This is a genomic window from Aurantimonas aggregata, assembly GCF_010500835.1.
Classification (GTDB): Bacteria; Pseudomonadota; Alphaproteobacteria; order Rhizobiales; family Rhizobiaceae; genus Aurantimonas; species Aurantimonas aggregata.
The window spans coordinates 53,846-109,060 of the sequence record NZ_JAAAMJ010000003.1; the positions used below are offsets into that span (position 1 = coordinate 53,846).

Sequence of the window (55,215 nt, forward strand, 5' to 3'; positions counted from 1 at the left end):
GCGCCAAGGTAGCCCAGCAGCACGACCGGAACCACGGCCACCATGACGAGCACGGTGAGCATCAGTGGCAGTAGCCAGGCAATCGGCATCCCCCGCTCGGCGGGTGGCGCCTCATTTCCGTTCACGCTCAGCGGTACAGCGGTCATGTTCCGGTCGTCTGGGGTTAATGGGATGGACGAGGCACGTGACCATCCCCGGCCGAAGGAAACTGGGAGGGGATCGATCCAGGGGTACTTGCTCCAGCCTCGCCTAGCGTTCATTGGAACATCGACATCCATGATAAAAAGTCGGGCTCATGACGTTTGATAGTCGCCTGCTGAATGGGATCGGAGTTCTCTCGGCCGTGGTCGAGGCCGGAAGTTTCGTGCGCGCGGGAGAAGCGCTTGGGCTCACCCAGTCTGCGGTCAGTCGCGCCGTCGCACGCTTGGAAGAGCGGGTCGGCCTGCGCATCTTCAACCGGAACGCCCGCTCGATTACCCTTACGGATGAGGGCCGCCTCTTCTACGAGCGCGTAGCGCCACACCTGTCCAGCATCGAGGAAGCCGCTACCGACGCCGCCGGATCCGTCGGTCAGGTGCGGGGTCGTCTGCGGCTGAACGTCGATGGCTGCTTCGGCCACTATGTCCTGTTACCCACCATCCAGACCTTTCTGTCACGGCACCCCGATCTGGCGGCCGAAATCCATGTCCGCGACCGCATGGGTGACCTCGTTGCCGAAAACTTCGACGTCGGAATCCATTTCGGCGAACCGCAGATGTCGTCGCTGACCTGCCGGCTGCTGTTGCGGACGCGGGTCCTGACCTGCGCCTCGCCTGCCTACCTCGAACGGAACGGAGCGCCTGACGGCCCCTCCGATCTCAGCGGACGCGAATGCATTCTGATGCGCGATCCAGCGACCGGGAAACACTACGACTGGGATTTCATCCGGGGCGGGGAGCGCGTCTGGGTCAAGGTATCCGGACGACTGACAGTGACGGATACGGGTGGCCTTTTGGCGGCCTGCCTCTCCGGTCATGGGATTGGCCAGCCGTTGGAAATCTACACGCGCCCTTTCCTTGCCGACGGTCGACTGGTTCAGCTTTTGCCAGACTGGGCAGAAGAGGTGTTCCCCCTCTACGTCTATCATCACTCGCCAAAGTCGATGTCCGCCAAAGTTCGAGCTCTCTTGGATTTTGTCACGGAAATCACTTCTTAAGGTCAGTATCAAGGGTGCGGGCCCGGTTTCGCACTATCTCCAAGCCATGTTGTAACCAATCCCGGCACCGGAGACGAATGAATAGAAATCATCCTTCGGATGAGCCGAAGGATCACATACACATGGCGGTGCTCCGCCGATTATGGCTGGCGGAGACATACTCTGAATCATCGTTGACTTGATCATTACGCATTCGAAGGAGGGCGGTCGCTCCGGTTAACCTTTGCGCCATCGGACCCAGCCAGGGTCCGCAACGAAAGGAAGTCTACCGTGACCTGCGATAGCAACCCCACTCAGTTTAACGATAAGATCAACAGACGAACACTGATTGCCGCCGCGGCGATCGCTCCAGCCCTGATCGCCACCGGCGTCTCAGGGGCGAATGCTCAGGCCGCGACCGGCACCGCGAAGGTGGCACTGGTTACCGGCTCATCGCGCGGCATCGGCGCGGCCGTGGCGAAGCGTCTTGCCCGCGACGGCTTCAGCGTCACCGTCAACTGCGTCGTGAACCGGGACCTCGCCGCAGCGGTCGTCGCCGAGATCGAGACCGCCGGCGGCAAGGCCGTCTGGGAGCAGGCCGATGTCAGCGACCCCGCGGCCGTACGGCGGCTGTTCGATGTCACTGATCGCGCCTTCGGCGGCGTCGATGTAGTCGTCAGCAATGCCGGCATCATGCGCCTTGCGCCCTTTGCAACCATGTCTGACGAGGACTTTGACCGGATGATCGCGGTCAACGTGAAGGGCTCGTTCAACGTTCTTCGCGAGGCGGCCCGGCATGTGCGCGATGGTGGGCGGATCATCGCCCTGTCCTCCAGCATCACTCAGCTCAGGTCGCCGACCTATGGGCCTTATGCGGCCTCGAAGGCCGCACAGGAAATGTATGCGAACGTCATGGCCAAAGAGCTTCAGGGCCGGATGATATCGGTCAACGCGATGGCGCCGGGCCTCGTCAATACGACGCTCTTCACAGATGGAAAGACGACAGAGCAGATCGAGGGGTTTGCACAGAGGACGCCACACAAGCGGCTCGCCGAACCCTCCGACATCGCCGACGTGATCTCGACACTTTGCAGTAGCGACGGCGGATGGGTCAACGGACAGACCATCTTCGCCAATGGCGGCATCGTCTGACCGATTTTTGAGGCCGAGACCAATCGCATCGCCGAGATATGCTTGCGGTATCGACGTCGACGCGGTCACGCTCATCATGAAGCTACACCTTGAGCTTAAGCACCGTATCGGAACGTCTGCTTCCGGGATCATTACGAAGGATGCTAAAGGTCGTAGAATGGTCGAAACCTGTCAGACAGCTTCTAGGCGTCTGCTTCCGCGGCCTCGATTGACTTGACAGGGTAGAAAAGAGAAAGGCGGCGTTCCGGAACGCAGACGCCAATACCTGCCATCCAAGTCAGTCGAGGATTCTCGGTGCAGGCATGCTTATCTGCGCGCCCACCGTTTGATGCCTGATGTCGACGCGCGTACGCCGGAAAATGTGGTGGCGTTTGATGACCATTCACAACCTGAGCAGCAAGGATTGCCGCAGCGATTACGATGCAAGCGGAGCTAGTCGCGAGCGCGGTACGCCGCGGGGATGACATACACCTCGTCAGCTCGGCCGTAGCCGCCGTCCGGAACCTCCTCGATGAGGACCATCGTGTGGGGGCGCACCGCTTCGCTGAAGTAGTCAACGAAGAGTTCGGTCACTCGGTGCACGATCTCCTCCTTCTGGGCAGAGGACAAAGCGGCCTGGGGAACCTTGATGTTGGCGAAGGGCATAGGAGCTTCCTTTTCCGTTAGGTTCTGGATGAAGGGCGCGGGTGGAGGGTCTTGCTTGGGTATGGACCGTCCGCCTCTTCCCTTGCGGAAGCGCCGATGTGGCCCAGTCGGACGAGTGCGACGGTCAGACGATGCCGCCGTTGGCGCGGATGACCTGGCCGCTGATCCAGCGGCCTTCCGGGCTGGCAAGGTAGGCAACAACCTCGGCGATGTCCTCCGGCTGGCCGAGGCGCCGAAAAGGATTGGCCTCCGCGATGGCCCGGACCTGCTCCTCGCTCTTGCCTGCGAGAAAGAACTCCGTCTCGACGGGCCCGGGTGCCACGGCGTTGACGGTGATGCCGCGCCCGCCGAGTTCCTTGGCGAGGACATGGGTCATCGCCTCGACCGCGGCCTTCGTCGCGGCGTAGACGCCGTAACCGGGCTGGTAGAGGCCGACGACGCTTGAGGAGAAGCTGACGATGCGTCCGCCCTCCTGAAGACGGCAGGCACCCACGCGCATGCCCCTGAAGACGCCGCCGAGGTTCAATGCCACCTGGACCTCGAAGTCGGCGTCGTCAACCTCAGCTAGCCGCCCTAGCCTCATCATGCCGGCATTGTTGATAAGGATGTTGACGTTACCGAACGTTTGTTCGGCCGCGTCGAAGAGCGTGCGCACCCCGCTCGGCTCGCCGATGTCCGCTTGCACGGCGAGAGCGCGGCCGCCTGCTGCCTCGATTTGGCCGACCACGGTCTCAGCATCGTCGCGACCGCGACCATAGTTGACGACGACAGCGATGCCGTCCTTTGCCAGTCGCTTTGCGACGGCTGCACCGATGCCCCGGGATGCTCCGGTGACAATGGCCACGCGCTGATCATGTTCGCTCATCGCTTTGTTCTCCTGACTTCAACCCGATATCTAGCGGGTCGAAGCTCGGCGATCATGAGCTGCAACTTGCCTAGTGCATTCGGATGGAGCGAACAATCCGGCATGGATCATCTCGACCGTATCCGCCTCTTTGTCCGTGTCGTCGAGCGTCGCAGCTTCACGTCAGCAGCCAGCGATCTTGGCCTGCCGCGGTCTACGGCGACGGAAGCAATGAAGGGCCTGGAGACGCATCTCGGCACGCGGCTTCTCGACAGGACGACGCGCCACGTTGCGCCGACGCTTGACGGGGAGAGCTACTATCGTCGCTGCATCACCATCCTCGCCGATCTCGACGAAGCGGAGGGCGCCCTTCGCGGGGCCGAGCCGCGGGGAACTTTGCGGCATTAGGTAGCAAAAGCCACCAGCCAGATGGGCCGTCTTCCGTTTCATCTATTCCCGGTTGAAACACGCGATCCAGGGGAGCCTCATTTGCCGCTCCGCCCATAGACCGATACCGCGACGACCATAAAAGTCGATCATAATGAGGGGATACGAGCCTCATGCGAGACGCGTCGCGTGAGAGATGATCATTCGCGCAGCCGTTGCTGGCGGTAGATGAGTGGTGTCGAGGTCGAGACGGTTCGGATGGATAACCCGCAGCAGTTCGGTTGTCCTACGCTTGTGTATTGCCCCGCCAGCGTCGCCATTCAACAGCCTCCACCACTTCGACAAATGCTTTGCCCGATAAGGGATGGGCGCCTGTACGCCTAGGAAGACATTAAGCTACCGCTGAACCTCCTGAATCATCCCTCCAATCTGACTATTCAGGGTGGGTCGCCCCAAAACTTATCTTGCAGATAGGCTGCATGGATGGCTTAGAAGGGTCGGAAGCGGACTTTCGGCTTTGGTACCATGCGTCAGGTTTGCCCCTAGGCGGCGATTCCCAGAGGTTCTTGGTACCGTCGGCGGACAGCACCTGGCGCACGCGCTTGCAATGGGTTTCGCGGACGATCTGAAGGCTTGCAGAGCGAGTGTGGCGGTAGAGATTGCCGAGCTGCGAGAGAGGATCTCGCGAACTCCCGCGAAACTTGCGGATTCGTACCCGCGAACGAGCCGCCAATCTTGTGGCTTTTGCTACCTAATGCCGCGATGACAAGCGGCCGGTCGGCAACGCCGCCTCATAATACCCATTCGGCTAGGCACGGAGACAGGCGGAGCGCCGACCGTCGCATGAGGTGACATGAGGCCAGGTGGCGCTATGATATGCGGATGGCGGATAACTCATCCATAGACGGTTTGCTTCAACAAACTGACCAAGCCGAGCTGTTTGCTGCTGGTGGTAGACATCGTGCCCGACCGTCGATGCCGATGATCGGCCTTATCGGCGGCATGAGCTGGGAAAGCTCGGCGGAATATTATCGTATGATCAACGAAGGCGTGCGCGATCAGCGTGGTCCAACGGTCTCGGCCCGCTGCATGCTCTGGTCGTTCGATTTCTCTGAGATTGAAGCTCTCCAGCACGAAGGAGACTGGGACGGGTTGACCGAAAAGATGGTCGATGCCGCCCGTCGCTTGGAAGCCGGCGGGGCCGACGTGCTCCTGATCTGCACCAACACCATGCACCGCATGGCAGCCGCGGTGCAGGCGGCCGTCGGCATCCCCCTGCTGCACATTGCCGACCCCACGGCCGAGCGCATCAAAGCGGCGGGCTTCACGAAAGTGGGGCTGCTCGGCACCGCGTTCACTATGGAGCATTCTTTCTATAAGGGACGATTGACCGAGGAACATGGCCTCGACGTAATCGTGCCGAGCGATGAAGACCGCGGCACGGTTCACCGTATAATCTACGAGGAACTGGTAGCGGGGACGATCGACGAGGCCTCGCGCACGGCCTACCGTGACATCATCGCTCGCTTGGTTGAGGCTGGCGCGGAGGCGATCATACTCGGATGCACCGAGATCATGCTGCTGGTTCGCCCCGAGGACAGCAGTGTGCCGATCTTCGACACCACCGCGCTCCACGCCGAAGCCGCAGTCTTATACGCGCTGTCAGCCTAGCGACGACGCAGACCCTCTATGACGAGCATCATCACGCCGTCCGCCCACACGTCCGAACCTGCGGCCGCTTCCGTCTTTCCATCCACGACAAGCATAGAGAGGCCGTGAACGGCCGACCAAGCGGCCAGGACGGCCATAGCTATCGACTGCTCGTCGTCGATGGAAGCCGCGAACAACCCGTCGTTCGCACCCCGAACCACGACGTCGCGAAGCACCGCTTTCGCGCCGGCCCCCGCAGTCTCCGCGAGTTCGGGTCGCACGCCGTCCGGACCGGCAAGTTCCGGCCCGAACATCAATCTATAGAGCGCCGGGTTGTCAGCAGCGACCGCCACATAGGCGCGCGCGATGGCGAGCATTGCTTCGCTTGTGTCGGCGGAGGCCGCCAATGCTGAGGCCATTGCGCCCCGGAGTGTGTCGAAACCTACCGCCGCGACAGCATCGAGCAAGTCCCGCTTCTCGGCGAAGTGATTGTAGGGCGCGTTGTGTGACACGCCCGCGCGGCGTGCCACCTCACGCAGCGAGAAATTCCAGTTCTGCTCCTCGGCGACGATGGCGACGGCAGCGTCGATCAGTGCCTGCCGGAGGTCACCGTGATGATATTTCCGGTCAACGGCCGGCTTAGCGGATTTGCTCATCATTCCTCCTAACAGACTCCCTCATATTGACAATGGCCACATTGAGCGACGCGATCGATCAACGCGATCATATTTTAATGTTGACGCTGCCCACATATGCCTTCATATAGACAGCGTCAACATCGCTCGGCGTCATCAGGCCACTGGGCGACGGGACTAACACACGAACCGTTGGAGGCTACCCATGATGACCCAAGCAAACATTCCATCCGATGGCACACTCGCCGACTTACTGGCTCACCAGCGCGCAGCCTTTGTTGCTGCGGGTGCGCCGCCGATTGAGCAGCGGCTCGCCAACCTGAACACTCTAAGAAAGGCCATTCTGGCGCTCCGTTCGCAGTTTGAAGAGACGATCAACGCCGACTTCGGCAACCGATCGCGCTTCGAGACTGCGATCATGGAGATCATGCCCGTCACCCAAGGCATCGATTATCTGCGCAAGCATCTGCGCCGCTGGATGCGCCCGCAATCGCGTCACGTCGCCATGCAGTTCCGCCCGGCACGCGCCAAGGTCTTGATGCAGCCGCTGGGCGTCGTCGGGATCGTGTCGCCGTGGAACTATCCGCTCGCGCTGTGCCTGATGCCGCTCGCCACCGCGCTCGCCGCCGGTAATCGCGTCATGATCAAGCCATCAGAATATACGCCTCGCACGTCCGCTTTGATGTCGCGGATGCTGGCCGGCATCTTTCCAGAGGACGAGGTGGCTATCGTCACCGGCGGTCCGGACGTGGGTGCCGCCTTCTCGGCACTGCCGTTCGACCACCTGTTCTTCACCGGCAGCACCGGCGTGGGCAAGGCGATCATGCGGGCGGCGAGCGAGAACCTCGTTCCCGTCACCCTCGAACTCGGCGGCAAGTCGCCGGTGATCGTCGCCGACGACTATTCGATCCCGCGTGTCGCCAAGGCGCTTGTCTACGGCAAGCTCAGCAATGCGGGCCAGACCTGCGTCGCGCCCGACTACGTCTTCGTGCCTGAGGACAAGGTCGAGGCGTTCGCCACCGCCTATGAGGCCGAGGCGCGCAAGGCCTATCCACAGGGCCCGGCCGACAAGGGTTATGCATCGCTGATCAGCCAGCGTCACCATGACCGATTGGTGGGATTGATCGAGGATGCTCGTGCGAAGGGCGCGCGGATCGTCCAGATCGGCTCTAAGCCCTACGAAGGACTATCGACCACGCTCGCGCCAACCATCGTTGTGGGCGCCACGCCCGACATGAAGATCATGCAGGAGGAGATCTTCGGACCGGTCCTGCCCATCGTCGCCTGTCGCAGCGTCGACGACGCAATTACGCGCATCAACGCGGGTGAGCGCCCCCTGGCCCTCTACGTGTTCAGCGATCGGCAGGATGTGGTGGACAAAGTCTTGTCGAGCACCACGAGCGGCAGCGCGGTGGTCAACGACACCGTCATCCAGTTCGCCCAGGACGACATGCCGTTCGGCGGCGTCGGTGCGAGCGGCATGGGCGCTTATCACGGCGAAGAAGGCTTCAAGACCTTCAGCCATGCGAAAGGCGTGCTCTTCCAATCGCGCCTTAGCATGGTGGGAATGATGCGCGCACCGTTCGGCTCGCTTGCCGACCGCGTGCTGGGATTCATGCTCTGAGGGGTCGGCGCTCGGACGTCTGTTCGAGCGCCCGCCTGCCATCAACCAACCTTCAGTCAAATCTCCGCGCCGTTGGCGACCGCGCCTGCCGGACGCGATCCCGCTTCGCCAGGCCGTTGGGGGGGGGCGAGACGTGGCTAGAGAAGCGGGGCGGCGCCGGATGAACCCCAGGAACGCCGAGGCCGTCAGTCGATAGAGCTCTGCACACAATGCGGTCTGGGCCAGACCACCCCCCTGGCGCTCGAAGAGCGTCACCTTCGCCGCTTCCTCTATGTCTCGAACGGCTTGCGTGATCGCGGGTTGAGATCTGACTCGGTTCGCGCAGAAGTCCGACTTCTTTGGGATCTGGCCCATAAGGTGGACATTTCAGTTCAAAAGACGACCGTGCGTCGTTCGATGGTCAGAGTCGTTGCCTTCGACGCCAGCGTCCATGTCATGATCGGGCCCGGTCTTCCTTGAGGTATGCCCGGAAGGTGGCTCGGATTTGCATCTTCCAGTTCCGCAACTGGCGCGGGATCGGCCACGCGTCGCTCGACCGCGGCCGTCTGCTTTCGACGCAAGCCAAACCGTTGGGAACACCTCCTGCGACCCCGTTGGAGAGTTCGATCGCCGAGAGGATCAGCCTTGGAAAGCTGTCCGCTTCGCCTCTTGCCGGCTTAGGCTGGACGCTCATCCAGACTGCCCCTGATCAACGCCGCGAAGACCCCGGCGGCTTCGGTCCTGTCGAGTTTGCCGCGCACCATGGCCGCCGACAGCGCCTCGCCCGCGCCAACGAGGCCAACGCAACGCCGCTCCAACTCCTCAGATGATAGAGCGCCGAACGGCGTCAGGACGGACACGAACATCTGGACGGAGTAGTCCAGCAATTCCTGGAACACCGCCGCCTTTTCCTCGCTCCCGGCGAGGGCAGCGCCGACGGCATGGAACTCGTCGGTCATATCGGCTGCACAGTCGATATAGGCGGAGGCGAGCATGCCAGCGGTTTCTTCGAAACTCCGCTCGCCCGAGGCCATGGCGTCGCGGAACGCATTCACCCGTTCCGTGTCGATCCACCGGTAAAGCTCGATGAGCAGGCCCGATCGGGTCCCGAAATGATCGTAGGCCACAGGCTTGGAGACGCCCGCTGACGCGGCGAGATGTCCGAGCGTCAGTCGATCCGCTCCCTCGGTCCGAACAATGCGCAGCGCTGTATCGAGCAACTGGCGCTGGCGCTTCGCCTTCGACAGCCTGCGAGGCGCCTTCTCTCCCGCTGCCTTTTCGATCTTGATCGCCATCCGGTCGTCACCTGTTGCGTAAACTACCAAAAGTAGGTTATTAGTCCCGAACCTACTTTCCGTAGGTTATATGACGGAAAAGGAAAGATTGCCATGTCATTGAATCCAATCCTCCTGATGGGAGGCTACGGCGCGATCGGTCGCTTGGCCGCACGAGAGTTGCGGTCCCGCTACCCCGATCTCCCGCTGCTGATCGGCGGGCGCGATCTCGCCAAGGGCCGGGAAGCGGCTGCCGAACTGGGCAAGGCGGAGGGCGTGGTTCTCGACCCGTCCGCCGACGATCTCGGCCTCGGCGAGCGCCCGGTTGGCGCCGTCGCGGTCTTCTATTCGGACGATCGCCTCGCCGGACTACAGTTCGCATTGGCGCGGGGCGTGCCGCATCTCGGCATTTCCTCGGGCATCTACGAGATCGCCCCCGAAATCGGGAACTTCATGCTCAAGCCGACGGCGGCACCCGTCGTGCTCGGCTACGAGTGGCTGGTCGGCGCGACAACGGTTGCGACCCTCGATGCGGCCAAGGCTTACAGTCGGATCGACGATATCGTCATCGGCGCGCTTGTCGACGAAGAGGATGGCGGCGGTCCCGCCGTGGCCGAGGATTTCGAGCGCCTGCACAGGATGATGCCGGCCGCGCTCACGCGGCAGGGCGGCGCCTATATCTGGCGCAGCGAAGACGATGCCGTGACCGCGTTCCACGCCATCGACGGCACACGGATGGAAGCGTCAGGGTTCTCGTCCATCGACGTCGTCGGCCTGGCGACCGCGACCGGCGCCCCCAACGTCCAGTTCAACATCGCGACCGGCGTCAGTTCCAGCCGCCGCCGCGGCGAACCGAAGTCGACGGAGATCGTCATCGAGCTCAACGGACGGGATCATTCGGGCCAGGCGCTCCGCACCCGCCATGCGGTTTTCCATCCGCAGGGAGCGGCACCGCTGACGGCGCTGGGCGTGTCGATGCTGCTCGAGCGACTGACGGGGCTGGACGGAAATCCGGCGACACCGGCCGGGCTGTACTTTCCGTTCCAGGTGCTCGACCCGGCCGCCTACCTGACGCGGCTGAAGGCGGCGGGCGGCGGTCTTCTGACGTTGGAGGTGCGCTGATGGTCACACGTATCGTTTCGGTGGCTTCGATGTTTTCTCGCAGAGCCCTTCTCGTCGGCGCAGGCGCTGCCGCAGCGGCCTCCATCATGCCGGCGTTCGGGCAGGCGGCTGTCATGCCGCCCGTCCGCTTCATCGAGACCAATGGGATCCGAATGGCCGTCCACGAGGCAGGCTCCGGTCCGGCCGTCGTCCTGCTGCACGGCTTCCCCGGACTGGCCTTCACTTGGCGCCACCAGGTCCCCGCTCTGGTTGCAGCCGGCTACCGCGTCATCGTTCCCGACCTGCGCGGCTACGGTCTCACCGACGCGCCACCCCGCGTGGAGGACTACGACATCGCCCATCTGACCGGCGACCTCGTCGGGCTCCTGGACGCACTCGGGATCGAGAGGGCCGTGTTCATGGGGCACGACTGGGGCGGACTGCTGGCGTGGCAGATGCCTCTGCTCCACGAGGAGCGCGTGATGGGCGTCATCGGGGTCAACACCCCGTTCATCCCCCACTGGATGCTCTGGCTCCATCCGGATCTCGTCGATGCCGCCAGGCCCGCAGGCCCGACCTTCGTCGCCAACCCGCGGGTGGATCCGATCACGCAGATGCGGAACGTCTACAGCCCGGACATGTACGTCCTCCTTTTCCAGGACGGGAAGGTGGCCGACAGGGCGATGGACCGCGATCCCCGCGGGACCATCCGGAACGCATACCGGAAGGACCACATGCCATCCGCAGAGTGGGGCTCCATGCCGGCGGAAGTCGCCAACATGGCGTACTATGGAAAGCCGTTCCCGACTCCGCTTCCCGGCAGGGACGTGCTGAATGCCGACGAACTGGACTTCTACGCGCAGCGCTTCGAGCGTACCGGCTTTACGCCCGCCATCAACTGGTATCGCAACCTGTCGCGCAACTGGAAGGCCGGGCTCGACTTGGACCAGACCATCCGCGTCCCGTCGATGATGGTCTCGGGCGAGCACGACGTCGTCCTGCGGCCGAGCATGGCGGAGGGCATGGGTGCCTATGTGAAAGATCTCGAGCGACATGTCGTGCCGGATTGTTGGCACTGGACGCCCGAGGAGCGCCCGGAGCAATTGAACCGGTTGGCCATTTCCTGGCTGCGCCGACGCTTCTCCCCCGGCTAATCGTACCTGTGCCCGGCATCGGCTGCATTCGGATACCCAAGCGGACGCTCGGTTCGTCTTGAATCGGGCCGAAGCCCTCCGTCCGCTTTTTTAACGTCGGCTCCCATCGGCCCGGGACGGATGAGGTGGACAGCGGTCGGTGAGTTCTCAGGATAACGGCGTGAGAAGCAGCCACTGACTTCGCCCTGTCGAAGTCTCCAGAACGAGGCGGTGCGATCGCCTCAGTCCGAGCAGTGCTGCGCGGTATCCGGGAGGACGCCAGGTTGCCGGATCAAAGTTGCGCGCCTCGCGCGGCCCATGCCGCCATTTCGCCGTCCGCGATCGTCAAGGAAATCCGCCAGCGATCGCTTCGACGGAGGATGTAGACGTGCTCCCACGCCGCGATGAGTTCGTCGCCTTCTCCCTGCATCCGATAGGCCATGCGCGCTTGAGCGACGTCCGGGAAGAGCTCGCTCGCGGATAGAAGGTCGCCCAGGGGGTGAACGACACCTTGCTGACGATAGAACTCCATCAGCGTCACGCAGTGGTCGCGAAACGCGTCCCTCGGCATGGCGAAGTTGCCGGTGGGCGACGGGAAGAGCCCCACCGGCTCCCATAGCTCGCTCAACGCACTCGCGTCGCGGCGGGCGAAGGCATCGACATAGCCGGCGAAAAACGCCGTGATCTCGTCGTGGAAAGTCATCACTATTCTGCTCGATTTTCTGGTGTGCACGCCCGTCAAGCTGCCGCGGCTGATGCCAGGCGGACATCCGCTGCATCAAGCTGCGCCCTGACGATGTCGTTGAAGGCCAGAGTGGGGTTGGACTCGGCGAGCATCCCGATCTTCATCCAGAACTCGGCCTGCGCGTTGATGGATCGGCACATCACCGTGCTCGCCCGCCGAACCTGTTCGTGCAGGTCGTCGTCGATTTTTACCAGACCCATGTTTGCCTCCATCGCTGGCTATACGAAACGTTTATAGATCGTTTATGCGCATGGCAAGCGCGGGACAGGATATGGACGACCGCTATCGGCTGGTTCGGAATGGCCTCTCGAACGACCGGAAGGGTCGGAAGCCGAAGGGCAGGTTTCCGCGAATGCTGTGGGAACCCTGCCCGTCCGTTTCCCAAGTGACCACCGAGGAAGGAAAGCGGACACGATCGCCGAGCGTTCAGGAATGCTTCCGGCTCTCCGGCGAGGACCGGGCCCCTTGGATACGCGTTGCCGCAGGGCACAAGGCCGCGATGGTTGAAGGCCGGATGCTGCCCTTCGAGCGACTGTGGCATGGCAGATCCGCCCTCCTCGGGGACATCCAAACCCCGGACATCAGGATTGAGGGTAGACTTCCGATCGGCCTCTGCCCGCGGCTTTTGCCGCGTACAGTGCGGTGTCGGCTTGATGCATGATCTCATCGATGGTGCCGGCGCTGTGATTACAGATGGTCACCCCGACGCTGGCGCCGACAAGAACGCGCTGTCCTTTGTCCAGAAGAGGTTGCGACACCGCAGCCGCGACGCGCCTCCCCAGGATCTCGGCCTCCTGACACTCGCCGATCGGAAACTGGAGAATCGCGAACTCATCGCCCCCAAGTCGAGCGACGACATCCGTCGAACGCACAGTTGCCAACACGCGCTCTGCGACCTGCTGGAGCACGCGATCACCGGCGGCGTGGCCGTGAGTGTCATTTACGGTCTTGAAGTGGTCGAGATCGAAGGCATGCACGGCGAATCGTGTGCCGTAGCGTTCGAGACGTCGGTGAGCCTCAGCCAGGCGAGCTCGGAAGTGCGCACGGTTCGGAAGGCCCGTGAGATCATCGTGGGTCGCTCGGCGCGTGACCTCCTGATGCAAATGCACTCGATCGGCGATCGTGCTTGCGAGGTGACGGATGATCTCCACGCCTGCCAAAAGGTAGGTCGTGAAAAGCAAGGCGAGCATCCAGTGCTCGGGCGTACCGAGGCTCAGGGCAGCGACGATCGGCGGCGATAGAGCCAACGCCAGGTGCAATCGCGCGATAGCAGGACGGACGGCGACGCGAGCGATCATGCCGGTTGGGTAGGCAAGCATGACAGTCGCGGCCAAGAGCTGAGATGTTGGCGTTCCGCTCCAGATTACATAAGCGGCAAACAGCCCAACGACCGCCGCGAATGCGGCTCCCCCGATCGCATAGCGTATCTCCCAGATCCGCGCGATCCGGGCAGTCGTGACCTCGGCGGCAGCGCGATGGTATGCTGCCGAGTTGAGGACCCTGCCCGCAACGATGATGATTGAAAGAGCGGCGGTGACCGCGACAACTGGATCGCCGTCTTTGATGTAGATGGCTAGGCAAGTCGCAACGAGTGCTGCACCGACCAATGCTACCGATTTCTGGGACGTGTACATGATGCCGATGAGCTCTGGCATAACATCGTCCGAGCCATGCCCTGTCGTCATTGCGAGCTCCCTGAATGCAGGAGGAAGATCGCGCGAGACCGTTAATTTACGTTTGTCGGCCCTTGCTCTCTTGGATCCGAGACGCCTGCAGCGAATAACTGCCTAGCGTGACCTGAAGTCGGCCAATTAGTGTCGTGCCTACGGACTTGTTGGATTGACGCAGTAGTTAGCTTTACAGCGCATCCGACCGACACAGCGGCGAAATCCTAGCCGCTATTCACTATCGGCCGGGCTAAGTCAGCCGTTACCTGGAACGGAGCCCGTCTTCGAGGGCAAGGTGCTCCTTGATCGGGTTCTGGACCTCGATGACGTCGTGAGGGGGAAGTCGGGGCCTCGCGATGTCGACGAGGGATGAGGGATGCTCCGCGGCGTCCCTCTCGCCCTGACCGGTCAGGTCGAATCTGCGGGGCATGGTCGCTCGACGGCCGCCGGACTGATCCGCCCCCACTGACGGGTCCAGTTTGAATGTTAGTGGATCGTCGGCCGTTGGGCCAGCGAGCGGGGGTGTGGGCATGGGGCGAATGCCGGCAGGAAGACTTCCGGCGCCGTTGGCCTGTATCCGAGCGAGGAGTGCGGGCGCACGGTGTTGTAGTGGCGCCGCCAGCTCTCGACGATGATCTTGGCCTCGGCGAGGGTGTAAAATGCCTCCGACGAACTACCCGACCACACCCGACGGCCGTTACTTCGTCGTTCGCGGCCGCCTCTGGCGAACGAGTGACCCGTCGCTCGATCCGGCGCGGCGTCAGGCGCTTGTCGACGAATTGATGGCTGCGCGGCGCGCGGTCCGCGACGCGAAGGACGACGCCGCCGGGAAGGCCGAGGCGCGGGCGCGGGTCGATGCCGCCAAGCGGCATCTCGGCGAACGGGGCCCGGTCTGGTGGGACGACGGCGCGCCCGATCTCAATCGGCGGATGGTGGAAAAGACCGCCTACGCCGACTGGTACGAAAGCCTGTCGACGGCCCCGAGCGACGACGGCCAGTAGGAAGGGGCGAGGGCGCGCCCATGCCCTGCGGCAGTGTGCCATGTTAAGCCGCTTCGACAACACGCTGTCCGCGATGGACCCGTCGGCGGGCGAGCGCGTTAGGCTCCGACAACAACGGAGCCTTCCATGAGCGACATGACCCTTTCCGACCTCGCCGAGGCGATGCGCGACATCGACTTCGCCATGCTGTCCACGAAAACCGGTGCCGGCGACATCGCCGCGCGCCCGATGAGCAACAACCGCGACGTCGACTATGACGGCGATTCGTTCTTCTTCACCTATGAGGAGGCGCGGACGGTCTCCGACATCGAGCGCGACCCGAAGGTGGGCCTCTCCTTCCAGGGCAAGGCAGGCCTGCTCGGCAAGCCGCCGCTGTTCATCTCGGTGGAGGGTACGGCAGAGCTGATCCGCGACAAGGCACAGTTCGAGGCGCACTGGAATTCCGACCTCGACTACTGGTTCGAGGACGGCATCGATACGCCCGGCGTGGTGCTGATCCGGGTCCATGCCGACCGTATCCACTACTGGAACGGCAAGGACGAGGGCGACGTAACGCCTTGACGTCTTGAACGATGACAGGGAGCCGGCGCTGCTGGAGACAGCGGCGCCGGCTCCCTTCAGAGCTGACTGACCCGGGCCGTCAGCCGAAGACCAGCGACCCCGCGATGGTGAGCAGCGACAGGGCGATGACCCACTGGGCGATGCGGCCGGACATGATGCTGGCGCGCTTTTCGGAGGCGAGGTCCTTCAGCGTGTCGTCGTTGAGCCTTATGCCGTTCTCGATGAGGTCGGGCATCTGCTTGGCGAGGATCTCGAGCCCCGTCGCCAGATCCGGCGCGCGCCGCGCCAGCCGCAGCATCGCCTCGATGCCGTCGCGGGCCTCGCGCAGCTTCGCCGCCGGGCCGAGTTCGCGCAGGATGTAGTCGGAGACGACCGGCTCGGCCGCCACCCACATGTTGAACTTGGGATCGAAGGTCCGCGCGACGCCCTCCACCACGACCATGGTCTTCTGCAGGAGCACCAGTTCGGGCCGCGCCCGCATGTCGAAGAGTTCGGTCACCTCGAACAGCAGCGACAGGAGATGGCCCATCGAGATCGTCTCGGCCGGCTGGCCGTAGATCGGCTCGCCGATCGCCCGCAGCGCCTGGGCGAAGCTCGCGACATCCTGCGTCCGGGGGACGTATCCCGCCTCGAAATGCAGCTCCGCGACGCGGCGATAGTCGCGGCGGATGAAGCCGTAGAGGATCTCGGCGAGGAAGCGCTTGGACTCGTCGCTGAGCCGCCCGACGATGCCGAGATCGACCGCCACCACCGTGCCGTCATGCGCGACGAAGAGGTTTCCCTGGTGCATGTCTGCGTGGAAGAAGCCGTCCCGCATGGCCTGGCGCAGGAACGACTGGACGACCGTCACGCCGAGCTGCTTCAAATCGTGGCCGGCCTCGGCGATCGCCGCGACATTGCTCATCTTGATGCCGTCGATCCACTCCATGGTGACGACGTCGCGGCCGGTGCGCTCCCAGTCGATCGCCGGCACCCGGAAGCCGCGGTCGTCCGCCGTGTTCTCGGCCATTTCGGAGGCCGCCGCCGCCTCCAGCCGCAGGTCCATCTCGATGCGCGTCGACTGGGCGAGCGTTTCCACCACCGCGATCGGCCGCAGCCGGCGGGCGGCCGGGATGTAGCGCTCGAGGAAGCGCGCAATGAAGGCGAAGGTGTCGAGTTCGCGCCGGAAGCGCGCCCGGATTCCCGGCCGGATGACTTTCACCGCAGCGAAGCGCTCGCTGCCGTCCTCGTTGCGGATCCGGGCCTTGTAGACCTGCGCGATCGAGGCGGCGCCGACGACCTCGCCGAGATCGATGAACAAGACGTCCAGCGGTCGGCCGAGCGTCGTCTCGATCTCCGCGACGGCCAGTTCCCGCGGGAACGGCGGCACGTTATCCTGCAGGGTGCCGAGCTCTCGGGCGGTGTCGACGCCGACGAGGTCGGGCCTCGTCGCGAGGAACTGCCCGAGCTTGACGTAGGACGGGCCCAGCCGGTGCAGTGCCCGCGACAGATTGTCCGAGCGGGCGCGCTCCTCGGTCGAGCCGCGGGCGACGAGCCGCGCCAGGCGGTGCAACATCGCCGGACCGGGCGGCAAGCCTTCGGCCGGGAACGACGCGATGACGCCCTCGCGGGCGAGCACGTACATGGCCCGGATGAGGGCGATCGTGCCGGTTACGGGATGGGCCAAGGGTTGCTAGATCCCGTCAGAGTTTCCAGCCGGAATGGATGGCAGCGATGCCTCCCGACAGGTTGCGATAGGTGACCCGCTCGAAGCCGGCGGCGCGGATCGAACTGGCGAAGTTTTCCTGGTTGGGAAAGCGGCGAATCGATTCGACGAGATACTCGTAGGACTCGCGGTCGCGGGCGACCAGCTGGCCGATCTGCGGAATCGCCTTGAACGACCAGGCCTCGTAGACCTTGTCGAGCACCGGCATGTCTACTTCGGAGAATTCCAGGCACAGGAAGCGCCCGCCCGGCTTCAGGACGCGATAGGCCTCGGCCAGGGCGAGGTCGATGCGCGGCACGTTGCGGATGCCGAAGGCGATCGTATAGGCGTCGAAGCTGGAATCCGGCAGCGCCAACTTCTCGGCATTGCCTTCGACGAAGACGAGATTGTCCTGCAGGCCGCGCTTGACCGCCCGCTCGGCGCCGACGCCCAGCATCGAGGCGTTGATGTCGAGGACGGTGCCCGACGCCTTGCGCCGCGAGGCCTCGACGATGCGGAAGGCGACGTCGCCGGTGCCGCCGGCCACGTCGATGAAGCGCCAGCCGGCGCGATGCGGCGGCGACAGCCAGGAGACCATGGCACCCTTCCAGAGCCGGTGCAGGCCGCCGGACATCAGGTCGTTCATCAGGTCGTAGCGCTCGGCGACGCGGTGGAACACCTCGTTGACGCGCGCCTGCTTTTCCTCGCGGCCCGTGACGGTGGAGAAGCCATAGGCGGTCTCCATCGCTTCGGCTCCGGTGGCACGGGTTCGCGACATGGGTGGCACCTTCGTTGCATCGCATCGACCGGATGCGGGATAATGGGCAGGCGCTGGCCTCGCTTGCCTTGCGTGACAGAGCGAGACGCCGGGCGCACCCGGCGGGCGCGTCCATGGATCAGGGACTTAATCGAAAATGCCGGAATTGCCAGAGGTCGAGACCGTCCGCCGCGGGCTCGTCGACGTCATGGAGGGCGCGCGCATCGATCATGTCGTCCTGTCGCGGCCGGATCTGCGCTTCCCGCTGCCGGAGCGCTTCGCCGAAAGGCTGGCAGGAAAACGCATCGAAGCGCTCGGCCGGCGGGCAAAATATCTCCTCGCCGACATCGAGGGCGGGCTGGTGCTGGCGATGCATCTCGGCATGTCGGGCTCGTTCCGCATCGAGAGCCCACAGGGCGCCGTCGTGCCCGGCGTCTTCGCGCATCCGCGGTCAGCCGAGCGCCTGCACGACCATGTGCGCTTCGCTCTCACGACCCGCGACGGCGCAGATGCGAGCGTCGTGTTCAACGATCCGCGCCGCTTCGGCTACATGAGCCTGATCGAGCGCGAGGGGTTCGACACGCATCCGCATTTTTCCGGGCTCGGCATCGAGCCGACGGGGAACGCGCTGTCCGGCGCGGCGCTGGCGCCGTTCTTCGCCGGCCGTACTGCGCCGCTGAAGGCGGTACTGCTCGACCAGAAGGTGATCGCCGGGCTCGGCAACATCTATGTCTGCGAGGCGCTGTGGCGAGCGCGGCTGTCCCCGCGCCGCGCCTCGGGGACGATCGTGCGCAAGGACGGCACGGCCAGTCAGCGGCTGGTGCGACTGGCCGAGGATATCCGGGCAACGATCGCCGATGCGATCGCCGCCGGCGGCTCGTCGCTGCGCGACTATCGCCAGGCCGACGGCTCGCTCGGCTATTTCCAGCACAGCTTCGCCGTCTATGGCCGCGAGGACGAGCCGTGCAAACGGGACGATTGCCGGGGCGTCGTCCGGCGTATCGTCCAGTCCGGCCGCTCGACCTTCTTCTGCCCGGTCTGCCAGCGCTGAAGCCTATCGGCGCAGCGCCACCAGGGCGAACATCGCGCCCTGCGGATCGAGGCACTGGCCGACCCAGGCGCCGCCCGGCACTTCCATCGGTTCGTTGATCAGCGTGCCGCCGCCGGCGGTGACGCGTTCGAGCGCGGCGTCGAGCGCTTCGACGTTGAAATAATACAGCCAGAAGCTGGCGGGCATCTCCGGCAGACGGGTCATCATGCCGCCGATCGCCTCCTCGCCGTCTCTTGCGGCGAAGAGCTGGTAGATGCCCATCGGCCCCATGTCGATCGCCTCGGTGCGGACCCAGCCGAACAATTCGGCATAGAAGGCGAAGGCAGATTCCAGCTCGCCGGCCATCAGCTCGTGCCAGCCGACATGGCCGGGCACCATCCGCCCTCGCGGCGGGCCGTCGCCGCCGTCGCTCGGCTTGAACAGCGCGAAGACCGCGCCGTCGGGCGCGCCGACCACGGCAAACCGGCCGATCTGCGGAATGTCCTCGGCAGCGCGGTGGATCACCCCGCCCAGTTCCGTCACGCGCCTGGCCGTCGCGTCGACGTCGCCGGCGTAGACGTAACCTAGCCAGCCGGGGCTGGCGCCGGCATCGCGCATCTCCGCCGAGAGTTCCATCAGGCCGGCGACGGGCGCGCCGGCGGCCTTGAAGGTCGTGTAGGGAATGCCCGCCACGCCGGTCTCGTCCGCCGTCCAGCCGACGACGTCGCGATAGAAGCCCTCCGCCGCCTTGGCGTCGCTGGTCATCAGTTCGCACCAGATGAAGTCACCCTGTGGCATGCGTCATCCCTCTCGATTGGCCCTTCATTGCCCGGCGAGCTCCCTCCCGGAGCCGGCTGCGGTTCATTCCGCCGCGACGCCCTGCGGCGCGCCAGTCTCATATTCGTCGTGACGGCGCACGAAATCCATCGTCTCGTCCTCGTTGCGCCCCTTAGGCGCCCGGTCGAGGATCATCAGCGTGCCGATCAGCTCCTCCGGGCCGCGCCCGTAGCTGGAATAGGTGTGGAAGACATGGCCCTGCCCGTCTTTCGTGAAGGCGCTGAGGCCGGGCAGTTCGGGTGCGGCGCGATCGGCCGGGATTTCCTCGAAATTGTAGCGGACCATGCCCGAGGCGAGCTCTGCCTCGCTGAAGGAGACGTGGAAGTCGCGGTTGAAGTCGCTGCCCAGCGAGGAGACCCAGGGAAAGCGCCAGCCCATGCGGCGCTTGTAGGACTCGAGCTTTTCGAGCGGCGCGCGAGACACCGCGACGAGCGTCACGTCGTGGTGGTTGAGATGCGCCAGTGTCCCGTCGAGATGATCGGCGAGGAACGAGCAGCCGGGGCAGCCGGCCTCCCAGTCCGGCCCGAACATGAAATGATAGACGACCAGCTGGCTGCGGCCGTCGAAGATGTCAGCGAGGCGCTTCTCGCCCTGCGGCGTCTCGAAACGGTAGTCGGCCTCGACGGCCACCCAGGGCAGTTCGAGGCGTCTTGCGCGGTTCTCGTCGCGCATCCGGGTCTCGGCCTTCTCGCTGGCGAGCAGCGCCAGCCGGGCGGCCATCCATTCGTCACGTGTCGCGATGCACTGCATGACATCCTCCTGTTCAGCGAACCGTCCTCTCCTGCCTTTTTAGTTGATATCAACCTTTCCTGTTTCTGTCAAAGCGGCCGAGCGCCTCCGCAACAGGGCGCCCGCTTGCTCAGTGCGGCTAGCCATGCCCGGATTTTTGGCCTATATGCGGCAGGCGCCGACTGACCTCGTGTCGGTCCGCGTATTCATGGCCCTCGCTGGACGACATCCCGGCCAAGGGCGACCGAACCCTCATTTTCCAAGAAAGGGATTTCGATGTCGATCACGCTTGAGCGTAAAGCAGAGCTCATGAAGGAATACGGCACCAAGGAAGGCGACACCGGTTCGCCGGAAGTCCAGGTGGCGATCCTCACCGAGCGCATCAACAATCTGACCGGTCACTTCAAGGACCACAAGAAGGACAACCACTCGCGTCGTGGCCTTCTGAAGATGGTCTCGCAGCGCCGCCGCCTCCTCGACTATCTTAAGTCGCGGGAAGAAGAGCGCTACCAGACGCTTATCGGCCGCCTCAGCCTGCGCCGCTAACCAATTTCGCTCCGGCGGGTCCTGGATGAAAACCAGGGCCCGCCGGTCGCATTTCGGCGCACCTGTGGTGCGCCACAGCCCCGGATCCCGCGAACCAGTCGCGGCGTCCGACCACCGAACGGTCATGGGGCAGGATTGCCGGATGCTTCCGGAAGACGTGGTGGCCAGCCACCGCGGCGGAACCGACCAGGGTTCCCGTGAAGCCTCCCGTCGTCTTGCCCGTGATGCGTTTCGACCACGAAACGCGCTCCGGCTCCGGCGCCCCAAGCGGGCACCACGGAGCGCAGGATGAAAAGGCAAGAACATGTTCAATACCCACAAGGTGGAAATCGACTGGGCGGGCCGTCCGCTCACCCTCGAGACCGGCAAGATCGCCCGGCAGGCCGACGGCGCCGTGCTCGCGACCTACGGCGAGACCGTCGTGCTCGCGACCGTGGTGTCCGAGAAGCAGCCGAAGCAGGGCTTCGACTTCTTCCCGCTGACCGTCAACTACCAGGAGAAGACCTTCGCCGCGGGCAAAATCCCGGGCGGCTTCTTCAAGCGCGAGGGCCGTCCTTCGGAGAAGGAGACGCTGACCTCGCGCCTCATCGACCGTCCGATCCGCCCGCTCTTCGCCGAAGGCTACAAGAACGACACGCAGGTCGTCCTCACCGTCCTGCAGCATGATCTCGAGAACGACCCGGACGTCGTCGCGATGATCGCCGCCTCCGCCGCCCTGACGCTGTCGGGCATTCCGTTCATGGGCCCGATCGGCGGCGCCCGCGTCGGCTACATCAACGGCGAGTACAAGCTGAACCCGCATGTCGACGAGATGGGCGAGTCGAAGCTCGACCTGATCGTCGCCGGCACCGAGGACGCCGTGCTGATGGTGGAATCGGAAGCCCACGAGCTGGCCGAGGACGTCATGCTCGGCGCCGTCATGTTCGGCCACCGCGGCTTCCAGCCGGTGATCGACGCGATCATCAAGCTCGCCGAGCACGCCGCCAAGGAGCCCCGCGATCACCAGGTTCCCGACCGTTCGGCGCTCGAGCAGGAAATGCTCTCGATGGTCGAAGGCGAGCTGCGCGACGCCTACAAGAACACCGACAAGATGGCCCGCTATGCCGCCGTCGACGCCGTCAAGGCGAAGGTCATGGCGCATTTCCTGCCCGAGGGCGAAGAGCCGAAGGCTCCCAAGGAAGTCGTCGGCGCCGTGTTCAAGTCGCTGCAGGCGAAGATCGTTCGCTGGAACATCCTCGACACCGGCAACCGCATCGACGGCCGTGACCTGAAGACGGTCCGCGCCATCGTGTCGGAAGCCGGCGTCCTGCCGCGCACCCATGGCTCGGCGCTGTTCACCCGCGGCGAGACCCAGGCACTGGTCGTGGCGACGCTCGGCACCGGCGACGACGAGCAGTTCGTCGACGCGCTGACCGGGACGTACAAGGAGCGCTTCCTGCTCCATTACAACTTCCCTCCCTACTCGGTCGGCGAGACCGGCCGCATGGGTTCGCCCGGCCGTCGCGAAATCGGCCACGGCAAGCTCGCCTGGCGCGCCCTGCGTCCGATCCTGCCGGCACCGGAGCAGTTCCCCTACACGATCCGCGCCGTATCCGAGATCACCGAGTCGAACGGCTCGTCCTCGATGGCGACGGTCTGCGGCACGTCGCTGGCACTGATGGACGCGGGCGTCCCGCTGACCCGTTCGGTCGCCGGCATCGCCATGGGCCTGATCAAGGAAGACGAGCGCTTCGCGGTGCTGTCGGACATTCTCGGTGACGAGGATCATCTCGGCGACATGGACTTCAAGGTCGCCGGCACGTCGGAAGGCATCACCGCCCTCCAGATGGACATCAAGATCCAGGGCATCACCGAGGAGATCATGCAGATCGCCCTCGACCAGGCCAAGGGCGGCCGGCTGCACATCCTCGACGAGATGGCCAAGGCGCTGTCGACCAACCGCGCCGAGCTCGGCGAGTTTGCGCCGCGCATCGAGGTCATGCAGATCCCGACCGACAAGATCCGCGACGTCATCGGCGCGGGCGGCAAGATCATCCGCGAGATCGTCGAGAAGACCGGTGCCAAGATCAACATCGAGGACGACGGCACGGTGAAGATCGCCTCCTCGTCCGGCAAGGAGATCGAGGCGGCCCGCAAGTGGATCCACTCGATCGTCGCCGAGCCGGAAGTCGGCGAGGTCTACGAAGGCACGGTGGTCAAGACCGTCGAATTCGGCGCCTTCGTCAACTTCTTCGGTGCCCGCGACGGCCTCGTGCACATCAGCCAGCTCGGCGCCGAGCGCGTCGCCAAGACGACCGACGTCGTCAAGGAAGGCCAGAAGGTCTGGGTCAAGCTGATGGGCTTCGACGAGCGCGGCAAGGTCCGCCTCTCGATGAAGGTCGTCGACCAGGCAACCGGCCAGGAAATCGCCGGCGACAAGGCCGAAGACGCCGCCTGATCGGCTCCCTCTCTTCGCATCGGATTTTAAAGGCGCGTCCCTCGGGGCGCGCCTTTATTCATTGGTTGGTGGCCATTTCGGCGTAACAGGCGCGCCTGCCTACCGGCGCTGCCCGTCTGCCTGCTTCAAGCGGACGCTTTCGACGGCGTCGACGCTGAGCGGCAGCCTGGCCGCGTGCTCGACCTGGGCGCGGGTCAGTCCGGTGACGTCGACGAGGATATGGTCGTCGACCCGCAGCAGCGTGTTGAACGCGTCCCGCTGCAGTCGCTGCCGGCGCCGCTCGACGGTCCAAGACTTGAGCCGCGTGACGAGACCGGAAGCCGGCAGATCGGCGTCTTCGTCGCCGAGGCGGGGGTCGTACAGGGATTTAAACATGAGAACCTCCAATTGCTGATGCCGATAATATGAGGTGTCCTCATTGATTGGAGAAACGAGAAGCTGTAACGCTGTTTTTGAGTTCTGCTAACAAAAGGCGTTCGGATGTCAGCGACCCTGCCCAATCTCGACATGGATCTCGCGCGCACCGTCGTGGCGATCGCCGACACCGGGAATTTCTCGCGCGCTGCCGAGCGGGTGCATCGCAGCCCGTCCGCGATCAGCCTGCAGGTCAAGAAGCTCGAGGACCTTGTCGGCCGCGACCTGTTCCGGCGCGACGCGCGTAGCGTGGCGCTGACGCCGGACGGCGAGATCTTCCTCGGCTATGCCCGCCGACTGCTGAAGCTCAACGACGAGGCCTTCACCCGCTTCACCGAGCCGCCCTGCTGCGAGGGCAGCGTCCGGCTCGGCGTGCCGAACGATGCCGGCATGATCGCCATCCCGGATATCCTGCGCCGTTTTGCCGAGACCCATCCGCGGGTCGAGGTGGCGGTGCTGCTGGACCGGACGGTGGAGCTGGAGCGGCTGTGCACGAACGGCGAACTCGACATCGCGATCCATGCCAGCGAGACCGCCGCAGACGGACCGAACATCATCCACACCGAGCCGCTGGTGTGGATCGGCGCGCGGGGCGGCATTGCGGCGGAGACGCGGCCCTTGCCGCTGGCGCTCGCCGATCACGGCTGTTCCTGGCGCGCCATGGCCCTGGGCGCCCTCGACGGCGCCGGCATCGACTACCGCCTCGCCTATCGCAGCGAGTTCTGCCAGGGCCAGATCGCCGCCGTCGCCGCCGACCTGGCCATCGCGCCGCTGCCGCTCAGCGTCGTCTCGGACAGCCTGGTGCGGCTCGGTCCCGAACACGGGCTGCCGCCGCTCGGCTCCTACCGGATGTCGCTCGCACGGCGCGACGGTGCCGGGGCCGTCGCCGAGGCGCTGGCCGCGCATGTCGCGGCAAGCTTCCGCTCGATCGGGGAGCGCGGCACGCGGCTGTTCGCCTGAACGACTTCCCGGCGATCAAGTGGATCGGCAAGCCCCGCGCGTCGTTGTCATGCGAGGGCGGGTGAGGCGAACGGAGAACGCATGATGTCGGCACTGCTGATACGCCTTTTTGCGGCCATCCTTCTCGGCCTGACCTTCAGCCAGTCGGTCGAGTTCACCCAGCAATATGTGCAGCGGCTGGGCGGCGCGGCGGACGAGCTCCGGCAGGTCGTCGCCCGGTTCGACGACAGCGCCCGGACCTTCTCGCTGTCGCGCCAGCAGGCGCTGGAACGCCTGCGCGCCCACGCCGACACGCTCGTCGTGCGGCAGGGCGCCGACGCCGCCACCACCATCGCCCGCTACGAGGCGGTCGAGCGGCGCTACCGCGACCTCATCGAGGCTGCCCCGCTCTCCCGGCCGTTCATCGCCGCCGGCGATCCGGACTGGGCGATCGCCGGACGGACCGGCGAGGACTACCGCCCGGCGCTGCCGGTGTCGCTGGAGGGCCTCTTGCTGACGCTGGCCGGCTTCGGGCTCGGCTGGGCCGTCGGCGCGAGTTGCCACGGCGCGGTGCGCATGCGCCGGCGGCGGCGGGCGCGGCGGATTCCGTACGGGTGAGAGTGCCCGCATCCTCACCGGCGTCATCCTCGGGCTTGACCCGAGGACCCATTCCTCCGCGCGGCAACTGCCGCTCCGATCGAGGTGGGGAGCCAAGTTCTGAACGGCGGTCGGCGGCGGCGACGGTTTGGCATGGGTCCTCGGGTCAAGCCCGAGGATGACGCCATGAGGAACGTCGGCACCCACTCGCTGAAGCTGCGGTAGCCGACGCATGGGGACCGACTGCCCGGCCGGCTTCGTCATTCCGCGAGTAATTCGTCGACACCGTTGACACGGCCGACCCGCACCCACAGATTCCGCCCATCCAAGGGGAGTTCCGGCAGGGAACTGAGAGGCCACCCCGTGTGCGTGGCGACCCTTCGAACCTGATCCAGTTTGCACTGGCGGAGGGATGGTGTCTGCGACCCCGATCAGCGGGTCATGCGCGGTATTTCCATCCCTTTCGTCAGCAAGCGACCCGACAAAGACGGAGGACGCGATGCATGGCAACCTGACGAGCACCCTCGGCACGGGACCGGCGTGACCCTGCGCATCGCCATCATCGGCGCCGGCGCCGCGGGGCTGGTCACGGCGGCGAAGCTCGCCGAGCGCGGGCAGACGGCAGACCTCTTCGAGGCGTCTGATCGGCTCGGAGCGGGGGCCGCCTCCTGGCTCGCCGGCGGCATGCTGGCGCCGTTCTGCGAGGCCGAGGATGCCGGCCCCGGCATCGTTGCGCCAGGGCATGCCGGAATCGAGTGGTGGGCCGCGACCGTTCCCGACGTCCGGCGGGGCGGCACGCTGGTGGTGGCGCCCGCGCGCGATCGCGGCGACCTCGCCCGCTTCGCCCGCCGGACAGCCGGCCACGAGCGGATCGGGGCCGAGCGGATCGCCGCGCTGGAGCCGGATCTCGCCGGCCGCTTCGGCGAGGCGCTGTTCTTCGCCGAGGAAGCCCATCTCGATCCAAGGCTGGCGCTGGAGAATCTCGCCGAGCGGGTCACCAGCGCCGGAAGCCGGATCCATTTCGGCAGCACCGTCGCCCCCCAGGCGCTCGACCACGACGTCGTGGTGGACTGCCGTGGGTCCGCGGCTGCCGGGGAGATCCCGGCGCTGCGGCCGGTGCGGGGGGAGATGCTGATCCTGAGGACCCAGGACGTTTCGCTGTCACGCCCGGTTCGGCTGCTGCATCCGCGCTGGCCGGTCTATGTCGTGCCGCGCGGCGACGGCCTCTTCATGGTCGGCGCCACCGTGGTGGAGACCGACGACCGGCGCAGCGTCACCGCGCGCGGGATGGTGGACCTTCTCAACGCCGCCTATGCGCTGCATCCGGCCTTCGCCGAGGCGGAGATCGTCGAGACCGGCAGCGGCCTCCGGCCCGCCTTCCCCGACAATCTGCCGCGGGTGTCGCGCGATGGCCGCGTCGTCAGCGTCAACGGGCTCTACCGCCACGGCTTCCTGCTGTCGCCTGCAATGGCCGACGAGGCCGTCTCCCACATCCTCGGCGAAAGACTGAAGGCTGCCTCATGAACATCTCCGTCAACGGCGAGGCCCAGCACGTCGCGGCTGCGACGCTTGAGGCCCTGCTAGCCGAGCTCGGCTACGAGGGCGCGATCGTCGCCACCGCGCTCAACCGCGACTTCGTCCCCCGCGAGGCGCGCGCCGCGACGCCGATCGCCGAGGGCGACGCGGTCGAGATCATTGCCCCGATGAAGGGAGGCTGAGCCGCATGGACGGATCCGCGACCATGCCGGACGGCATGGATATCTACGGCACGCGGCTTGGCTCGCGGCTGATGCTGGGCACCTCGCTCTATCCCTCGCCGCAGGTGCTCTCCGATGCGGTCAAGGCCGCCGGCGTCAGCGTGGTGACGGTCTCCCTGCGCCGCGAGTCCGGGGCCGCGCGGGACGGCCAGGCCTTCTGGTCGCTGATCCGCGACCTCGGCGTTCGTGTCCTGCCGAACACGGCCGGCTGCCATTCGGCGCGCGAGGCGGTGACGACGGCGCAGATGGCGCGCGAGGTCTTCGCCACCGACTGGATCAAGCTGGAAGTCGTGCGCGACGCCGAGACGCTGCAGCCGGACGTGTTCGGCCTGGTCGAGGCGGCGCGGATCCTCGTCGCGGACGGCTTCAAGGTCCTGCCCTACACGGTCGAGGATTTGTCGGTCGCCGACCGGCTGGTGGAGGCCGGTTGCCGCGTGCTGATGCCGTGGGGCGCGCCGATCGGCTCCGGGCTCGGCCTCAACAACCGCTACGGGCTGCGCCAGTTGCGTGCCTATTTCCCGGAACTGACGCTGATCGTCGATGCCGGGCTCGGCCTGCCCTCGCATGCCGCCGCCGCGATGGAGCTTGGCTATGACGGGGTGCTGCTCAACACCGCCGTCGCGCGGGCCGGCGATCCGGCCGCCATGGCGCAAGCTTTTGCCCAGGCAATCGAGGCCGGGCGCCTCGCCTACCTGGCGGACCCGATGGACCCGCGCGACATGGCAGCGCCCTCGACGCCGACCTTCGGCCAGGCGATGCTGGGTGGCGGCGAATGACCCGGCTCGACCCGTTCTACCTGATCGTCGACGATGCGGAGATGGCCGAGCTTCTGGTGCCGGTCGGCGTGAAGCTGCTGCAGCTGCGCGCCAAGGACATGGAACCAGACAGGCTGCGCGACGCGGTGCGGCGGACCAGGGCGGTCTGCGCGGCCTACGGCTGCACGCTGGTCGTCAACGATCACTGGCAACTGGCGATCGAGGAGCAATGCGACTTCGTGCATCTCGGCCAGGAAGATCTGGCGGACGCCGATCTGGCCGCCATCCGGGCGGCGGGGCTGCGGCTCGGGATCAGCACGCATGACCGGGCGGAGCTGGGCATCGCGCTCGCCGCAAAGCCGGACTATGTCGCGCTCGGTCCGATCTGGGAGACCAAGCTCAAGGCGATGAAATGGGCGCCGCAGACGCCGGCCCGGCTGACGCGGTGGCGCGAGCTTGTCGGCGACCTGCCGCTCGTGGCGATCGGCGGCATCACCGCGGAGAATTTGCCGGACATCTTCGCGGCCGGCGCCGACTGCGCCGCCGTCGTCACCGACGTGACGCGCCATGCCGATCCGGAGGCGCGGACGCGGCAGTGGCTGGATGCGACGGCGCCGTGGCGGTGAACCGGTCGCCGGAGCCGCCAGCAAGCCCGCCCAGCCCTATCGGCAGCATCCGACGTGACGGCCGCTGGCGAGCGGCTGGTCCATCGCCCGCCTAGCCGGCCTCGTCCACAATGGTTTCGAAGCCGCCGAAGATCATCCGCTGGCCGTCGAAGGGCATCTCGCCCTCCATCTTGATCTCGGGATCTTCCCTGAACGCTGCCATGCCGGCATCGCGCGTCGCCTTGTCCGGCCAGGCGATCCAGGAAAACACCACGACCTCTCCCTCCTTGGCCTTCACGGCGCCGCGGAAGTCGGTGACCTTGCCGTCCGGCACGTCGTCGCCCCAGCATTCCACCAGGCGCTTGGCGCCGTGCTTCATGAATAACGGTGCGACCTTCGCGGCCAGGGCGCGATAGGCCTCCCGGTTCTCGGCCGGGACGGGCACCACGAATCCGTCGATATAGTCCATGCTCTTCCTCCCTGATCTTTACCGGGCGCGCCTTCTCAGCGGTTCACGCCGCCTGCGTTTCCTCATTTCCCGCCACCGCGGCAGGGTCCATCCACATTGGTTCCCAGATATGGCCGTCCGGATCCTCGAAGCTGCGATTGTACATGAAGCCGTGATCCTAGGCCGGGACGGGGTCGGCCCGCCCGCCGGACCGCGCGGCGGCATCGACCATCGCGTCCACCGCCGAGCGGTCATCGGTCGACAAAGCGATCAGGACCTCGCTGGTGGCGCGGGCATCGGCGATGGCCTTCGGCGTGAAGCCCGCGAACTTCGCGTGGGTGAGGATCATCACGTAGATCGTGTCGGAAAACACCATGCATGCGGCGGTGTCGTCGGAGAATTGCGGGTTCCGCTTCGCCCCGATCGCCTCGTAGAAGGCGATGGAGCGGTCGAGGTCGGCCACCGGCAGGTTGACGAAGATCATTCTGGGCATCGGACTTCCTCCAGTTCGGCAAGCGGGAGTCAGGGGCGAAGGTCGGTGGCGGCGAGGCCGCTGCCGTCCATCTTCATCGGTACGGAATGGTGCTCGTGCAGCAGCGTCCAGCCGTCGGTGCCGCGCTTCAGGCAAAGCGTGGAGCGGTACCAGAGGTCGACCGGGCCTTCGCCGCGCTTCGTGCCGCGCATCCGGCTGAGGCCGTGGGCAAAGGCGATGTCGCCCTCGACGACCACCGTCGGCTCCGGCATCACGACGGAGACCGGGCCATCCCACGTCGCCAGCCATTCTTCCATGCCGGCGGTGTCGCGGGCCGGCGCCCCGGCCAGTTGCAGCGGCGGCGCGAGATCGAAGGTCACCACGTCCTCGGCCATCGCAGCCATGGCGCGGGCCGTGTCACCGGCGCGGACGGCGTCGTTCCGCGCGTCGATCAGGTCGCGTATGGCGCGTGCTTCCATCCCTGCCATGACCCGCACTCCTCCTCGGGTTTCGTTTGCTAGTCATGCCTCATCAAGTTATAAATGACAACCATGAAGTTAGAAAAAATAACTGAACTGCCTGACACCCGCCGACGCCGCCACTATGACGATTCCTGCGCAGCGGCCCATGCCCTCGACCTGATCGGCGAACGCTGGGCGCTGCTGGTGATGCGCGAGCTGTACTGGGGGCCGAAGCGCTTCGGCGCGATCAAGGCGAGCCTGCCCGGGATTAGCGCCAATGTGCTGACGCAACGGCTGGAGGGGCTGGAGGCGGCCGGCGTACTGATCCGGCGCAAGCTGCCGCCGCCATCGGGGGCGCAGGTCTACGAGCTGACGGAATGGGGATACGAGAGCGAGCCGATCTTCCAGGCGCTCGGCCGCTGGGCGGCGCGCTCGCCGAGCCACGATCCGACGCTGCCGTTCAGCGCCGCTTCGCTGCTGTTGTCGCTGCGCACGATGCTGAGTCCGGAGCGGGCGGCTTGTATCGACGCGCGGATCGGCTTCGCGCTGGGGGCGGAGCGCTTCGTCGCGCATCTGGCAAAAGGGCAGATCGACATCGAGCCCGGCCCGACCGAGGGCGCCGACGTCGTCTTCGCCGGACCGCCGCCGATGATCGCCGCGGCGATCTATGGCGGGCAGACGCTGGAGACGCTCGCTTCGGAGGGTGCACTGGAGATCAGCGGCGACAGGGCGCTCGCCGAGCGCTTCGTCGGCCTGTTTCCGCTGCCGCCCAAGGCCGTGCTGCCGGATTGACGGCGGTACTGGCCTTACTTGACGTCGTCGGGGAGCACGTCGCCCTCGACGATCGCCTTGCGGTGCTCCTGCGCCTTGAGCTCGTCCAGCGAGGGCATCGACATGACGTTGTAGCCGGAATCGACGTAGTGGATCTCGCCGGTGACCCCGTTGGCGAGTTCCGACATCAGGTAGAGCACGGCGCCGCCGACCTCCTCGATCGTCGTGTTGCGGCGCATCGGCGCGTTACGGCGCTGGAAGTTGAACATCAGCCGCGCGTCGGAGACGCCGGCCCCGGCCAGCGTGCGGACCGGACCAGCCGAGACGGCGTTGATGCGGATGTTGCGCGGGCCGAAATCGGCGGCGAGATAACGCACCGACGCCTCGAGCGCCGCCTTGGCGACGCCCATGACGTTGTAGTTCGGCATCACCCGCACCGCGCCGCCATAGGTCATGGTGACCATCGAGCCGCCATTGTGCATCAGCGCGGCGGCGCGCTTGGCGACCTCGGTGAAGGAAAAGCAGGAGATCAGCATGGTGCGCGAGAAGTTCTCGCGCGTCGTGTCGGCGTAGAGGCCTTTCAGCTCCGACTTGTCGGAGAAGGCGATGGCATGGAGCACGAAGTCGATCGTTCCCCATTCGGCCTTCAGCGTCTCGAAGACCTGGTCGAGGGAGGCGGTGTCCTCGACGTCGCAGGGGATCACCAGCCTGCTGCCGATCTCCTCGGCCAGCGGCCGCACGCGGCGGCCGAAGGCCTCGCCCTGATAGGTGAGCGCGATCTCCGCCCCCTGCGCCGACAGCGCCTTGGCGGCACCCCACGCAATGGAATTGTGGTTCGCGACGCCCATGATCAGGCCCCGCTTGCCGGCCATCAGATCGCCCATGGTGCTTTTTCCGCTCATCTGTCCGCCACGCGCTGGAACACGAGGCAGGCATTGGTCCCGCCGAAGCCGAACGAGTTCGACAGGATGCGATCGAGCTGCACCCCGTCGCGCCGCTCCCGAACGATCGGGATGTCGGCGAATTCCGGATCGACTTCGTCGATATGGGCGCTCCCGGCGATGAAGCCGTGCTTCATCATCAGCAGCGAATAGATGGCCTCGTGGACGCCGGTGGCGCCCTGCGAATGGCCGGTCAGCGACTTGGTGCCCGAGATCGGCGGAATGTCCGACCCGAAGACCTCGCGGATCGCCTGGACTTCCATCCGGTCGCCGACGACGGTCGAGGTGGCATGCGGGTTGATGTAGTCGATCGGCCCCTCGAGACCCGCGATCGCCTGCCGCATGCAGCGCACCGCACCTTCACCCGAGGGCGCGACCATGTCGGCGCCGTCGGACGTGGCGCCGTAGCCGACGATCTCGGCGAGGATGTTGGCGCCCCGCGCCTTGGCCCGCTCGTATTCCTCCAGCACCAGCACGCCGGCGCCGCCGGCGATGACGAAGCCGTCGCGGTCCTTGTCATAGGCCCGGCTGGCAACGTCCGGGCGGTCGTTGAAGTCCGAGGACAGGGCGCCCATCGCGTCGAACAGCACGGACAGCGTCCAGTGCAGATCCTCGCAGCCGCCCGCGAACATCACGTCCTGCTTGCCCCACTGGATCATCTCGGCGGCATTGCCGATGCAATGGCTTGAGGTCGAGCAGGCCGAGGAGATGGAGTAGTTCACGCCGCGGATCTTGAACCAGGTGGCGAGGGTCGCCGAAGCCGTTGAGGACATCGCCTTCGGCACGGCGGTCGGTCCGATGCGCTTCGGACCCTTTTCCCGGGTCGTGTCGGCGGCCTGGACGATGGTCGCCGTCGAGGCGCCGCCGGAGCCCATGATGATGCCGGTGCGCTCATTGGAGATGTCTTCCGGCGAGAGGCCCGAATCGGCAATCGCCTGGTCCATCGCGACATGGTTCCAAGCGGTACCGCCGCCATGGAAGCGCATCGCCCGCCGGTCGAGCAGCGTCGTCGGGTCGAGGCTCGGCCGACCGTGGACGTGGCTACGGAAGCCCAGTTCCTTGTATTCCGGCGCGAAGCTGATGCCCGAGCGGCCGTCTTTCAGCGATTGCGTCACCTCATCGGCATTGTTGCCGATCGAGGAGACGATACCCATGCCGGTCACGACAACGCGTCTCATTGCCCGCTCCCTTTTACCGCTGCCATCCGGCCCATCAGCCCGCCGTGCCCGCCGGGGCTTCCGCCTCGGCGTCAGCGAACAGGCCGACCCGGAGATCGCTGGCGCGGTAGATGACCTCGCCGTCGGCCTTCATCCAGCCATGGGCGATACCAAGCTTCAGCTTCGAGCGCATGACACGGCGGAACTCGACGCCGTATTCGACGAGCTTGACCTTCGGCGTCACCTGGCCGGTGAACTTCACCTCGCCGACCCCGAGGGCGCGACCGCGCCCCGGCTCGCCGAGCCAGCCGAGATAGAAGCCGGTCAACTGCCAGAGCGCATCGAGGCCGAGGCAGCCGGGCATCACCGGATCGCCTTCGAAATGGCATTTGAAGAACCACAGGTCCGGATTGACGTCGAATTCGGCGCGGATCGTTCCCTTGCCGAACTCGCCGCCAGTCTCGCTGACCTCGGTGATACGGTCGAACATCAGCATCGGTGGCAGGGGAAGCTGCGCGTTACCCGACCCGAAGAGCTGCCCGTGACCACAGGCGATGAGATCGTCGTAGTCGAATGCGGTCTTTTGCGTCGCCATGTTCCGTCGTGTCCGCCCTCGTGTGCGCGACCATCTGCGGGCCGCTGTCGGCTGGCCCCTTAGCATGGCTGTCACTGCGCTGGAAACCGTCCCCCCGATGCGATTCCGGCAATGGGGGACCTCGAACTGCCGGGCCTAGCCAGAATATGGTCGCGGCCGGGGATTTTCGATAGGCTGTCGTCCAATCGTTACAATTGCCCCGCAACCAACGTAGCCCATGAATTGCAGCCCATGACCACGCATGCCCGCCGCCGGACCGGCGCCGCCATCAGCCTCGCCGCCTTCCTCGCGGCGGCCGCGCCCGCCGGGGCGCAGAACTGGACCGTCTCGGGGCAGACGGCCGGCCTGACGGTGGGCGGCGCGTTCACCGGCCTCTCCCTGACATGCGCGACAGGCGGCCAGGCGGAGCTGACCTTCTCCGGCTTTCCTGCCCATCTGCCGGCGGGCGACACCTACACCGTGCCGGTCAGCGTCGACGGGACGGCGTTCCTCTTCGCGGCACAGGCGCGCGGCGGCGGCGATCGCGAATTCTCGCGACTCGTGCATCGGGCGCCGATTGAAGAGTTGGCGGGGCTGCTGGACGCGCTGGCGGCAGGGCGCTCGGCGGAGGTGTCGAGTCCGGCCGGCCGCTATGTCGTGCCGCTGGCGGGCTCGGGCCGGGCCGTCGAGACGTTTCGGCAGCTCTGCGGCTGAACCGGCACCAGGCAGCAGCCCGGGCGATCAATTCGGCCGCAAGGGGGCCAACCGTCAAAGCATTTGTGGCGAAAGGCGTTGTGCCTTATTATGTCTTGCGTATGCGAGGGTGCCTCCGTAAAAACCTCTTGCTTGAACCAAAACTCGAAATATCGGGCATTTGCGATGGATAACCGGCCGAGCCCCACTCGTTTCTGCGTGTTCGAGCGCCTGCGTTCGGTGGGCCTTCGCCCGACACGGCAGCGCGTGGCGCTCTGCAACCTGATGTTCGGCGCCGGTGATCGTCATCTCTCGGCCGAGGAACTCTATGCCGAGGCGCACAAGGCCGGCGAGCCCGTGTCGCTCGCCACGGTCTACAACACGCTGCACCAGTTCACCGATGCCGGCCTCGTGCGGCCGCTCTCGGCCGAGGGCCAGCGCACCTATTTCGATACCAACACCGATGACCACCACCATTTCTTCGTCGAGGACGACAACTCGATGATCGACATTCCCGATGGCAGCCTGCGGTTCGATCACCTGCCGGAGCCGCCGGAAGGCATGGAGATCGTCAATGTCGACGTCGTCGTGCGGTTGCGCCGCAAGGCGTCGGCCGGCGTCGCGGCCGAACCGGTGCAGACGGCCGTCGTCGCCGACTGACGGACACTTGCTTTCAGGCATACGAAAGGCCCGGTCGTCGAACGATCCGGGCCTTTTTCATGAGCGGGCGAAGCTGGGGGCGGGCGGCGACCCTACTGGAAGCTCTCGTCCGGATAGACGCCCCAGATCTCCTGCTGCCGCACATAACCCTGGCGATCCATCACCGCGAGCTGGCACCAGCCCGACGCACATTCCCGCACCGGGGCGACGACGCCCGGCTCCAGCCGCGCCGTCAGCGGCGCATCCGTCGCCGGATTGGCGTGGACGTCGATCATCGTCGCCTTGCCCTTCAGCCAAGGAGCGGCGATCGACGTGCGCTCGCCCGACAGCAGCGAGTGATAGACCCATCCCTCGGTGCCTTCGGAATCGCGGATCCGGCGCCAGAGCTCATATTCCTGTACGACTTCCACCGGCAGACCGGGCTTCAGATACAGCCAGCTGACCGGATAGTCGCGGCCGGGTCCGATGCGCAAATTCACCCGCCCCGACTTGAGGCTGACATAGCGCGGCAGCGGCAGCTTCGAGACCGGGCCGACCTCGACGGCGAGCACCGGGGCTGCCGGCGCGACCATGCCGGTCGCGAGCACGGCCGTGCCGACCACAGCGAGGAGCGAACGGCGGAGAAGGGCAACGAACATGGGCGATACTCCTGGCGATGGACCCGGCAGCCGTTCAGCTGCGCGGCGCTCCGCGCCACGAGCCGATCGGGGCGCGGGAAACTCTTTGTTTTCGGCGCTCCGGCTTGCTAGGAGGGGCGCTCGGCTCTCGGAGCGATAATCGGCGGTTTCGGTTAACAACGTCTTGATTGCAAAGGATCGTGGCCGATGACGATGCGCGAAAAACCGCTCGTGATCCTCACGCGCAAGCTGCCGGCGCCGATCGAGGCGCGCATGTGCGAGCTGTTCGACACAAGGTTGAACGAGACCGACCGGCCGCTGGAGCAGCCCGAACTCGTCGCCGCGGTCCGCGAAGCCGACGTGCTGGTGCCGACCGTCACCGACCGGATCGACCGGGCGGTGATCGAGCAGGCCGGCCCGCGGCTCAAGCTGATCGCCAATTACGGCAACGGCGTCGACAATATCGACGTCGAGGCAGCGCTCGGGCGCCATCTCTTCGTCACCAACACGCCGAACGTCCTCAACGAGGACACCGCGGACATGACGATGGCGCTGATCCTGGCGGTGCCGCGGCGGCTGGTCGAGGGCGGCATGCTGCTGGCCGCCGGCGAAGGCTGGCCGGGCTGGTCGCCGACCTGGATGCTCGGACGGCGGATCTGGGGCAAGAAGCTCGGCATCCTCGGCATGGGCCGGATCGGCACCGCCGTCGCGCGGCGCGCCAAGGCCTTCGGCCTCGAGATCCACTACCACAACCGCCGGCGCGTCAGTCCGAAGACCGAGGCCGAACTCGGCGCGACCTATTGGGAGAGCCTCGACCAGATGCTCGCCCGCATGGACATCGTCTCGGTGAACTGCCCCTCGACCCCGGCGACGTTCCACCTCCTATCGGCGCGGCGCCTGGCGCTGATCCAGCCGCATGCCTTCATCGTCAACACCGCCCGCGGCGAGATCATCAACGAGAAGGCGCTGGTCCGGCTTCTGGAGGAGAACCGCATTGCCGGTGCGGGGCTCGACGTGTTCGAGGAGGAGCCGGCGATCGACCGGCGCCTCCTGCGCCTTGCCGAGCAGCACAAGGTGGTGCTCCTGCCGCATCTCGGCTCGGCGACGATCGAGGCGCGGATCGACATGGGCGAGAAGGTGATCATCAACATCCGCACGCTGATGGACGGCCACCGGCCGCCCGACCGGATTCTGCCCGGCGGCTACTGACGACCCCTGGGGACGTCCTCTCCCGACGTTCCTCACCGCCATCTTGCCTGACTTCCCGGCCTGTCGCAGACTGGGCGCAGCGACAAGAAGGCGGCCGCGACAAGCGGACCGCCTCGCTTCGGGAGGAACCATGAGCGAGACACTGGAACGGCCGGCAACGGTCGAGAACGATGCGCGTGCGACCGTGACGGCGTGGCTGCAGGCCTTCGAGGCAGCCCTGTCGGCAGGCGACGCGGATGCGGCGGCCGAGATGTTCGCACCCGTCAGCTTCTGGCGGGACCTCGTCACCTTCACCTGGAACATCCGGACAATGGAGGGGCCGGACGAGGTGCGGGACATGCTGAAGGCGGTCCTCGCCGACGTGCAGCCCGGCCACTTCGCGATCGCCGGCGAGCCGAGCGAGGCGGACGGCGTCACCGAGGCGTGGATCAGCTTCGAAACGGCGGTGGCCCGCGGCAACGGCCTCCTGCGCCTCAAGGAGGGCAAGGCTTGGACGCTGCTGACGGCAATGACCGAGCTGAAGGGCTTCGAGGAGCCGCTGGCCGATCGCCGGCCGATGGGCGCGGAGCATGGCTCGGAGGCCGGCCGCAAGTCCTGGCTGGAGAAGCGCCAGCAGGAGGCGGCCGAACTCGGCTACCAGACCCAGCCTTACGTGCTGATCGTCGGCGGCGGCCAGGGGGGCATCGCGCTGGGCGCCCGGCTACGCCAGCTCGGCGTCCCGACGATCATCGTCGAACGCAACGACCGGCCGGGCGATTCCTGGCGCAAGCGCTACAAATCGCTCTGCCTGCACGATCCGGTCTGGTACGATCATCTGCCCTATCTCGAGTTCCCGAAGAACTGGCCGGTTTTCGCCCCGAAGGACAAGATCGGCGACTGGCTCGAGATGTACACGAAGATCATGGAGCTCAATTACTGGTCGCGCACGACCTGCAGGAGCGCCAGCTTCGACGAGGCATCGGGCGAATGGACCGTCGTCGTCGACCGGGACGGCGAGGAGGTAACCCTGCGGCCCAAGCAGCTGGTGCTGGCAACCGGCATGTCCGGCAAGCCCAACATGCCGACGATCAAGGGCATGGAGCGTTTCCAGGGCGAGCATCACCATTCCTCGCAGCACCCCGGTCCCGACGCCTGGAAGGGCAAGAAGGCCGTCGTCATCGGCTCGAACAATTCCGCCCACGACATCTGCGCGGCGCTCTACGAGGCCGGCGCCGACGTCACCATGGTGCAGCGCTCGACGACGCATATCGTCAAGTCGGACTCGCTGATGGAGCACGGGCTCGGCGCCCTCTATTCCGAGCGGGCCGTCGCCAGCGGCATCGACACGACCAAGGCGGACATGATCTTTGCCTCGCTGCCCTACCGGATTCTCCACGAGTTCCAGATCCCGATCTACGACAAGATCCGGGAGGTCGACGCCGAGTTCTACGCGGCGCTGGAGAAGGCCGGCTTCATGCTGGACTATGGCGCCGACGATTCCGGCCTGTTCATGAAATATCTGCGGCGCGGCTCCGGCTACTACATCGACGTGGGCGCCTCGCAGCTGATCATCGACGGCAAGATCAAGCTGAAGAGCGGCGTCGAGATCGAGGAGATCACCGAAACCGGCGTACGCTTCGTCGACGGCACGGAACTGCCCGCCGACCTCATCGTCTATGCCACCGGCTACGGCTCGATGAACGGCTGGGCGGCCGACCTGATCAGCCAAGAGGTCGCCGACAGGGTCGGCAAGGTCTGGGGTCTCGGCTCCGACACGCCCAAGGACCCCGGCCCCTGGGAGGGCGAGCAGCGCAACATGTGGAAGCCGACCCAGCAGCCGAACCTCTGGTTCCACGGCGGCAACCTGCACCAGTCGCGGCACTATTCGCTTTATCTCGCGCTGCAGCTGAAGGCGCGTGAGGCCGGGATGGCGACACCAGTCTACGGATTGCAGGACGTGCATCACTCGGGCCGATAGGCCAAGGCCGACGGGAGACGTTCGCAACGGTCCTAATCGAACCTTTTCTGCTTCTGCGCGTTTGTAAGCCAGACAAACAACATAGGAGTACCGACCATGATCGGTTGGGCCATCACATTCCTGATCATCGCTCTGATCGCCGCCGTTCTCGGGTTCGGCGGCATCGCCGGCACCGCCGTCGGCATCGCCAAGATCATCTTCTTCGTCGCGATCGTGCTGTTCGTGCTGTCGCTGATCTTCGGCCGGTCGCGTCGCCCGTCGCTCTGAGGTCGCTCCACCGCTGACGAACTTCGCCTGAAGAAGGGCGGCATCCGCAAGGGTGCCGCCCTTCCGGCGTTTCGGGGGCGATCTCGACGCTGCCGCATGGCATGGTTCCTGCTTCGAGCATGACGGGGCCCTTTCGCGCCGCGTTGCGGTGCGCCCTGAACAGCGGAGCATCGCCATGGCGCAGAATCCGGCAATTCCCACGAGCGGCCTGATCTACGGCCTCGACGACACGCCGCCGCCCGGACCCAGCACCCTCGCCGCCATCCAGCACATTCTCGCCTCCGTCGTCGGCATCGTCACGCCTGCCCTAGTGATCGACGGCGTGCTCGGCCTCGGCGAGCACATTCCCTATCTCGTCGCGCTGTCGCTCTTCGTCTCGGGAGTCGCGACCTTCATCCAGTGCCGTCGCTTCGGCCCGGTCGGCTCCGGGCTCCTCGGCGTGCAGGGCACGAGTTTTGCCTTCCTCGGCGCGATCCTGGCGGCCGGCTTTGCCGTCAAGGCGCGCGGCGGCACGCCGGAAGACGTGCTGGCGATGATCTTCGGGCTCTGCCTCGTCGGCTGCCTCGTCGAGATCGTCCTCAGCCGCTTCGTCGAGCGGCTCGGCCGGATCATCACGCCGACGGTGACCGGCATCGTCATCACCGTCATCGGGCTCAGCCTGGTCAAGGTCGGCTTCACCGACTTCGCCGGCGGGGCGAATGCCGGCGAGACGCTGGGCGACCCGATCAATTTGCTGCTCGGCCTCGTGGTCATCGCGGCGATCCTGGTGCTCAGCTTCCATAAGCGGCCGATGGTGCGGATCTCGGCGATCATGGGCGGCCTGGTCTTCGGCTGCCTCGTCGCGGCGCTGCTCGGCCGGATCGATGTCTCGGCCTTGGGCAGAGGGCCGTTCGTCACCCTGCCGATCCCGTTCCGCTACGGGATCGACTTCGATCTCGGGCTTTTCGTGCCGATCGCGTTCCTCTACCTGATCACCGCGATCGAGACGACGGGCGACCTGACGGCGAACTCGGTAATTGCCGGCGAGCCGGTGAAGGGGCCGCTCTATATCAGCCGCATCAAGGGCGGCATCCTGGCGGACGGGATCAATTCCGGCCTCGCCGCGATCTTCAACACCTTCCCGAACACGACCTTCTCGCAGAACAACGGCGTGATCCAAATGACCGGCGTCGCCAGCCGGCATGTCGGCCTGTACATCGCCGCCATCCTCACCGTGCTCGGCTTCTTTCCGGTGATCGGCAATTTGCTGCTGCTGGTGCCGAAGCCCTGCTCGGCGGCGCGACGCTGGTGCTGTTCGGCACCATCGCGGTAGCCGGCATCCGCATCCTGGCGACGCAGGAGATCGACCGGCGCCGGGCCTATATCATGGCCGTCTCGTTCGGCCTCGGGCTCGGGCTCGGCGTGACGCTGGTGCCGGAAGCGACGCAGCAGTTGCCGGATTTCGTGCGCCAGGTGTTCGCCACCCCGATCACGCTGAGCGGGCTGACCGCCATCCTCCTGTCGCTGGTCCTGCCGGAGCCGCAGCCCGAAAGTCCCCGTGCGGCGGTCGTCGCGCCGATGGACGGCGAGCCGACGATCTGACGCCGATCAGCCTTGCCGGGCGCGCCTGTAGCGGATCGTCTCGAAGCGCATGGTCAGGAGGTCGACCATCAGCAGCTTGCCGACGAGCGGCTCGCCGACGCCGCAGATCAGCTTGATCGCCTCGCTCGCCGCCAGCGTGCCGAGGACACCGGTGGTGACGCCGAGGATCCCCGCCTCGGCGCAGGACGGCACCAGCCCCGCCGGCGGCGCCTCGGGGAAGAGGTCGCGATAGCCGGGATTATGGGTGCCGTCGGCCGCCGTCTCGTAGGGTTTCAGAACGGTGAGCGAACCGGAGAAGCGGTTCACCGCCGCGGTCACCAGCGGCCGCCCGGAAGCGGCGCAGAGATCGGCCATGGCGTAGCGGGTCTCGAAATTGTCCGAGCCGTCGATGACGAGATCATAGGCACCGACGATCGCCGCGCCGTTCTGCGGGTCGATGCGCATGGCGTGGGGCACGATGGCGACATGCGGGTTGAGCGCGGCGACCGCATCGGCGGCGCTGGCGAGCTTGGAGCGCCCGACGTCCTCGGTCCGGTGCAGCACCTGGCGCTGCAGGTTGGAGAGCGAGACGGTATCGTCGTCGACGATGCCGATCGTGCCGACGCCGGCGGCAGCGAGATAGAGCACCACCGGCGAGCCGAGACCGCCGGCGCCGATGACCAGGACGCGCGCGCGCTTCAGCAGCTGCTGCCCGGGCCCGCCGATCTCCGGCAGGACGATGTGCCGGGCGTAGCGCTCGACTTCCTCGCGATCGAGAATCATGTCGCTCATCGTCATCCCTCGACGTCCGGCGACCCGGCGGACCTGATGGCGCCGGAATCGACCTCCAGCATCTGAGCGCGGTTGGCCAGCGCGTCAAACAGGCTGGCATCGGTGCCGGTCATGAAGGCCTGGACGCCGAGGTCGTCGATCAGGTCGAACAGGGCAGCGCGGCGGCCGGGATCGAGATGCGCGGCGATCTCGTCCAGGAGCAGCACCGGCGGCATGCCGGACAGGGCGGTGACGAGCTTGGCGTGCGCCAGCACCAGGCCGATCAGCAGCGCCTTCTGCTCGCCTGTCGAGGCGAGGCCCGCCGGCATCGCCTTGGCGACATGGGTGACCGACAATTCGGCCCGATGGGCGCCGAGCAGCGTCCGTCCGGCGCTGCGGTCGAGGCCCCGGCCGCCGCGCAGGCGGGCCCGCGCCTCGTCCTCCGCCTCGACCGCCGGCCGGGCGAAATCGATCTCGCCATAGCCGGAGGCAAGGTCCAGCCCGGCTTTCGGAAAGGGATTGGCCGCATCGCTCTCGCCGATCATGCCGGTCAGGAGATCAACGAGTTCGGCCCGCGCCACCGCCATGGCGACGCCAAGCTCGGCCATCTGCGCCTCGAGCCCCGAGAGCCAGGAATCGTCCAGCCGCTCCTCCGACAACAGCCGGTTGCGCGAACGCATGGCCCGTTCGTAGTCGCTCGCCCGCCGTCCATGCGTGGGGTCGACGGCCAGCACCATGCGGTCGAGAAAGCGCCGCCGGTCGCCGGCGGGACCGTTGAACAGCCCATCCATCGATGGGGTCAGCCAGACGACGCGCAGCAGCTCGAGCAGTTCCTCGGCGTTGCGGGCATTGGTCTCGTCGATGCGGATGGAGCGGTTCGCGGCGCCCGCGGCGTCGGGGGTGACCTTGGTGAGAATATCGGTCTCGCCCGATGCCGACATCACCGAGGCTGCGACGGAGAAGCCACCGCCACCGCTTTGCCGGGCGATCTCCTGGTACGTCGCGCGGCGCAGCCCGCGGCCGGGCGACAGCAGCGAGATCGCCTCGAGGAGGTTGGTCTTGCCGGCGCCGTTCGACCCGTGGAACACCACGAAGCGGCGATCGAATTCGAGGCGAAGCGCCGTGTAGTTGCGGAAATCGGCGAGCCGCAGCCGGCTCAGCCCGATCGGCGCCGCAGGCATGGCCGGCACGTCGGCCGGGATCGGCGGGGGCGTATCGTGCAGGGAGCTCGTGGCGTCAGACCCGCATCGGCATGAGGACATAGAGCGTCGCGTCGTCGCCGCCGTCGCGGATCAGCGTCGGCGAGCCGGGATCGGCCAGCATGAACACCGCGTCGTCGCCGGACAGCTGGCTGGTGATGTCGAGCAGATAGCGGGCGTTGAAGCCGATCTCGATGTCGTCGGAATCGTAGCCCACCGACAACTCTTCCGTCGCCGTGCCGGAATCCGGCGAGTTGACGGTCAGCACCAGCTGCGAGTCGGTAAGCGCGAGCTTCACCGCCCGGCCGCGCTCGGAGGAAATCGTCGAGACGCGGTCGACCGCGGCCGAGAAGGTCTGCCGGTCGAGCGTCAGCGCCTTGTCGTTGTTCTGCGGAATCACCCGCTGATAGTCCGGGAAGGTGCCGTCGATCAGCTTGGACGTCATCACCACGGCGCCGATGGTGAAGCGCATCTTGGCATCAGAAAGCTCGACGCTGACCTCGGCATCCGCATCGATGTCGCCAAGCAGCTTCTGCAGCTCGCCGACCGTCTTGCGCGGCACGATGACGCCGGGCATGCCTTCCGAGCCCGCCGGGGCCTTCATCTCGGCACGGGCGAGGCGGTGGCCGTCGGTGGCGACGGCCCGCAGCTTCAGGTCGCCTTCGGATTCGATCGTGTGGAGGAAGATGCCGTTCAGATAATAGCGCGTCTCCTCGGTGGAGATCGCGAACTGCGTACGCTCGATCAGCCGGGCGAGTTCACCCGCCTTGATGGTGAAGCCATGCGAGAGCGGCCCTGCGGTGATGTCGGGAAAATCCGATTCCGGCAGGCACTGCAGGCGGAAATTCGAGCGGCCCGAGGAGACCGTCATCTGGGTGCCCTCGGCATTGGTCGCGAGGCGGACCTCGGCGCCGTCCGACAGCTTGCGGACGATGTCGTAGAGGAGGTGCGCCGGGACGGTCGTCGCCCCCTCCTGTTCGCCGGTCGCCGTCGCCGTCTCGGTGATCTCGAGGTCGAGATCGGTCGCCTTCAGGCGCAGCCCGCCTGCCTCGGTCTTCAGAAGCACGTTCGACAGGATCGGAATCGTGTTGCGGCGCTCGACGACCCGGTGGACGTGAGCCAGCGACTTCAGGAGGTTCGACCGTTCGATGATGATACGCATGGACCGACGCCGTTTCATTCGGAAGGCCGCCGGGGTTTTCCAGCGGCCTTTCCGGGTTCGAAGTTCTTAGAGACTGGCGACGCCGAAGGGAAGTCTAAACCGCCAAAACACCCGCTGCGGCCGCACTTCGGCAGCGGTTCGCGCTCACTCCTCGATCATGCGGCGGATGAGGTCGAGCTCTTCCGACAGCTTCTCGTCCTTGGAGCGCTCGCCCTCGATCTTGCGCACGGCGTGGAGGACCGTGGTGTGGTCGCGGCCGCCGAAGCGCCGCCCGATCTCCGGAAGCGAGCGCGGGGTCATCGTCTTGGCGAGATACATGGCGATCTGCCGCGGCCGGACGATGGTGCGGGTGCGCCGCGCCGACAGGAGCTCGGTGCGCGGAACGTTGTAGTGGCGCGAGACGAATTTGAGGATGTCCTCGATGCGCACCCGGCGCTCGACATTGGCCTTGGTCAGCTGGTTGAGCAGATCGTCGAGATGCTCCGGCGACAGCGGCTGGCCGAGCGAATGGCGGAAGGCGATCTGGTTGAACGCGCCCTCGAGGTCCCGGCCCGAGCCGGCGACGCGCTGAGCGATCGTCTCGATCACCCGCTCCGGCATGTCGAAGCTCGGATCCTCGGCGCGCATCGCCTTGACGCGGCTGTCGATGATCGCCCGGCGCATCGCGTAGTCCGGCGGCGCCAGCTCCAGCGTGATGCCGTTGGACAGGCGCGAGCGGACCCGCGGATCGAGCGATTCCAGCTCCGAGGCCGGACGGTCGGCGGCGCAGATCACCTGCTTGGCCGAATCGATCAGCGCGTTCAGCAGGTGGCAGAACTCCTGCTGGATCGACTTGCCCTGAAGGAACTGCGTGTCGTCGATGATCAGGATGTCGATGCCGCGCAGCGTCTCCTTGAGGTCGAGCGCGCGGTTGTCGCGGATCGCGGTGGCGAAGCGCCACATGAAATACTCGGCGGTGAGATAGACGACGCGCGGCCCGTCGTGGCGGCGCACGGCGGCATTGGCGATCGCCTGCAACAGATGCGTCTTGCCGAGGCCGACGGCGGCATGGATGAACAGCGGATTGAAGCGCACCGACTGCGGCCCGTTCTCGGCAATCGCCTTGGCGGCGGCGAGGGCGACGCGGTTCGAGGCACCCTCGACGAAATTGTCGAAGACATAGCGGCTGTCGAGCGGCGAGCCGAAATCGGCGGCCGAGCGCGGCACTTCCACGGCCCGCTCCAGGCGGACGGGCGCCTTCTCGCCGACGGCGATCGGGCGAAGCATTTCGGTGCTCACCACTTCCTGCTGGCTGTGGCCGGCGACCCGCGGCTCGCGGATCGTCACGCCGCCGCCGCGCACGGCGCTGCGGATGGCGATCTCGACCTTCAGCGTGCCGGGCACTTCCTCGCGGAAGATCTCGGTGAGCAGCTCGTGATAATGCGACTGGATCCAGCTGCGCAGGAACGCCGTCGGCACGGAAATCCGGCAGACGCCCTTGCCGGCGGTCTCCAGCTTCATGCGCTGGAACCAGCTGGAGAAGATGTCCGGCCCGAGCTGCGCCTTGAGGCGCGCATTCACCCGCTCGATGATTTCCGCCGAACTCTTCGCGTCGCCGTCCATGCCTGCCCCGCCATTCTCGTCGTTTCTTGTTGATGCGCCGTCCGCAGGGAACGGCCGTGGCGCCGGCACGGCAGCAAACGCTGCCCGTGCCTGTCGCAGTCCTAGTTCTGCGACCACGGCAGCCCCTCCGCCTTCCAGCCGGCCTTGCGACCGCGGTGTCCCTCTTCGTCCGGTGGCCCCTCGAAGCCGTTGAGCACGTTGAAGCAGTTCTCGTAGCCGAAGGCGGTCATCGCCACCGCGCCGGCGATGGATCGGACACCCGAGCGGCAGAGGAAATAGATCGGCGCCGCCTTGCCGATCCCGGCGGCTTCGAGCCGCTCGGCGAGCTTCGGGGCGAAGGCAGGATCGACGCCCATGGACGGAAAGCTCTGCCATTCCGCCAGGACCACCGACTTGCCGATCGGCGCGAGTTGGGGAAGCCCGACATAGGTCCATTCGGCGCTGGTGCGGACATCGACCAGGACGGCGTCCTCGACTTCGGACAAGGCCGACCAGCAGGCCGGCGCGCTGACGTCGCCCCTGTAACTTTTATCCATGCAAAACAATTCCCCGCCCCTGATCCCGCTAGGGATAGAAGTTCTCAATGCTTAAAACGGCTTGATGCGCTCAGAAACTACGCGATGCGTTGGAAGACGTCAGCTCAGCTGCACTCGCGGGAGGCTTCCCATCGACGGAACCTTGGTGCGGCCCCATAAACATCTGGAAAACTCTGGTTGTCCCCGCACTTCGTCTTCTCCGCACTTGTGTGAGGCGGAAACTACGAAACGTGGCGGGATGCGGCAAGCGGAGTCTGCGCTGAATCGTAAGACGAGCGGACTGGCTGTGGCAGACTCGTCATCCGTGTGCCCGCCGAAAGCGCCGCAACGTGCTGACGCCTATCGTTTTCCGCCGACGGACGGAGCGCTGCAGCAAAGCGCAAACATAAAAATCGCCCGCGGCGGGGCCTGCCCGCTTGACTCAAGGACTCTCCGGCTTTCGCTTAGCCAGCTATTCGTAACTACTCACTGACCTCTTACAAGTCACTGATATTAAATGGGGTTTTCTGCGCGCCCCCGGAGGGGCCAGAGTCGCAGCCGATCCGCGTGACAGGTCGATGACGCAACGGGCAACCTGCCTTCGAAATGGGCCACGAATCAAAAAGCCCGGCACGGGGCCGGGCGTTTTCGATGTGGGAAGATGCAGCCCTAGGGCGGCGATCAGGCCTCGGCGAGGCCCTTCACGCGGTGCGACAGGCGCGAGATCTTCCGCGAAGCGGTGTTCTTGTGGAAGATGCCCTTGGAGGTGGCGCGCATCATTTCCGGTTCCGCAACCTTGAAGGCGGCGGTGGCTGCAGCCTTGTCGCCGGCGGCGAGCGCCTCTTCTACCTTCCGCAGGAAGGTCCGCACGCGGCTGCGGCGGGCGGTATTGACGGCGGTCCGGCGCGCGATCTTGCGTGTCGCCTTCTTGGCCGAGGGGGTATTGGCCATCGTTCGTCTCTTTCTGTCTGTCGATCAGCTTTTGGGTGGCGGCGCCGCTCGCGGCATCAGCCGCGCCGCAACGCAAAAAAACCGGCAACGTCTTCCGACGCCGCCGAATTAGGCGCCCTTATAGGTCGCTTCACCGGCTCCGTCAATCACCGAGGTGGCGGGATGGTTCCCGTGCGGCCCATCCCCGGGGAGCGAGGGCCGCTCAGCCCCGGCCGCCAAAGACCCGCCGCGGGTGAAACTGGCCCTGGTCGATCGAGCCGAGCGCGATCAGCCGCCCGTGACCGGTGGCAAAGGCCTCGTCGCAGGAGGCCGGCGCGTCGCGCCCGCGCAGCAGCACGGAATTGCCGGAAAGCACGCGTCCCGCCTGCTCCTCCGAAAGCATCACCTCGTAGAGATCGGAAAGGGCCGCTTCCGGATTGATCAGATACTCGTCGAGCGGGCCGTAATCCACGACCCGCGCCGTCGCCCCGGCTTCCACCGATTCGGCGTCGAGCGTCTCGCGGCCCTCGTCGGCGGCGGCCTCCAGATCGTCGAGCGTCACCATGTCGTCTTCGGTGAAGCCGCCGACGGAAACCCGCCGCAGATCGATGACATGGCCGTAGCAGCCGAGATCGCGGCCGAGGTCGCGGGCGATGGCCCGGACATAGGTGCCCTTGCCGCATTCGGCCTCGAAGACCGCGGTCTCGGCATCCGGCAGCGCCTTGAGCTCCAGCCGGTGCACGGAGACGGTGCGGGCAGCGATCTCGACGACCTCGCCCTCGCGGGCAAGATCATAAGCGCGCTCGCCGGCGATCTTGATGGCCGAGAAGGTCGGCGGCACCTGGCTGATCTCGCCGACATAGTCCTCCATCGCGAGACGGATATCGGCTTCGCTCGGGCGCAGTTCCGACGACTGCGCGACGGTTCCCTCGGTATCGTCGGTCGTCGTCTCGGCGCCCCAGCGCACGGTGAAGCGATAGACCTTGCGGCCGTCCATGACGAACGGGACCGTCTTGGTCGCGTCACCGAAGGCGATCGGCAGCATGCCGGAGGCGAGCGGGTCGAGCGTGCCGGCATGGCCGGTCTTCTGCGCGAAATACAGGCGCTTCAGCTTCGCCACCGCGTCCGTCGAGCCCATGCCCTTCGGCTTGTCGAGAATCACCCAGCCGTTGATCGGACGGCCTTTCGGCTTCTTGCCGCGACGCGCCATCAGTTCTTGTCCCCGTCTTCGTCCTGTTCGTCGAGATCGCGGGCGACCTCCGGCGACTTCAGGAGCGCGTCGATGCGCGCGTAATTGTCGAAGGACGTGTCGGTCCGGAACCGCACCTCCGGCATGAACTTCATCTGCCGCAAGGCCGGGGTGATCCGGCCGCGGATGAACTTCACGTGCTGGTTGAGCGCGGCGACATAGGGCTCGACGTCGGTCTGGCCGAGCACGGTCACATAGGCCGTCGCGAGCTTCAGATCCGCCGACATGTCGACCTCGGTCACCGTGACGACGGCGCCTTCGAGCAGCGGCTCGCGGATCTCGCCCCGCTGCATGACCTCGGTCAGAGCGTGGCGGACCTTCTCGCCGATGCTGAGCCGCCGCTGGGAATGTGCGGAGTGGGGCGAACGGGCCATGCCGTATCGGTATCCTTGCCTGATCGCGGCCCTGCGTCGTGCCGGGCCGCCTGTTCAAGATGACGAACGACGCGGCCGAAATCGAGACGGCCGGCGTTCGGATGCAATTTGCTGACCGGAGCCGTCACAGGCGGCCGGATGAGTCACGTCTGCCGATGCAACAGGGCTTCGGCGGCCGGGTCGCGACCACCGCTGGCCCGAACGAAAGCGGGCGGGGTCGAAGCCCCGCCCGCCCGATCGATCGTCGCGGACGCGCGCTTAGAGCGTGCGCGCCACGTGCTCGACGCGGAAGCACTCGATGACATCGCCCTGGCGCATGTCCTCGTAGTTCTGGAACGCCATGCCGCATTCCTGGCCGCTCTGGACCTTGGGCACTTCGTCCTTGAAGCGCTTGAGCGTCTTGAGCGTGCCTTCGTGGATGACGACGCCGTCGCGGATGAGGCGGACGCCGGCGCCGCGCTCGACCTCGCCCTCGGTGACGAGACAGCCCGCGACCTTGCCGACCTTGGTGATGTTGAACACCTCCCGGATCTCGGCATTGCCGATGAAGGTCTCGCGCCGCTCCGGCGACAACAGGCCCGACATCGCGTCCTTCACGTCATCCACGAGGTCGTAGATGATGTTGTAGTAGCGGATCTCGATGCCCTCGCGTTCGGCCGCCTCGCGCGCCTGCTTGTTGGCGCGGACGTTGAAGCCGATGATCGCGGCGGTCGAGGCGCCGGCAAGGGCGATGTCGGACTCGGTGATCGCGCCGGCACCCGAATGGACGATACGGGCACGCACCTCGTCGGTGCCGAGCTTGTCGAGCGCGCCGATGATCGCCTCGATCGAACCCTGGACGTCGCCCTTGATCAAGAGCGGGAACTCCTTGAGCCCCGTATCCTGCAGCTGCGACATCATCTGCTCGAGCGAACCGCGCTGGCCGGCGCTCTTGGCCACCTGCTTCTCGCGTGCCACGCGCTGACGATACTCGGCGATCTCGCGCGCCTTGGATTCGTTCTCGACCACCGCGAAGCGGTCGCCGGCCAGCGGCGTGCCCTGCATGCCGAGCACCTCGACCGGCATAGAGGGAAGGGCTTCCTTGAGCTGGACGCCCTTGTCGGTGATCAGCGCGCGGACGCGGCCCCATTCGTCGCCGGCGACGACGATGTCGCCGATCTTGAGCGTGCCGGTCTGCACCAGGACGGTCGCGACCGGGCCGCGGCCCTTGTCGAGCTGCGCTTCGATGACGGTGCCCTCGGCGGTGCGCGTCGGGTCGGCCTTCAGGTCGAGCAGTTCGGCCTGCAGCAGGATCGCCTCGAGCAGCTTGTCGAGATTGAGGCCCTTGGTGGCCGAGACCTCGACGTCGAGGACCTCACCGCCCATGGATTCCACGAAAACTTCGTGCTGCAGGAGGCCGGTGCGGACCTTCGAGGCATCGGCGCCCGGCTTGTCGATCTTGTTGATCGCCACGATGATCGGGACGCCCGCCGCCTTGGCGTGATTGATGGACTCGATCGTCTGCGGCATGACGCTGTCGTCAGCCGCCACGACCAGCACCGCGATATCGGTCGCCTGGGCGCCGCGGGCACGCATCGCCGAGAAGGCGGCGTGGCCGGGTGTGTCGATGAAGGTGATCTGCTGACCATCCTGCTCGACCTGGTAGGCGCCGATATGCTGGGTGATGCCACCCGACTCGCCGGACACGACGCTGGTCTTGCGGATCGCGTCGAGCAGCGAGGTCTTGCCGTGGTCGACATGGCCCATGATGGTGACGACCGGCGGCCGCGACACGAGCTCGTCGACATTGTCGGCGACGTTGAAGATGCCTTCCTCGACGTCCGACTCGGCGACGCGGCGAACCGTGTGGCCGAATTCCGACGCGATGAGTTCGGCCATGTCGGGCTCGATGATGTCGCCCGGCTTCATCATCTGTCCCTGCTGCATGAGGAACTTGATGACGTCCACGGAACGCTCCGACATGCGGTTGGCGAGTTCCTGGATGCTGATGGTCTCTGGAATAATCACTTCGCGGGCAATCTTCTCTCGCGGCGTATTCTGCTGCGAGCGCTTGAATTTCTCCTGGCGCCGACGGATCGAGGACAGCGAACGGCCGCGTGCCCCCTCCTCGGAAGTCAGCGCCTTGTCGAGCGTCAGCTTGCCGCGACGACGACCGTCGTCGCGGTCCGGACGGGCCGGCTTCGGGGCTTCGGCGGGTGCACCGCGAACCGGACGGCGCGCGCCCGGACGGGCACGGGCCGCCTCGTCCTCGTCGGCGCCGGGGCGACGACGCGGCTCGGCTCTGGTGCCGCGGGCTGCCGCGGCCTCGGCATCGGCCGGCGAGACGACGGCTGCGGGAGCCTGGCCCCGACGTTCGGCCTCGGCTTCGGCCTTGCGGCGTGCCGCGGTCTCGGCTTCGAGACGGGCGTTCTCCTCGGCCTGGCGGCGCTCGGACTCGGCCCGCTCGCGCTGACGGCGATCGTCCTCGGCAATGCGGCGGTCCTCTTCCTCGCGGAACAGGCGCCGGTCCTCGACCTCGCGCTGCTTGGCGAGTTCGAGTGCCCGGCGACGCGCATCCATCTCACGCGACGACAGGTCGCTGAGCACGGCGCCGCGCGGCTGGCGGGCACCCGGCGTAGCGGTTGCGGCCGGTCGGCGATCGTCGCGACCGCCGGGACGGGCCGGTGCCTGGCCGGGACGCGCCTGCCCCGATGAGGGCTGCTGCGGACGTCCCTGCTGGGCGCCGCCCGGACGCGGCGCGGCGGATGCCGGACGCGCGGTGGCGACAGGGGCCGGCGCAGCGGGACGCGCCGTCGCCACCGGCGCGGCGGGACGGGGCGCCGGCGATGCCTCGGCGGGAGCTTCCGCAGAAGTGGTCGGTGCGGGCGTCGGCGCAGCGGGCGTCTCGACGGCCGGCGCGGCAGCCTCGGGAGCCGGCGCGGGGCTCTTTGCCTCGACCGGTTCCGGCGCGGCTTCGACCGGCTCGGGCGACTTGGCGACCGGCGCCTCGCCGGGCTTGGGTCCCAGCTGGATCTGCTGCGGGCGACCGCCCATCTGCGGCGGCGTCGGGGGCGGGGCCAACGGCGCGGCAGCGGCCGGCGTCGATGCGGCCGGTGCCGAAGTCGGCGTCGGCGTCGAAGCTGCAGCCGGCTGCGGCGTCGGAGCCGGCGCGGGCGGCGCGGCGTCCTCCGGCTTGGCAATCCGCCGCTTCTTGGTCTCGACGACAACGTTCTTCGTGCGACCGTGCGAGAAGTTCTGCCGAACAGTGGACTGCTCGACGCCGCCCCGCTTCAAGGTCAGAGTCTTCTTCGTGCTCACGCTCAGCGTCTTGTCGTCGCCGGACTTGGTATCGCTCATCTACGCTTCCGCTTCCTGCGCGGGATCGATCCCGCGCCCTTCATCTTGGCCGGAGCGTCGCTCAGAAGGCGCTCCCGTGTCGTTCAATTTCGCAGTCGCAGTTTCCCCGCGCCCGAAAGGGGCATCGCCGGAAACCGGTCCAGGGCTCTCGCCCCGATATTTGTCCAGCGCTGCCATGCGCTTCGCCGCCGCCGAGCCCGCGTCACCGGCAAGGATGGCTGCATGTATCACATTCCCGCCGCCCAAAGCCAAACCCAATTCGTCTGCCGTAAACAGACGCAGGGCCGCGATAGCCGGCTCCGATCGCGACGCCGCCGCGGCGCGGCGGGCCTGATCGAGCTTGCGCAAGCCGTCCGCCGCCGCGTCGGACGCCTGCACCAGGAGCAGCGCCCGCCCGGTGCGGACCGCCGCTTCCGTCTTCGTAGCACCGGTCACCAGCTGGCCGGCCTTGCGGGCCAGCCCCAGCGAACCGAGGGCCGATTTCGCCAACAGGCCATCGACCATCTGCCCCAGGTCCGGCGCCGCCAACACCTCTGCCTTCAGCGCCCGGCCGAACAGCTTGCGGCGAACCGCCTCGTCGACGGACGCCCGGCTCAGCGCCACATGGGCGCCGCGTCCCGGCAACCGGCGCCGAAGGTCCGGCACCACCGCGCCGTCGGGCCCGCGCACGAAGCGGATCAGGTGCTCCGGCGGCTGAGCCGTTCGGGTGACGATGCAGGTGCGGTCGTTCAGTTCCGCCTCCCCTGCATCATCCGCCCGGTCGTCCATCGCCGCCGTCAGACTGCCGCCTCTTCCGTCTCGGCGTCTTCGTCCGCTTCGACCTGCGGTCCGTCGATGTCGGCCTGGGTGATCCAGCCCGCCTTCAACCGTGCGGAAAGGACCATCTGGTCTGCCGCGGCACGCGAGATCTCGAACTTGCTGAGCGCACCCGTGAACCGCTTGGTCTCGCCGTCCTTGCGTTCGCTCCAGCCGATGAGATCGTCGGCCGCACAGCCGGCGAAGTCCTCCATCGTCTTGATCTCCGCCTCGCCGAGCGAAACCAGCATCTCGGTGGTCAGCCCGTCGATTTCCTTCAGCTCGTCGGCGACGCCCAGCGCGACGCGGCTGGCGTCGAACTCGGCCTCGCGCCGCTCCAGATATTCGCGGGCCCGCGCCTGGATCTCGCTGGCCGTCTCGTCGTCGAAGCCTTCGATCGAAGCGACCTCGTCCTGCTCGACATAGGCGACTTCCTCGACGCTGGCGAAGCCTTCGGATGCCAGCACCTGCGCGACCATCTCGTCGACGTCGAGGGCGTTCATGAAGATCTCCGAACGCTCCTGGAATTCCTTCTGGCGGCGCTCCGACTCTTCCTGCTCGGTCAGGATGTCGATGTCCCAGCCGGTCAGCTGCGAAGCCAGCCGCACGTTCTGGCCACGACGGCCGATCGCCAATGATAACTGGTCATCCGGGACGACGACTTCAATCCGCTCGGCGTCCTCGTCGAGCACGACCTTCGACACTTCGGCCGGCTGCAGCGCGTTGACGAGGAACGACGCCGCATCGGGCGACCAGGGGATGATGTCGATCTTCTCGCCCTGCAGCTCGCCGACGACGGCCTGGACCCTGCTGCCGCGCATGCCGACGCAGGCGCCGACCGGATCGACCGAGGAATCGTTCGAGATCACCGCGATCTTGGCCCTTGAGCCCGGATCGCGGGCAACGGCCTTGATGGTGATGATGCCGTCGTAGATTTCCGGCACTTCCATGGTGAAGAGCTTGGCCATGAACTGCGGATGGGTGCGCGACAGGAAGATCTGCGGGCCGCGCTGCTCGCGCCGCACGTCGTAGACGAAGGCGCGGACCCGGTCGCCATAGCGGAAGAGCTCGCGCGGGATCTGCTCGTCGCGGCGGATGATGCCCTCGCCGCGGCCGAGATCGACGATGACGTTGCCGTATTCGACGCGCTTGACCGTGCCGTTGACGATCTCGCCGACGCGGTCGCGGAATTCGTCATACTGGCGGTCGCGCTCGGCCTCGCGGACCTTCTGCACGATCACCTGCTTGGCCGACTGCGCGGCGATGCGGCCGAAATCCATCGGCGGCAGCTGCTCGGCGATGAAGTCGCCCGGCTCGGCGTCGGGATTCTTGTCGCGCGCCAGGTCGAGATGGATCTGGATGTTCGGGTCCTCGACCTCCTCGACCACTTCGAGCAGGCGCTGCAGCCGCATCTCGCCGGTCTTGGTGTTGATGTCGACGCGGATGTTGGTCTCCTGACCGTAGCGGCTGCGGGCCGCCTTCTGGATCGCGTCGGCCATGGCGCCGATGACGATCTCGCGGTCGATCGATTTCTCGCGCGCGACTGCGTCGGCGATCTGCAGAAGCTCAAGCCTGTTCGCACTCACTGCCATTGTCGGTTCTCCTGAATTCGGGTCCCTGCCGCGCAGCTGGCGCGGCGGCTCCATGTGGTCCAGCGGGGCCGAAGGCGCCGCAATCGCTTCTCGCCGTTCAGTGCGGCCGCTCGGGCGCCTCGACGGCGACGTCGTCGTCCTGCGGTTCGCCCGACGCCTTGCGGGCAGCCTTGTCCGCCTTCAGCGACGCCTCGATGAGGTCGTCGGTGAGGATCAGACGCGCCTCGCCGATGGCGTCGAACGGAATCTCTACGGTCGGTGTCTCGTCGGGCGCCGGCTGGTCGCGCTCGACCGTGATGGCGTCCTCGCTGACCTTGATGACCTTGCCACGATAGCGCTTGCGATCGTTGATCAGGCGGGTGGTCTCGAGCTTCATCAGGAAGCCCGACCAGATCTCGAAATCGCCCTTGCGCACCAGCGGCCGGTCGATCCCCGGCGAGGAGACCTCCAGATGATACGGCTTGTCGATCGGATCGTCGACGTCGAGGACCGGAGAGATGCCGCGCGATACCGCCTCGCAGCCTTCGACATTCATCGTGCCGTCGGGCCGCTCGGCCATGATCTGCACGGTCATGCCGTTGAGGCCGGAGATCTTGACCCGCACAAGGCGATAGCCGAGCTGCTCGATCGCCGGTTCGACGATTGTCGCGACGGCGGCCTCGAGCCCCTGTTCCTTGACGATGCGCTGCTCTGCGGTGATCACGTTGCTCCGAAATCGCTGCGGCCCGATCCTACCGGATCGGACTGGTGGTCCGCCTGCGGGCATTCGGCCGGGACCATCAGACCCGCGCCATTCGCGCAAACCAGGGTCCCTGAAACAAAAAAGAGCGGGACCGGCAGGACCCACTCTCACGATTGCATCGCAGAGAATTTCGTTTCCTATACAAGCTTCGCGCGGCGGCATCAAGTCGGCACGCCGCGCGTAGCCGGTCGGCGGTCGGGCGGGCCCTGAAGCGGCTCACACCCGCCGGAACGTCAGATAGGCCGGTCGCCTTCCCTCGCGGATCGCTTTCGCCTCGTATCGCGTGCCGGGCCAGCCCGCGAACGGCTGGTGCCAGTCGGCTGCCCGTGACGCGGTCCATTCGAAGGCCGGATGGTCGCGGCAATGCTGCAGCGTCCAGTCGACATAGGTGTCGATGTCCGAGGCAAAGCAGAACGATGCGCCGGGGACCAGCACGCGGGCAAAGCGGTCGAGATTGCGCGCATTCACGAAGCGGCGCTTGAAATGCTTCTTCTTCGGCCAG

General features: G+C 66.3%; 55 protein-coding genes, 4 pseudogenes and 1 riboswitch (2 of these 60 only partly in view). Of the genes and pseudogenes, 25 read left to right on the plus strand and 34 right to left on the minus strand.

Going from position 1 to position 55,215, the window contains the following annotated elements:
- Positions 1-146, minus strand: the 5' portion of a protein-coding gene (locus tag GTW51_RS06430) for a cache domain-containing protein (protein WP_163043087.1). The gene continues 802 nt to the left of window position 1, outside the view; only the first 146 of its 948 coding nucleotides appear in the window; the start codon lies at positions 144-146; its stop codon lies off the left edge, out of view.
- 149 nt (positions 147-295) lie between these two features.
- On the opposite strand from GTW51_RS06430, the gene GTW51_RS06435 reads away from it, so the two are divergent.
- Together GTW51_RS06435 and GTW51_RS06440 are read left to right on the plus strand one after the other, a co-directional pair.
- A complete protein-coding gene (locus GTW51_RS06435; RefSeq protein WP_163043088.1) occupies positions 296-1,195 on the plus strand; it encodes a LysR family transcriptional regulator in 900 nt (299 codons plus the stop codon).
- 270 nt (positions 1,196-1,465) lie between these two features.
- Entirely contained in the window at positions 1,466-2,326 is an 861-nt protein-coding gene (locus GTW51_RS06440; RefSeq protein WP_425483232.1) for an SDR family oxidoreductase, read from the plus strand.
- Between the two features lie 432 nt (positions 2,327-2,758).
- On the opposite strand, the gene GTW51_RS06445 is transcribed toward GTW51_RS06440, so the two are convergent.
- Both GTW51_RS06445 and GTW51_RS06450 read right to left on the minus strand, forming a co-directional pair.
- Positions 2,759-2,971, minus strand: coding sequence for a tautomerase family protein (locus GTW51_RS06445; RefSeq protein WP_163043089.1), 213 nt, complete (start codon positions 2,969-2,971; stop codon positions 2,759-2,761).
- Between the two features lie 124 nt (positions 2,972-3,095).
- Positions 3,096-3,836, minus strand: coding sequence for an SDR family oxidoreductase (locus GTW51_RS06450; protein ID WP_163043090.1), 741 nt, complete (start codon positions 3,834-3,836; stop codon positions 3,096-3,098).
- A 102-nt stretch (positions 3,837-3,938) separates the two neighbouring features.
- Here GTW51_RS06450 and GTW51_RS06455 point away from each other — a divergent pair.
- Positions 3,939-4,217 (plus strand): annotated as a pseudogene (locus GTW51_RS06455) (LysR family transcriptional regulator); the annotation flags it as partial.
- 960 nt (positions 4,218-5,177) lie between these two features.
- Entirely contained in the window at positions 5,178-5,873 is a 696-nt protein-coding gene (locus tag GTW51_RS06460) for an aspartate/glutamate racemase family protein (protein WP_163043091.1), read from the plus strand.
- On the opposite strand, the gene GTW51_RS06465 is transcribed toward GTW51_RS06460, so the two are convergent.
- Entirely contained in the window at positions 5,870-6,508 is a 639-nt protein-coding gene (locus GTW51_RS06465) for a TetR/AcrR family transcriptional regulator (RefSeq protein WP_163043092.1), read from the minus strand. The two genes, GTW51_RS06460 and GTW51_RS06465, sit on opposite strands and share 4 nt — an antisense overlap.
- Positions 6,509-6,692: 184 nt before the next feature.
- On the opposite strand from GTW51_RS06465, the gene GTW51_RS06470 reads away from it, so the two are divergent.
- A complete protein-coding gene (locus GTW51_RS06470; RefSeq protein ID WP_203565934.1) occupies positions 6,693-8,111 on the plus strand; it encodes a coniferyl aldehyde dehydrogenase in 1,419 nt (472 codons plus the stop codon).
- A 656-nt stretch (positions 8,112-8,767) separates the two neighbouring features.
- On the opposite strand, the gene GTW51_RS06475 is transcribed toward GTW51_RS06470, so the two are convergent.
- Positions 8,768-9,385 carry a TetR/AcrR family transcriptional regulator gene (locus GTW51_RS06475; protein WP_203565935.1) on the minus strand — a complete coding sequence of 206 codons (618 nt, stop codon included), beginning with the start codon at positions 9,383-9,385 and terminating at the stop codon, positions 8,768-8,770.
- A 93-nt stretch (positions 9,386-9,478) separates the two neighbouring features.
- Here GTW51_RS06475 and GTW51_RS06480 point away from each other — a divergent pair, with 93 nt between their 5' ends.
- Together GTW51_RS06480 and GTW51_RS06485 are read left to right on the plus strand one after the other, a co-directional pair.
- Positions 9,479-10,486, plus strand: a complete 1,008-nt coding sequence (locus tag GTW51_RS06480; RefSeq protein ID WP_163043093.1) for an NAD(P)-dependent oxidoreductase — start codon at positions 9,479-9,481, stop codon at positions 10,484-10,486.
- 29 nt (positions 10,487-10,515) lie between these two features.
- The gene (locus GTW51_RS06485; RefSeq protein ID WP_343033932.1) at positions 10,516-11,619 is read left to right on the plus strand and encodes an alpha/beta fold hydrolase; all 1,104 of its coding nucleotides are present in this window, start codon (positions 10,516-10,518) and stop codon (positions 11,617-11,619) included.
- Between the two features lie 271 nt (positions 11,620-11,890).
- Here the strand turns inward: GTW51_RS06485 and GTW51_RS06490 are convergent, their stop codons facing one another.
- The 4 genes and pseudogenes from GTW51_RS06490 to GTW51_RS06505 all read right to left on the minus strand — a co-directional run.
- Positions 11,891-12,301: a Cif family virulence factor gene (locus GTW51_RS06490; RefSeq protein ID WP_163043094.1), complete on the minus strand. Its 411-nt coding sequence runs from the start codon at positions 12,299-12,301 to the stop codon at positions 11,891-11,893.
- A gap of 35 nt (positions 12,302-12,336) precedes the next feature.
- Positions 12,337-12,543 (minus strand): ParD-like family protein, encoded by a 207-nt coding sequence (locus GTW51_RS06495; RefSeq protein ID WP_163043095.1) that lies wholly within the window; start codon positions 12,541-12,543, stop codon positions 12,337-12,339.
- Between the two features lie 381 nt (positions 12,544-12,924).
- On the minus strand, positions 12,925-13,998 hold the full coding sequence (locus GTW51_RS06500; protein ID WP_203565936.1) for a GGDEF domain-containing protein: 1,074 nt from the start codon (positions 13,996-13,998) through the stop codon (positions 12,925-12,927).
- Positions 13,999-14,496: 498 nt separating this feature from the next.
- Positions 14,497-14,682: pseudogene (locus GTW51_RS06505) on the minus strand (integrase core domain-containing protein); the annotation flags it as partial.
- Here GTW51_RS06505 and GTW51_RS06510 point away from each other — a divergent pair.
- Positions 14,670-15,011 carry a hypothetical protein gene (locus tag GTW51_RS06510; RefSeq protein ID WP_163043097.1) on the plus strand — a complete coding sequence of 114 codons (342 nt, stop codon included), beginning with the start codon at positions 14,670-14,672 and terminating at the stop codon, positions 15,009-15,011. The pseudogene GTW51_RS06505 and the gene GTW51_RS06510 sit on opposite strands and share 13 nt — an antisense overlap.
- Before the next feature lie 126 nt (positions 15,012-15,137).
- Positions 15,138-15,572 carry a pyridoxamine 5'-phosphate oxidase family protein gene (locus GTW51_RS06515; protein ID WP_163043098.1) on the plus strand — a complete coding sequence of 145 codons (435 nt, stop codon included), beginning with the start codon at positions 15,138-15,140 and terminating at the stop codon, positions 15,570-15,572.
- Positions 15,573-15,651: 79 nt separating this feature from the next.
- Here GTW51_RS06515 and ubiB read toward each other — a convergent pair whose 3' ends face one another.
- Positions 15,652-17,238: a 2-polyprenylphenol 6-hydroxylase gene (gene ubiB / locus GTW51_RS06520; RefSeq protein ID WP_203565937.1), complete on the minus strand. Its 1,587-nt coding sequence runs from the start codon at positions 17,236-17,238 to the stop codon at positions 15,652-15,654.
- A 16-nt stretch (positions 17,239-17,254) separates the two neighbouring features.
- Positions 17,255-18,034, minus strand: a complete 780-nt coding sequence (ubiE, locus tag GTW51_RS06525) for a bifunctional demethylmenaquinone methyltransferase/2-methoxy-6-polyprenyl-1,4-benzoquinol methylase UbiE (protein WP_163043099.1) — start codon at positions 18,032-18,034, stop codon at positions 17,255-17,257.
- 136 nt (positions 18,035-18,170) lie between these two features.
- Between ubiE and mutM the strand changes: the two genes are divergently transcribed.
- On the plus strand, positions 18,171-19,064 hold the full coding sequence (gene mutM, locus GTW51_RS06530) for a bifunctional DNA-formamidopyrimidine glycosylase/DNA-(apurinic or apyrimidinic site) lyase (RefSeq protein WP_163043100.1): 894 nt from the start codon (positions 18,171-18,173) through the stop codon (positions 19,062-19,064).
- A 3-nt stretch (positions 19,065-19,067) separates the two neighbouring features.
- Here mutM and GTW51_RS06535 read toward each other — a convergent pair whose 3' ends face one another.
- Together GTW51_RS06535 and GTW51_RS06540 are read right to left on the minus strand one after the other, a co-directional pair.
- Positions 19,068-19,841, minus strand: coding sequence for a VOC family protein (locus tag GTW51_RS06535; RefSeq protein WP_163043101.1), 774 nt, complete (start codon positions 19,839-19,841; stop codon positions 19,068-19,070).
- Between the two features lie 63 nt (positions 19,842-19,904).
- Complete coding sequence (locus tag GTW51_RS06540; protein ID WP_163043102.1) at positions 19,905-20,630, minus strand: DUF899 domain-containing protein; 726 nt, start codon at positions 20,628-20,630, stop codon at positions 19,905-19,907.
- Positions 20,631-20,813: 183 nt separating this feature from the next.
- Between GTW51_RS06540 and rpsO the strand changes: the two genes are divergently transcribed.
- Together rpsO and pnp are read left to right on the plus strand one after the other, a co-directional pair.
- Entirely contained in the window at positions 20,814-21,155 is a 342-nt protein-coding gene (gene rpsO / locus GTW51_RS06545; RefSeq protein ID WP_343033949.1) for a 30S ribosomal protein S15, read from the plus strand.
- A 304-nt stretch (positions 21,156-21,459) separates the two neighbouring features.
- The gene (gene pnp / locus GTW51_RS06550; RefSeq protein WP_163043104.1) at positions 21,460-23,592 is read left to right on the plus strand and encodes a polyribonucleotide nucleotidyltransferase; all 2,133 of its coding nucleotides are present in this window, start codon (positions 21,460-21,462) and stop codon (positions 23,590-23,592) included.
- Between the two features lie 99 nt (positions 23,593-23,691).
- Here the strand turns inward: pnp and GTW51_RS06555 are convergent, their stop codons facing one another.
- Positions 23,692-23,967, minus strand: coding sequence for a hypothetical protein (locus GTW51_RS06555; RefSeq protein ID WP_163043105.1), 276 nt, complete (start codon positions 23,965-23,967; stop codon positions 23,692-23,694).
- Between the two features lie 105 nt (positions 23,968-24,072).
- Here GTW51_RS06555 and GTW51_RS06560 point away from each other — a divergent pair, with 105 nt between their 5' ends.
- The 6 genes from GTW51_RS06560 to GTW51_RS06585 all read left to right on the plus strand — a co-directional run bounded on the left by GTW51_RS06560 (position 24,073) and on the right by GTW51_RS06585 (position 28,680).
- On the plus strand, positions 24,073-24,966 hold the full coding sequence (locus tag GTW51_RS06560; protein ID WP_163043106.1) for a LysR substrate-binding domain-containing protein: 894 nt from the start codon (positions 24,073-24,075) through the stop codon (positions 24,964-24,966).
- An 81-nt stretch (positions 24,967-25,047) separates the two neighbouring features.
- Entirely contained in the window at positions 25,048-25,563 is a 516-nt protein-coding gene (locus GTW51_RS06565) for a DUF2937 family protein (protein WP_163043107.1), read from the plus strand.
- Between the two features lie 297 nt (positions 25,564-25,860).
- Positions 25,861-25,972, plus strand: a riboswitch (TPP riboswitch).
- A 116-nt stretch (positions 25,973-26,088) separates the two neighbouring features.
- Complete coding sequence (locus GTW51_RS06570) at positions 26,089-27,066, plus strand: FAD-dependent oxidoreductase (RefSeq protein WP_203565953.1); 978 nt, start codon at positions 26,089-26,091, stop codon at positions 27,064-27,066.
- A complete protein-coding gene (gene thiS, locus GTW51_RS06575) occupies positions 27,063-27,260 on the plus strand; it encodes a sulfur carrier protein ThiS (RefSeq protein ID WP_163043109.1) in 198 nt (65 codons plus the stop codon). The genes GTW51_RS06570 and thiS overlap by 4 nt, the downstream gene beginning before the upstream one ends.
- A 5-nt stretch (positions 27,261-27,265) precedes the next feature.
- Entirely contained in the window at positions 27,266-28,075 is an 810-nt protein-coding gene (locus tag GTW51_RS06580; RefSeq protein ID WP_246232719.1) for a thiazole synthase, read from the plus strand.
- Entirely contained in the window at positions 28,072-28,680 is a 609-nt protein-coding gene (locus GTW51_RS06585) for a thiamine phosphate synthase (protein ID WP_163043110.1), read from the plus strand. The genes GTW51_RS06580 and GTW51_RS06585 overlap by 4 nt, the downstream gene beginning before the upstream one ends.
- A 91-nt stretch (positions 28,681-28,771) precedes the next feature.
- Here the strand turns inward: GTW51_RS06585 and GTW51_RS06590 are convergent, their stop codons facing one another.
- From GTW51_RS06590 to GTW51_RS06600, 3 genes and pseudogenes are all read right to left on the minus strand, one after another.
- A complete protein-coding gene (locus GTW51_RS06590) occupies positions 28,772-29,128 on the minus strand; it encodes a DUF1428 domain-containing protein (RefSeq protein WP_163043111.1) in 357 nt (118 codons plus the stop codon).
- A 43-nt stretch (positions 29,129-29,171) separates the two neighbouring features.
- Positions 29,172-29,600: pseudogene (locus GTW51_RS06595) on the minus strand (VOC family protein).
- A 29-nt stretch (positions 29,601-29,629) separates the two neighbouring features.
- Positions 29,630-30,067, minus strand: coding sequence for a YybH family protein (locus tag GTW51_RS06600; RefSeq protein ID WP_163043112.1), 438 nt, complete (start codon positions 30,065-30,067; stop codon positions 29,630-29,632).
- A 63-nt stretch (positions 30,068-30,130) separates the two neighbouring features.
- Between GTW51_RS06600 and GTW51_RS06605 the strand changes: the two genes are divergently transcribed.
- Entirely contained in the window at positions 30,131-30,832 is a 702-nt protein-coding gene (locus GTW51_RS06605; protein ID WP_163043339.1) for a winged helix-turn-helix transcriptional regulator, read from the plus strand.
- Positions 30,833-30,846: 14 nt separating this feature from the next.
- Here the strand turns inward: GTW51_RS06605 and fabI are convergent, their stop codons facing one another.
- Genes fabI through fabA form a run of 3 tightly spaced genes read right to left on the minus strand, consistent with a single transcriptional unit; the run spans position 30,847 to position 33,504 of the window.
- Positions 30,847-31,695, minus strand: a complete 849-nt coding sequence (gene fabI / locus GTW51_RS06610; RefSeq protein WP_163043113.1) for an enoyl-ACP reductase FabI — start codon at positions 31,693-31,695, stop codon at positions 30,847-30,849.
- A gap of 14 nt (positions 31,696-31,709) precedes the next feature.
- Positions 31,710-32,930 (minus strand): beta-ketoacyl-ACP synthase I, encoded by a 1,221-nt coding sequence (gene fabB, locus GTW51_RS06615; protein ID WP_163043114.1) that lies wholly within the window; start codon positions 32,928-32,930, stop codon positions 31,710-31,712.
- 34 nt (positions 32,931-32,964) lie between these two features.
- Complete coding sequence (gene fabA, locus GTW51_RS06620) at positions 32,965-33,504, minus strand: 3-hydroxyacyl-[acyl-carrier-protein] dehydratase FabA (RefSeq protein ID WP_163043115.1); 540 nt, start codon at positions 33,502-33,504, stop codon at positions 32,965-32,967.
- A 231-nt stretch (positions 33,505-33,735) separates the two neighbouring features.
- On the opposite strand from fabA, the gene GTW51_RS06625 reads away from it, so the two are divergent.
- Both GTW51_RS06625 and irrA read left to right on the plus strand, forming a co-directional pair.
- On the plus strand, positions 33,736-34,197 hold the full coding sequence (locus tag GTW51_RS06625; RefSeq protein WP_163043116.1) for a hypothetical protein: 462 nt from the start codon (positions 33,736-33,738) through the stop codon (positions 34,195-34,197).
- 165 nt (positions 34,198-34,362) lie between these two features.
- Positions 34,363-34,836, plus strand: a complete 474-nt coding sequence (gene irrA, locus GTW51_RS06630; RefSeq protein WP_163043117.1) for an iron response transcriptional regulator IrrA — start codon at positions 34,363-34,365, stop codon at positions 34,834-34,836.
- Between the two features lie 92 nt (positions 34,837-34,928).
- On the opposite strand, the gene GTW51_RS06635 is transcribed toward irrA, so the two are convergent.
- Positions 34,929-35,474 (minus strand): SH3 domain-containing protein, encoded by a 546-nt coding sequence (locus GTW51_RS06635; RefSeq protein WP_163043118.1) that lies wholly within the window; start codon positions 35,472-35,474, stop codon positions 34,929-34,931.
- A 186-nt stretch (positions 35,475-35,660) separates the two neighbouring features.
- Here GTW51_RS06635 and GTW51_RS06640 point away from each other — a divergent pair, with 186 nt between their 5' ends.
- From GTW51_RS06640 to GTW51_RS06655, 4 genes and pseudogenes are all read left to right on the plus strand, one after another.
- On the plus strand, positions 35,661-36,662 hold the full coding sequence (locus GTW51_RS06640; RefSeq protein WP_163043119.1) for a 2-hydroxyacid dehydrogenase: 1,002 nt from the start codon (positions 35,661-35,663) through the stop codon (positions 36,660-36,662).
- A gap of 130 nt (positions 36,663-36,792) precedes the next feature.
- Positions 36,793-38,619 carry an NAD(P)/FAD-dependent oxidoreductase gene (locus GTW51_RS06645; protein ID WP_163043120.1) on the plus strand — a complete coding sequence of 609 codons (1,827 nt, stop codon included), beginning with the start codon at positions 36,793-36,795 and terminating at the stop codon, positions 38,617-38,619.
- Positions 38,620-38,715: 96 nt separating this feature from the next.
- Entirely contained in the window at positions 38,716-38,886 is a 171-nt protein-coding gene (locus tag GTW51_RS06650; protein WP_163043121.1) for a DUF1328 domain-containing protein, read from the plus strand.
- 175 nt (positions 38,887-39,061) lie between these two features.
- Positions 39,062-40,467: pseudogene (locus GTW51_RS06655) on the plus strand (uracil-xanthine permease family protein).
- Between the two features lie 6 nt (positions 40,468-40,473).
- Here GTW51_RS06655 and moeB read toward each other — a convergent pair.
- The 13 genes from moeB to trmB form a co-directional block, all read right to left on the minus strand.
- Positions 40,474-41,238 (minus strand): molybdopterin-synthase adenylyltransferase MoeB, encoded by a 765-nt coding sequence (gene moeB / locus GTW51_RS06660; protein ID WP_163043122.1) that lies wholly within the window; start codon positions 41,236-41,238, stop codon positions 40,474-40,476.
- A gap of 2 nt (positions 41,239-41,240) precedes the next feature.
- Positions 41,241-42,398 (minus strand): DNA replication/repair protein RecF, encoded by a 1,158-nt coding sequence (gene recF, locus GTW51_RS06665; RefSeq protein ID WP_163043123.1) that lies wholly within the window; start codon positions 42,396-42,398, stop codon positions 41,241-41,243.
- Positions 42,399-42,453: 55 nt separating this feature from the next.
- Positions 42,454-43,578 (minus strand): DNA polymerase III subunit beta, encoded by a 1,125-nt coding sequence (gene dnaN, locus GTW51_RS06670; RefSeq protein ID WP_163043124.1) that lies wholly within the window; start codon positions 43,576-43,578, stop codon positions 42,454-42,456.
- A 144-nt stretch (positions 43,579-43,722) separates the two neighbouring features.
- Complete coding sequence (gene dnaA, locus GTW51_RS06675; RefSeq protein WP_163043125.1) at positions 43,723-45,180, minus strand: chromosomal replication initiator protein DnaA; 1,458 nt, start codon at positions 45,178-45,180, stop codon at positions 43,723-43,725.
- 101 nt (positions 45,181-45,281) lie between these two features.
- Entirely contained in the window at positions 45,282-45,716 is a 435-nt protein-coding gene (locus GTW51_RS06680) for a rhodanese-like domain-containing protein (RefSeq protein WP_163043126.1), read from the minus strand.
- Between the two features lie 660 nt (positions 45,717-46,376).
- Positions 46,377-46,646, minus strand: coding sequence for a 30S ribosomal protein S20 (gene rpsT / locus GTW51_RS06685; RefSeq protein WP_163043127.1), 270 nt, complete (start codon positions 46,644-46,646; stop codon positions 46,377-46,379).
- 202 nt (positions 46,647-46,848) lie between these two features.
- Entirely contained in the window at positions 46,849-47,835 is a 987-nt protein-coding gene (gene truB / locus GTW51_RS06690) for a tRNA pseudouridine(55) synthase TruB (RefSeq protein WP_163043128.1), read from the minus strand.
- Positions 47,835-48,248, minus strand: a complete 414-nt coding sequence (gene rbfA, locus GTW51_RS06695; RefSeq protein ID WP_163043129.1) for a 30S ribosome-binding factor RbfA — start codon at positions 48,246-48,248, stop codon at positions 47,835-47,837. Before rbfA ends, truB begins: the two co-directional genes overlap by 1 nt.
- A gap of 258 nt (positions 48,249-48,506) precedes the next feature.
- Positions 48,507-51,584, minus strand: a complete 3,078-nt coding sequence (gene infB / locus GTW51_RS06700) for a translation initiation factor IF-2 (protein WP_163043130.1) — start codon at positions 51,582-51,584, stop codon at positions 48,507-48,509.
- The gene (locus GTW51_RS06705; RefSeq protein ID WP_163043131.1) at positions 51,585-52,352 is read right to left on the minus strand and encodes an RNA-binding protein; all 768 of its coding nucleotides are present in this window, start codon (positions 52,350-52,352) and stop codon (positions 51,585-51,587) included. It lies immediately after the preceding gene.
- Positions 52,353-52,360: 8 nt separating this feature from the next.
- Positions 52,361-53,971 (minus strand): transcription termination factor NusA, encoded by a 1,611-nt coding sequence (gene nusA, locus GTW51_RS06710; RefSeq protein ID WP_163043132.1) that lies wholly within the window; start codon positions 53,969-53,971, stop codon positions 52,361-52,363.
- 97 nt (positions 53,972-54,068) lie between these two features.
- Positions 54,069-54,674 (minus strand): ribosome maturation factor RimP, encoded by a 606-nt coding sequence (gene rimP, locus GTW51_RS06715; RefSeq protein WP_343033936.1) that lies wholly within the window; start codon positions 54,672-54,674, stop codon positions 54,069-54,071.
- Between the two features lie 255 nt (positions 54,675-54,929).
- Positions 54,930-55,215, minus strand: the final stretch of a protein-coding gene (trmB, locus tag GTW51_RS06720) for a tRNA (guanine(46)-N(7))-methyltransferase TrmB (RefSeq protein ID WP_163043134.1). Its footprint extends 428 nt past the window's final position; only the last 286 of its 714 coding nucleotides appear in the window; the start codon falls outside the window, past its right edge; the stop codon is at positions 54,930-54,932.

Bases quoted from the DNA above. Each gene is read 5' to 3' on its own strand.
- pnp (WP_163043104.1), top strand. From the start codon at position 21,460: ATGTTCAATACCCACAAGGTGGAAATCGACTGGGCGGGCCGTCCGCTC.
- GTW51_RS06515 (WP_163043098.1), top strand. From the start codon at position 15,138: ATGAGCGACATGACCCTTTCCGACCTCGCCGAGGCGATGCGCGACATC.
- GTW51_RS06650 (WP_163043121.1), top strand. From the start codon at position 38,716: ATGATCGGTTGGGCCATCACATTCCTGATCATCGCTCTGATCGCCGCC.
- GTW51_RS06485 (WP_343033932.1), top strand. From the start codon at position 10,516: ATGTTTTCTCGCAGAGCCCTTCTCGTCGGCGCAGGCGCTGCCGCAGCG.
- irrA (WP_163043117.1), top strand. From the start codon at position 34,363: ATGGATAACCGGCCGAGCCCCACTCGTTTCTGCGTGTTCGAGCGCCTG.
- GTW51_RS06490 (WP_163043094.1), bottom strand. From the start codon at position 12,301: ATGACTTTCCACGACGAGATCACGGCGTTTTTCGCCGGCTATGTCGAT.
- dnaN (WP_163043124.1), bottom strand. From the start codon at position 43,578: ATGCGTATCATCATCGAACGGTCGAACCTCCTGAAGTCGCTGGCTCAC.
- GTW51_RS06605 (WP_163043339.1), top strand. From the start codon at position 30,131: ATGAAGTTAGAAAAAATAACTGAACTGCCTGACACCCGCCGACGCCGC.
- GTW51_RS06510 (WP_163043097.1), top strand. From the start codon at position 14,670: ATGCCTCCGACGAACTACCCGACCACACCCGACGGCCGTTACTTCGTC.
- GTW51_RS06450 (WP_163043090.1), bottom strand. From the start codon at position 3,836: ATGAGCGAACATGATCAGCGCGTGGCCATTGTCACCGGAGCATCCCGG.
- GTW51_RS06560 (WP_163043106.1), top strand. From the start codon at position 24,073: ATGTCAGCGACCCTGCCCAATCTCGACATGGATCTCGCGCGCACCGTC.
- GTW51_RS06540 (WP_163043102.1), bottom strand. From the start codon at position 20,630: ATGCAGTGCATCGCGACACGTGACGAATGGATGGCCGCCCGGCTGGCG.
- fabA (WP_163043115.1), bottom strand. From the start codon at position 33,504: ATGGCGACGCAAAAGACCGCATTCGACTACGACGATCTCATCGCCTGT.
- GTW51_RS06435 (WP_163043088.1), top strand. From the start codon at position 296: ATGACGTTTGATAGTCGCCTGCTGAATGGGATCGGAGTTCTCTCGGCC.
- GTW51_RS06535 (WP_163043101.1), bottom strand. From the start codon at position 19,841: ATGCCACAGGGTGACTTCATCTGGTGCGAACTGATGACCAGCGACGCC.
- GTW51_RS06600 (WP_163043112.1), bottom strand. From the start codon at position 30,067: ATGGCAGGGATGGAAGCACGCGCCATACGCGACCTGATCGACGCGCGG.
- moeB (WP_163043122.1), bottom strand. From the start codon at position 41,238: ATGAGCGACATGATTCTCGATCGCGAGGAAGTCGAGCGCTACGCCCGG.
- GTW51_RS06465 (WP_163043092.1), bottom strand. From the start codon at position 6,508: ATGAGCAAATCCGCTAAGCCGGCCGTTGACCGGAAATATCATCACGGT.
- GTW51_RS06445 (WP_163043089.1), bottom strand. From the start codon at position 2,971: ATGCCCTTCGCCAACATCAAGGTTCCCCAGGCCGCTTTGTCCTCTGCC.
- GTW51_RS06590 (WP_163043111.1), bottom strand. From the start codon at position 29,128: ATGGACTATATCGACGGATTCGTGGTGCCCGTCCCGGCCGAGAACCGG.
- GTW51_RS06500 (WP_203565936.1), bottom strand. From the start codon at position 13,998: ATGCCAGAGCTCATCGGCATCATGTACACGTCCCAGAAATCGGTAGCA.
- recF (WP_163043123.1), bottom strand. From the start codon at position 42,398: ATGCCTGCGGCGCCGATCGGGCTGAGCCGGCTGCGGCTCGCCGATTTC.
- rbfA (WP_163043129.1), bottom strand. From the start codon at position 48,248: ATGGCCCGTTCGCCCCACTCCGCACATTCCCAGCGGCGGCTCAGCATC.
- fabB (WP_163043114.1), bottom strand. From the start codon at position 32,930: ATGAGACGCGTTGTCGTGACCGGCATGGGTATCGTCTCCTCGATCGGC.
- GTW51_RS06580 (WP_246232719.1), top strand. From the start codon at position 27,266: ATGGACGGATCCGCGACCATGCCGGACGGCATGGATATCTACGGCACG.
- GTW51_RS06470 (WP_203565934.1), top strand. From the start codon at position 6,693: ATGATGACCCAAGCAAACATTCCATCCGATGGCACACTCGCCGACTTA.
- nusA (WP_163043132.1), bottom strand. From the start codon at position 53,971: ATGGCAGTGAGTGCGAACAGGCTTGAGCTTCTGCAGATCGCCGACGCA.
- truB (WP_163043128.1), bottom strand. From the start codon at position 47,835: ATGGCGCGTCGCGGCAAGAAGCCGAAAGGCCGTCCGATCAACGGCTGG.
- GTW51_RS06680 (WP_163043126.1), bottom strand. From the start codon at position 45,716: ATGGATAAAAGTTACAGGGGCGACGTCAGCGCGCCGGCCTGCTGGTCG.
- fabI (WP_163043113.1), bottom strand. From the start codon at position 31,695: ATGGGCGATCTGATGGCCGGCAAGCGGGGCCTGATCATGGGCGTCGCG.
- dnaA (WP_163043125.1), bottom strand. From the start codon at position 45,180: ATGGACGGCGACGCGAAGAGTTCGGCGGAAATCATCGAGCGGGTGAAT.
- mutM (WP_163043100.1), top strand. From the start codon at position 18,171: ATGCCGGAATTGCCAGAGGTCGAGACCGTCCGCCGCGGGCTCGTCGAC.
- GTW51_RS06565 (WP_163043107.1), top strand. From the start codon at position 25,048: ATGATGTCGGCACTGCTGATACGCCTTTTTGCGGCCATCCTTCTCGGC.
- infB (WP_163043130.1), bottom strand. From the start codon at position 51,584: ATGAGCGATACCAAGTCCGGCGACGACAAGACGCTGAGCGTGAGCACG.
- rpsT (WP_163043127.1), bottom strand. From the start codon at position 46,646: ATGGCCAATACCCCCTCGGCCAAGAAGGCGACACGCAAGATCGCGCGC.
- GTW51_RS06640 (WP_163043119.1), top strand. From the start codon at position 35,661: ATGACGATGCGCGAAAAACCGCTCGTGATCCTCACGCGCAAGCTGCCG.
- GTW51_RS06635 (WP_163043118.1), bottom strand. From the start codon at position 35,474: ATGTTCGTTGCCCTTCTCCGCCGTTCGCTCCTCGCTGTGGTCGGCACG.
- GTW51_RS06460 (WP_163043091.1), top strand. From the start codon at position 5,178: ATGCCGATGATCGGCCTTATCGGCGGCATGAGCTGGGAAAGCTCGGCG.
- GTW51_RS06585 (WP_163043110.1), top strand. From the start codon at position 28,072: ATGACCCGGCTCGACCCGTTCTACCTGATCGTCGACGATGCGGAGATG.
- thiS (WP_163043109.1), top strand. From the start codon at position 27,063: ATGAACATCTCCGTCAACGGCGAGGCCCAGCACGTCGCGGCTGCGACG.
- GTW51_RS06480 (WP_163043093.1), top strand. From the start codon at position 9,479: ATGTCATTGAATCCAATCCTCCTGATGGGAGGCTACGGCGCGATCGGT.
- ubiE (WP_163043099.1), bottom strand. From the start codon at position 18,034: ATGTCGCGAACCCGTGCCACCGGAGCCGAAGCGATGGAGACCGCCTAT.
- GTW51_RS06475 (WP_203565935.1), bottom strand. From the start codon at position 9,385: ATGGCGATCAAGATCGAAAAGGCAGCGGGAGAGAAGGCGCCTCGCAGG.
- GTW51_RS06645 (WP_163043120.1), top strand. From the start codon at position 36,793: ATGAGCGAGACACTGGAACGGCCGGCAACGGTCGAGAACGATGCGCGT.
- GTW51_RS06495 (WP_163043095.1), bottom strand. From the start codon at position 12,543: ATGGGTCTGGTAAAAATCGACGACGACCTGCACGAACAGGTTCGGCGG.
- GTW51_RS06705 (WP_163043131.1), bottom strand. From the start codon at position 52,352: ATGGACGACCGGGCGGATGATGCAGGGGAGGCGGAACTGAACGACCGC.
- GTW51_RS06555 (WP_163043105.1), bottom strand. From the start codon at position 23,967: ATGTTTAAATCCCTGTACGACCCCCGCCTCGGCGACGAAGACGCCGAT.
- GTW51_RS06625 (WP_163043116.1), top strand. From the start codon at position 33,736: ATGACCACGCATGCCCGCCGCCGGACCGGCGCCGCCATCAGCCTCGCC.